48 protein-coding genes and 1 tRNA gene (1 of these 49 cut by a window edge) are annotated in these 49,623 nt (G+C 65.5%); 23 read left to right on the forward strand and 26 right to left on the reverse strand.

Annotated features, from left to right (window positions below; all coding sequences use genetic code 11):
- The 12 genes from ACSHSS_RS02025 to mpl form a co-directional block, all read right to left on the reverse strand.
- Window positions 1-725, reverse strand: partial view of an arabinose ABC transporter substrate-binding protein gene (locus ACSHSS_RS02025; RefSeq protein WP_006400377.1) — the 5' portion only. It extends 271 nt beyond the left edge of the window; the window shows 725 of its 996 coding nt (coding positions 1-725); the start codon lies at window positions 723-725; its stop codon lies off the left edge, out of view.
- Window positions 726-832: 107 nt separating this feature from the next.
- A complete protein-coding gene (locus ACSHSS_RS02030) occupies window positions 833-1,612 on the reverse strand; it encodes an SDR family oxidoreductase (RefSeq protein ID WP_012467467.1) in 780 nt (259 codons plus the stop codon).
- Window positions 1,612-2,289, reverse strand: coding sequence for a 2-dehydro-3-deoxy-6-phosphogalactonate aldolase (locus ACSHSS_RS02035; RefSeq protein ID WP_445544509.1), 678 nt, complete (start codon window positions 2,287-2,289; stop codon window positions 1,612-1,614). Before ACSHSS_RS02035 ends, ACSHSS_RS02030 begins: the two co-directional genes overlap by 1 nt.
- 28 nt (window positions 2,290-2,317) lie before the next feature.
- Window positions 2,318-3,343, reverse strand: coding sequence for a 2-dehydro-3-deoxygalactonokinase (locus ACSHSS_RS02040; protein WP_006400379.1), 1,026 nt, complete (start codon window positions 3,341-3,343; stop codon window positions 2,318-2,320).
- Window positions 3,340-4,239: an IclR family transcriptional regulator gene (locus ACSHSS_RS02045; protein WP_006400380.1), complete on the reverse strand. Its 900-nt coding sequence runs from the start codon at window positions 4,237-4,239 to the stop codon at window positions 3,340-3,342. The genes ACSHSS_RS02040 and ACSHSS_RS02045 overlap by 4 nt, the downstream gene beginning before the upstream one ends.
- Before the next feature lie 367 nt (window positions 4,240-4,606).
- Window positions 4,607-5,008, reverse strand: coding sequence for an EF-hand domain-containing protein (locus ACSHSS_RS02050; RefSeq protein ID WP_060042592.1), 402 nt, complete (start codon window positions 5,006-5,008; stop codon window positions 4,607-4,609).
- Window positions 5,009-5,099: 91 nt separating this feature from the next.
- Complete coding sequence (locus tag ACSHSS_RS02055; protein ID WP_445544510.1) at window positions 5,100-6,707, reverse strand: S10 family peptidase; 1,608 nt, start codon at window positions 6,705-6,707, stop codon at window positions 5,100-5,102.
- A 448-nt stretch (window positions 6,708-7,155) separates the two neighbouring features.
- A complete protein-coding gene (gene mtgA, locus ACSHSS_RS02060) occupies window positions 7,156-7,893 on the reverse strand; it encodes a monofunctional biosynthetic peptidoglycan transglycosylase (protein ID WP_012214149.1) in 738 nt (245 codons plus the stop codon).
- Between the two features lie 16 nt (window positions 7,894-7,909).
- A complete protein-coding gene (gene aroE / locus ACSHSS_RS02065; RefSeq protein ID WP_445544511.1) occupies window positions 7,910-8,776 on the reverse strand; it encodes a shikimate dehydrogenase in 867 nt (288 codons plus the stop codon).
- Window positions 8,773-10,845 (reverse strand): ribonuclease catalytic domain-containing protein, encoded by a 2,073-nt coding sequence (locus ACSHSS_RS02070; protein ID WP_445544512.1) that lies wholly within the window; start codon window positions 10,843-10,845, stop codon window positions 8,773-8,775. The genes aroE and ACSHSS_RS02070 overlap by 4 nt, the downstream gene beginning before the upstream one ends.
- 81 nt (window positions 10,846-10,926) lie before the next feature.
- Window positions 10,927-11,496, reverse strand: a complete 570-nt coding sequence (locus tag ACSHSS_RS02075; protein WP_006412030.1) for a YqiA/YcfP family alpha/beta fold hydrolase — start codon at window positions 11,494-11,496, stop codon at window positions 10,927-10,929.
- Entirely contained in the window at window positions 11,493-12,878 is a 1,386-nt protein-coding gene (gene mpl, locus ACSHSS_RS02080; protein WP_445544513.1) for a UDP-N-acetylmuramate:L-alanyl-gamma-D-glutamyl-meso-diaminopimelate ligase, read from the reverse strand. The genes ACSHSS_RS02075 and mpl overlap by 4 nt, the downstream gene beginning before the upstream one ends.
- Window positions 12,879-13,106: 228 nt before the next feature.
- Between mpl and ACSHSS_RS02085 the strand changes: the two genes are divergently transcribed.
- The 10 genes from ACSHSS_RS02085 (at window position 13,107) to ACSHSS_RS02130 (ending at window position 21,423) form a co-directional block, all read left to right on the forward strand.
- Window positions 13,107-13,751 carry a hypothetical protein gene (locus ACSHSS_RS02085; RefSeq protein WP_006400391.1) on the forward strand — a complete coding sequence of 215 codons (645 nt, stop codon included), beginning with the start codon at window positions 13,107-13,109 and terminating at the stop codon, window positions 13,749-13,751.
- A gap of 7 nt (window positions 13,752-13,758) precedes the next feature.
- Entirely contained in the window at window positions 13,759-14,307 is a 549-nt protein-coding gene (locus ACSHSS_RS02090) for a TlpA family protein disulfide reductase (protein WP_048805288.1), read from the forward strand.
- A gap of 194 nt (window positions 14,308-14,501) precedes the next feature.
- A complete protein-coding gene (gene aroQ / locus ACSHSS_RS02095) occupies window positions 14,502-14,954 on the forward strand; it encodes a type II 3-dehydroquinate dehydratase (protein ID WP_006400394.1) in 453 nt (150 codons plus the stop codon).
- Between the two features lie 65 nt (window positions 14,955-15,019).
- Window positions 15,020-15,502, forward strand: a complete 483-nt coding sequence (accB, locus tag ACSHSS_RS02100) for an acetyl-CoA carboxylase biotin carboxyl carrier protein (RefSeq protein WP_006400395.1) — start codon at window positions 15,020-15,022, stop codon at window positions 15,500-15,502.
- Window positions 15,503-15,586: 84 nt separating this feature from the next.
- A complete protein-coding gene (accC, locus tag ACSHSS_RS02105) occupies window positions 15,587-16,954 on the forward strand; it encodes an acetyl-CoA carboxylase biotin carboxylase subunit (RefSeq protein WP_006400396.1) in 1,368 nt (455 codons plus the stop codon).
- A 2-nt stretch (window positions 16,955-16,956) separates the two neighbouring features.
- On the forward strand, window positions 16,957-17,859 hold the full coding sequence (prmA, locus tag ACSHSS_RS02110; RefSeq protein ID WP_445544514.1) for a 50S ribosomal protein L11 methyltransferase: 903 nt from the start codon (window positions 16,957-16,959) through the stop codon (window positions 17,857-17,859).
- A gap of 45 nt (window positions 17,860-17,904) precedes the next feature.
- A complete protein-coding gene (locus ACSHSS_RS02115) occupies window positions 17,905-19,347 on the forward strand; it encodes a DUF3426 domain-containing protein (protein WP_445544515.1) in 1,443 nt (480 codons plus the stop codon).
- 73 nt (window positions 19,348-19,420) lie between these two features.
- Window positions 19,421-19,924: a thiol peroxidase gene (gene tpx, locus ACSHSS_RS02120; RefSeq protein ID WP_006413921.1), complete on the forward strand. Its 504-nt coding sequence runs from the start codon at window positions 19,421-19,423 to the stop codon at window positions 19,922-19,924.
- A gap of 67 nt (window positions 19,925-19,991) precedes the next feature.
- Complete coding sequence (locus ACSHSS_RS02125; protein ID WP_006400400.1) at window positions 19,992-20,930, forward strand: carbohydrate kinase family protein; 939 nt, start codon at window positions 19,992-19,994, stop codon at window positions 20,928-20,930.
- A 19-nt stretch (window positions 20,931-20,949) separates the two neighbouring features.
- Window positions 20,950-21,423: an outer membrane lipoprotein gene (locus ACSHSS_RS02130; protein WP_006400401.1), complete on the forward strand. Its 474-nt coding sequence runs from the start codon at window positions 20,950-20,952 to the stop codon at window positions 21,421-21,423.
- Between the two features lie 214 nt (window positions 21,424-21,637).
- Here ACSHSS_RS02130 and ACSHSS_RS02135 read toward each other — a convergent pair whose 3' ends face one another.
- The 7 genes from ACSHSS_RS02135 to ACSHSS_RS02165 form a co-directional block, all read right to left on the reverse strand.
- Window positions 21,638-22,267, reverse strand: coding sequence for a histone H1-like DNA-binding protein (locus ACSHSS_RS02135; protein ID WP_445544516.1), 630 nt, complete (start codon window positions 22,265-22,267; stop codon window positions 21,638-21,640).
- 28 nt (window positions 22,268-22,295) lie between these two features.
- A complete protein-coding gene (locus ACSHSS_RS02140; RefSeq protein ID WP_080560161.1) occupies window positions 22,296-22,622 on the reverse strand; it encodes a hypothetical protein in 327 nt (108 codons plus the stop codon).
- A gap of 82 nt (window positions 22,623-22,704) precedes the next feature.
- Window positions 22,705-23,916: a ribonucleotide-diphosphate reductase subunit beta gene (locus tag ACSHSS_RS02145; RefSeq protein WP_006400403.1), complete on the reverse strand. Its 1,212-nt coding sequence runs from the start codon at window positions 23,914-23,916 to the stop codon at window positions 22,705-22,707.
- Window positions 23,917-24,279: 363 nt separating this feature from the next.
- Window positions 24,280-27,267 carry a ribonucleoside-diphosphate reductase subunit alpha gene (locus ACSHSS_RS02150; protein WP_006407618.1) on the reverse strand — a complete coding sequence of 996 codons (2,988 nt, stop codon included), beginning with the start codon at window positions 27,265-27,267 and terminating at the stop codon, window positions 24,280-24,282.
- A gap of 449 nt (window positions 27,268-27,716) precedes the next feature.
- Window positions 27,717-28,307 (reverse strand): 1,6-anhydro-N-acetylmuramyl-L-alanine amidase AmpD, encoded by a 591-nt coding sequence (ampD, locus tag ACSHSS_RS02155; RefSeq protein ID WP_006407619.1) that lies wholly within the window; start codon window positions 28,305-28,307, stop codon window positions 27,717-27,719.
- On the reverse strand, window positions 28,304-28,609 hold the full coding sequence (locus tag ACSHSS_RS02160) for a PP0621 family protein (protein WP_006400408.1): 306 nt from the start codon (window positions 28,607-28,609) through the stop codon (window positions 28,304-28,306). Before ACSHSS_RS02160 ends, ampD begins: the two co-directional genes overlap by 4 nt.
- 13 nt (window positions 28,610-28,622) lie before the next feature.
- Window positions 28,623-29,519 (reverse strand): cytochrome C assembly family protein, encoded by an 897-nt coding sequence (locus ACSHSS_RS02165; RefSeq protein WP_054315726.1) that lies wholly within the window; start codon window positions 29,517-29,519, stop codon window positions 28,623-28,625.
- Window positions 29,520-29,608: 89 nt separating this feature from the next.
- Between ACSHSS_RS02165 and ffh the strand changes: the two genes are divergently transcribed.
- Window positions 29,609-30,976, forward strand: a complete 1,368-nt coding sequence (ffh, locus tag ACSHSS_RS02170) for a signal recognition particle protein (RefSeq protein WP_006400410.1) — start codon at window positions 29,609-29,611, stop codon at window positions 30,974-30,976.
- A gap of 94 nt (window positions 30,977-31,070) precedes the next feature.
- Window positions 31,071-31,622 (forward strand): hypoxanthine-guanine phosphoribosyltransferase, encoded by a 552-nt coding sequence (locus ACSHSS_RS02175; RefSeq protein WP_006400411.1) that lies wholly within the window; start codon window positions 31,071-31,073, stop codon window positions 31,620-31,622.
- A gap of 94 nt (window positions 31,623-31,716) precedes the next feature.
- On the opposite strand, the gene ACSHSS_RS02180 is transcribed toward ACSHSS_RS02175, so the two are convergent.
- Window positions 31,717-32,325, reverse strand: coding sequence for a MarC family protein (locus ACSHSS_RS02180; protein WP_006400412.1), 609 nt, complete (start codon window positions 32,323-32,325; stop codon window positions 31,717-31,719).
- Between the two features lie 21 nt (window positions 32,326-32,346).
- Window positions 32,347-34,083, reverse strand: a complete 1,737-nt coding sequence (locus tag ACSHSS_RS02185; RefSeq protein WP_006400413.1) for a proline--tRNA ligase — start codon at window positions 34,081-34,083, stop codon at window positions 32,347-32,349.
- 218 nt (window positions 34,084-34,301) lie between these two features.
- Between ACSHSS_RS02185 and ACSHSS_RS02190 the strand changes: the two genes are divergently transcribed.
- Entirely contained in the window at window positions 34,302-34,949 is a 648-nt protein-coding gene (locus ACSHSS_RS02190; protein ID WP_006400415.1) for an RNA pyrophosphohydrolase, read from the forward strand.
- Window positions 34,950-34,962: 13 nt separating this feature from the next.
- Entirely contained in the window at window positions 34,963-35,571 is a 609-nt protein-coding gene (locus tag ACSHSS_RS02195) for a CNP1-like family protein (RefSeq protein WP_006400416.1), read from the forward strand.
- Between the two features lie 109 nt (window positions 35,572-35,680).
- Here the strand turns inward: ACSHSS_RS02195 and proB are convergent, their stop codons facing one another.
- The 4 genes from proB to rplU form a co-directional block, all read right to left on the reverse strand.
- On the reverse strand, window positions 35,681-36,799 hold the full coding sequence (proB, locus tag ACSHSS_RS02200; RefSeq protein WP_006400417.1) for a glutamate 5-kinase: 1,119 nt from the start codon (window positions 36,797-36,799) through the stop codon (window positions 35,681-35,683).
- Between the two features lie 92 nt (window positions 36,800-36,891).
- On the reverse strand, window positions 36,892-38,001 hold the full coding sequence (cgtA, locus tag ACSHSS_RS02205; RefSeq protein ID WP_006400418.1) for an Obg family GTPase CgtA: 1,110 nt from the start codon (window positions 37,999-38,001) through the stop codon (window positions 36,892-36,894).
- Between the two features lie 186 nt (window positions 38,002-38,187).
- Window positions 38,188-38,451: a 50S ribosomal protein L27 gene (rpmA, locus tag ACSHSS_RS02210; protein WP_006400419.1), complete on the reverse strand. Its 264-nt coding sequence runs from the start codon at window positions 38,449-38,451 to the stop codon at window positions 38,188-38,190.
- 24 nt (window positions 38,452-38,475) lie between these two features.
- Complete coding sequence (rplU, locus tag ACSHSS_RS02215; RefSeq protein WP_006025184.1) at window positions 38,476-38,787, reverse strand: 50S ribosomal protein L21; 312 nt, start codon at window positions 38,785-38,787, stop codon at window positions 38,476-38,478.
- 209 nt (window positions 38,788-38,996) lie between these two features.
- Between rplU and ACSHSS_RS02220 the strand changes: the two genes are divergently transcribed.
- The 8 genes from ACSHSS_RS02220 (at window position 38,997) to ACSHSS_RS02255 (ending at window position 47,497) form a co-directional block, all read left to right on the forward strand.
- The gene (locus ACSHSS_RS02220) at window positions 38,997-39,992 is read left to right on the forward strand and encodes a polyprenyl synthetase family protein (RefSeq protein WP_006400420.1); all 996 of its coding nucleotides are present in this window, start codon (window positions 38,997-38,999) and stop codon (window positions 39,990-39,992) included.
- A gap of 169 nt (window positions 39,993-40,161) precedes the next feature.
- Window positions 40,162-40,238 (forward strand) — tRNA-Pro (locus ACSHSS_RS02225).
- A gap of 620 nt (window positions 40,239-40,858) precedes the next feature.
- Entirely contained in the window at window positions 40,859-41,038 is a 180-nt protein-coding gene (locus tag ACSHSS_RS02230) for a hypothetical protein (RefSeq protein ID WP_212160486.1), read from the forward strand.
- Entirely contained in the window at window positions 41,035-41,943 is a 909-nt protein-coding gene (gene trfA, locus ACSHSS_RS02235; protein ID WP_445544517.1) for a plasmid replication initiator TrfA, read from the forward strand. The genes ACSHSS_RS02230 and trfA overlap by 4 nt, the downstream gene beginning before the upstream one ends.
- A gap of 109 nt (window positions 41,944-42,052) precedes the next feature.
- On the forward strand, window positions 42,053-42,358 hold the full coding sequence (locus tag ACSHSS_RS02240) for a hypothetical protein (RefSeq protein ID WP_212160491.1): 306 nt from the start codon (window positions 42,053-42,055) through the stop codon (window positions 42,356-42,358).
- Window positions 42,355-44,535 (forward strand): DotA/TraY family protein, encoded by a 2,181-nt coding sequence (locus tag ACSHSS_RS02245; RefSeq protein ID WP_249170453.1) that lies wholly within the window; start codon window positions 42,355-42,357, stop codon window positions 44,533-44,535. The genes ACSHSS_RS02240 and ACSHSS_RS02245 overlap by 4 nt, the downstream gene beginning before the upstream one ends.
- Before the next feature lie 9 nt (window positions 44,536-44,544).
- Window positions 44,545-45,066 carry a hypothetical protein gene (locus ACSHSS_RS02250; protein WP_212160496.1) on the forward strand — a complete coding sequence of 174 codons (522 nt, stop codon included), beginning with the start codon at window positions 44,545-44,547 and terminating at the stop codon, window positions 45,064-45,066.
- 226 nt (window positions 45,067-45,292) lie between these two features.
- Window positions 45,293-47,497 carry an AAA family ATPase gene (locus tag ACSHSS_RS02255; protein WP_212160507.1) on the forward strand — a complete coding sequence of 735 codons (2,205 nt, stop codon included), beginning with the start codon at window positions 45,293-45,295 and terminating at the stop codon, window positions 47,495-47,497.
- Window positions 47,498-47,528: 31 nt separating this feature from the next.
- On the opposite strand, the gene ACSHSS_RS02260 is transcribed toward ACSHSS_RS02255, so the two are convergent.
- On the reverse strand, window positions 47,529-48,188 hold the full coding sequence (locus tag ACSHSS_RS02260; protein WP_212160511.1) for a hypothetical protein: 660 nt from the start codon (window positions 48,186-48,188) through the stop codon (window positions 47,529-47,531).
- Between the two features lie 368 nt (window positions 48,189-48,556).
- Between ACSHSS_RS02260 and istA the strand changes: the two genes are divergently transcribed.
- The coding region (gene istA, locus ACSHSS_RS02265; protein WP_445544519.1) for an IS21-like element IS408 family transposase at window positions 48,557-49,623 on the forward strand (1,067 nt) is incomplete at its 3' end.

Genomic DNA, 49,623 nt, shown 5'->3' on the forward strand with positions numbered 1-49,623 from the left:
TCGGCCGCGCGCACGGCGCCGAGCACGGCCTCGTCGTTCAGGCCGTAGGCGACCCAGTGCTTGAACTGCGGATTCTTCGTGAGCGCGATGTTCGCCGCGTTGAACGCGTTCTCAGTGTCGGTCTTCGCCTGCGGCGCCGCGATCACGTTCGCCTTCGGAAAGCCGGCCGCGACGAGCGCATCGGTCGCGCCCGACGTGCGGTCGTGCGCGGTCGGCAGCTGCTCGTACGTGATGTCGATCGCGCCGACGTCCTTCATGTCCCAGCCGCGCTTCTTGATCTCGGCCGCGATGCCCTCGCCGACCTGCTTGCCGATGTTGTACGCGGAGATCCCCATGTGCGGCACCGCTTCGATCGGCTTGCCCGCGCCGTCGACGAGGCGGTCGTCGACCGTCATCATCTTCAGGTTGTGCGACTTCGCCTTCGCGACGATGCCCGGCCCGAGCTTCACGTCGGGCGTGCAGATGATGAAGCCCTGCGCCTTCTGCGCGGCGAGGTTGTCGATCGCGCTCATCACCTTCTCGCCCGACGGCGCGCCGATCTTCACGAGCGTGAAGCCCTTGTCCTTCGCGGCGATCTCCGCGAACTTCCACTCGTCCTGGAACCACGGCTCTTCCGGCTGCTTCACGAGAAAGCCGATCTTCACCGGATCGGCCGCGTGCGCGATCGGGCTCCCCATCACCACCGCGGCCGCAGCGGCCAGCGTGACGAACGTTCTGCGTTTCATCTCCAGTGTCTCCTTGTCTTCATCGAACAGGATGCGGCCGCTTGTTGGTGTCGACGCAGCGTGCGCGCGGCCGGCGCATGTGCGGTCTGTCGAATCGTTGCTTCAGTTCAGTCGTGGTACAGCGCCGCGCGCCCGCCGTCGACGGTGATGCACGCGGCATTGATGAACGGCGCCTCGTCGGACGCGAGGAACACCGCGGTCATCGCGACTTCTTCGGGCCGGCCGATCCGCTTCATCGGCTGCAGCGCGAGCGTCTCGGCGCGCGCGGCGGCCGGATCGGGCTGCGCGTCCCACCAGTCGCGCGTGAGCTGCGTCTCGATGTAGCCCGGCGCGATCGCATTCACGCGCACGTTGCGCGCCGCATATTCGATGCCGAGCGCGCGCGTGAGGCCGAGCACGCCGTGCTTCGCGACCGGGTACGGAAAACAACCCGGGATGATCCGGAACGCATGCGTCGACGCAATGTTCACGATGCTGCCGCGACCGCGCTCGACCATGCCCGGCAGCGCCGCGCGGCAGCCATGCCAGACGCCGTCGAGATCGACCGCGAAGCAGCGGCGCCAGTCGTCGTCGGTCATCGTCAGCGGATCGGCGAACACGTTGATGCCCGCGTTGTTCACGAGCACGTCGAGCGCGCCGAGCGCCGCTTCCGTCTGCGCGAGCGCGTCGCGTACCGAGCCCTGCTGCGTGACGTCCGCATGCAGCGGCAGCACGCGTGCACCGTCGACGTCGCGCGCAATCGCCGCGGCCGTCTGCTCGGCCTGCGCGAAATCGACGTCGACGAGCGCGACGCGCGCGCCCTCGCCGGCAAATGCGCGCGCGATCGCCGCGCCGATGCCGCGCGCCGCGCCGGTAACCATCGCGACCTTGCCCGCCAGCCGGTTCATCATGCGGCTCCGCCGCGCGCCGCGCGCAGGCCGGCCTGGAACGCGCGCGCATGGACGGCCGTCGTGTCGGCCGACTGGCCCGGCCGGTAGAGCGCGGAGCCGAGCCCGAATCCGTTCGCGCCGGCCGCGAGGAACGGCTGCATGTTGTCGGGCGCGATTCCGCCGACCGGCACCAGCGGCACCGCGCGATCGATCACCGCGCGCCATGCCTTCACGACCGCCGTGCCGAGCTGCTCGGCGGGAAACATCTTCAGCACGTCGGCGCCGTTGGCGAGCGCCGCGAACGCTTCGGTCGGCGTCGCGACGCCCGGCGCGCAGGCAAGGCCGCGCTCGCGGGCACGGCGTATCACCGCGGTATCCGCATGCGGCATCACGATCAGCGCACCGCCTGCGTCCTGCACGCGGTCCACGTGTTCGGCGCGCAGCACGGTGCCCGCGCCGACGATGGCGTCGTCCGGCAACGCGCGGCGCAGCGCAGCGATGCTGTCGAACGGCGCCGGCGAATTGAGCGGCACCTCGACGAGCCGGAAGCCGGCGTCGTACAGCGCGCGGCCGTGCTCGGCCGCTTCGGCGGGCGTGATGCCGCGCAGGATCGCGATCAGCGGGCACACGTCGAACGCGCGCATCAGGCCGGCATGCGGCGTGTACGGCGCGGGCAGCGTCAGGTCGGACGACATCGTTACATTCCTCCGCAATCGGTTCGGTTCAGTGGCCCGCGCATACGGGTTCGCCGTCCGTGTGCACGAGCCCCGCGCGCGACGCGATCTGCCACAGCCCGCGCTCGGTCGCGTGCGCGACGACGCGCGCGTGCATGCAGCCGAACACGTGCAGCGCGTCGACGTAGCGCGCGCACAGCCGGTCGTCGCCGATCAGCAGCAGCGGCTGGTTCGCGAGCGTCGCGCCGCGTTCGGCGAGCATCGCGTCGAGCGCGTTCAGCTCATGGCCGATCAGCAGCCCGGACAGATAGTCGCCCTGCGCATCGGGCGCGAGACGCTCGGTCAGGCCGAGCGTGCGCGTGCTGAAAATCGTGCCGAGCAGCCCCGTGTGCTGCGCATCGCGTGCGACCGCCACGCCGCGCTCGAACGCGGCGCGATCGGGCGACGCCGGCGCGCGCATCGTGCGGCCGAGAATCGTGTGGTCGCGCAGCGCGGCGAACAGCTCGCCCGTCATGAAGGTCTGGAATCGCTCGATGAGGCCGCCGTTGACCCACGCCCATTTCGCATGCGTGCCGGGCAGCCCGATCAGGAGCCCTGAACGATCGGCATCAAGCGTCGGATCGGCCGCGAGCGCGCCGACGATCTGCGTTTCTTCGCCGCGCATCACGTCGGGCAGCTCGCCCGTCGCGATCACGCCCGGCACGATCGACACGGTCGCGCCGCGCGCAGTCGTCACCGTGACGAGACCCGCGACGAGCGCGTCGGCGCCGGCCGGCACCGCGACGTACGGCGCCTCGCGCCAGCCCTGCGCGCTGCCGACCATGCCGGCGGCGAGCACCGGCACGGCGCCCGCGCGGTCGAGCCAGTCGCCGCACGCATCCTCGAACGCCGCGTCGAATGCGTGCGCACTGCCGCCCGGCACATGCATCACGCCCGCCGCGCGGCTGCGCGTGTCGAGCAACGCGCCGCGCGCATCGTACAGATAGGCGCGCAGCGACGTCGTGCCCCAGTCGAGCGCGATCAGCGACGCTGCGGCGCCGGCGGCATCCGGAACGGTTCGGGTCGGATTCGTCATCGTTTGATCCTGCGGGTACCCTGCGGCGGGCTCCAGCCCAGCTCCGCGGAAATGGCTCGCGCTTCGCGCTGCACGAGCGGAATCAGTTCGTCCATCCGGTCGTGCGGCATGTACGGAATCGTGCTCGCGACCGACACCGCCGCGACGATCGCGCCCGACGCGTCGCGGATCGGCGCGGCCACGCAGCGGATCGACGCCTCGTTCTCCTCGAGGTCGAACGTGTAGCCGCCGGCCGCGTAGTGCGCCATCCGCTGCAGGAACGCCGCCGAGTCGGGCCGGTTGTCGGGCTTGAAGCTGACGCCGGCGAGCGCGCGCCGCGCGGCCTCGAACAGCGTGCGCCACGTCTCGGGCGCGAGGTCGAGCATCATCGCCTTGCCGATGCCGGTCGAGGCGAGCGGCATCCGGTGGCCGACGCGCGAGCGCATTTCGAGCCCGCGCGTGCCGGGAATCTTGTCGATGTACAGCACGTCGTCGCCGTCGCGCACGCCGAGATGGATCGTGTCGAGCGTCGCTTCGGCAAGCGCCTCGAGATGCGGCCGCGCAACGGCGGTCAGCGGCATCTGCTCGAGCGCGATCGTGCCGAGTTCGATCAGCTTCGGGCCGAGCAGATAGCCGCCCTGCACCTGGCGCAGATAGCGCGCCTGCACGAGGCTGCTGACGAGACGATGCGTGGTGCTGCGCGTCGTGCCGAGCGCGGCGCCGATCGCGCGCATGTCGCGCGCGCCGTTCGCGATCGCTTCGAGAATCGCGAGGCCGCGCAACAGCGTCTGCGTGCCGGCCTGCTGCGCGGCGAGATCGAGCGGCGTGCTGGTCGCGCCGATGCTGTCGCTGAGCGGTGCATCGTCCGGCGTCGCGCGCCGGGCGTCGAGGGCGAGGGAGTCGGGCATCTTGGTCATGGGACGGGGCTACTTCAACGGGATCGGTGAAACCGCGTCCTGCGCGCCGGGCACGAGCCCGGCCGCGGCAACGCGGCGCGCGAAGCACCGAGGAAAGCGCCCGGCAAACGTCATGGAAGGTGTCTCCGTATGCGTCGGGCGCCGCGCGGTGCGGGTCCGAAGCTGTCGATGTGCTTCGGATTGTAGGAGCGTACGCATCCACCTCCAATATTTGAATGCGCTGCCCAGATAATGAGAAAAACGGTCGATCGGCCATCCTCGTTCGAGGCGTGCGGCGCCGATATGCGCGGGGGCGAAATCCGCGTGCCACGCAGGTTCCGCCCCCGGTTTGCCGCCGCGCGCGTCGCGCACGGTCGCGATCGATCGCCTACTGCTGTCCGCTCGCGCTGCGCGTCTGCATGTAGCGCTGCACGTCGGTGAACGACACGCGGCCGCTGCCGCTCGCGTCGATCTGCCTGAAATGGTTCGCGACGTAGCCGAGCCCCGCCGCGCGCGCCTGCGCTTCGGTGATCGAACCGGTGTTCTGCGTGTCGGCCGCGCTGAACTGCCGCGCGAGCTTGCGCACGACCTGCGCGTGCAGCGCCGCGCCGGTCGTCTGCGTGCCGGCGGTCGGGCGGCGCGCGGCCGGCGGCACGTACGGGTCGCCGAGCTGCGCCTGCCGTGCGCGCGCGGGTGCGGCCGCGTCGCTCGCCTGCGCGAACGCGGCCGCGGACAGCGCGACGCCCGCTGCTGCGAGCGCCGCGGCGATGACGATGAGACGTTTTTGCATGTCAGGCTCCAGTCTGGAATGAGGTCGTCGACGGCCGGCGCGGCGCGTGCGGACGCGATTCGTCCGACGCGCGCACCGGCCGCGTGTCGCATCAGTGCGCGGCCGTGCGGTAGAAGGCCGCCAGATCCGCCTTCTCCTGCGGACGCGACGTATCGTCGAGATAGACCATGTGTCCGCCCTGATAGTCCTTGATCGTCAGGTTCGGTTGCGTGCCGAGCCGCGCGAGGTCGAGCTCGGTCTGGTAGAACGGCGTCGCGATATCGTGATAGCCGTTCAGCGACAGCATCTTCAGCGCCGGATTCAGCGTCAGCGCGGCCGCGAGGTCGGGAATCGTGTCCGGCATCGCAAGGCCGTCGTGGCTCCAGTCCCACGTGTTGATCGCGTTGCTGCTGACAGCATAGGCCGTCTTCGCCGTGTACTTCAGCTCGTTCGGCAGATAGCTCGCGATCGTGTCGGTGAACGGCTTCGTGATGAAGGTGCTGGACGGATCGCCGTCGGCCGCGAGCGCGCTCGATACCGGTACGTTCACGCGCGCGTCGTAGCGGCCGATCAGCGTGCCGGGAAGCAGCGACAGCTGGAAGCTGTTGTCGAAGAAGGTCGGCACGACGTTGAAATCGGCGTTCCACAGCGACGCCTTCACGCCGGTCGCATTCGTCATCGTCGTCACGAGGCTCGGCGACGGCGGCGTATGGTTCGCGAGATACGCGTTCACGGCCGGCGCGTAGCTGCCGGCCGTCAGCAGGCGCATCTGGTCCGCATACGGCGGCAGGCTCGGCGGATTCGGATTGTCGAGCTGGTAGTACGCGCCGACCGTCCCGTACGACGGTACGAAGCCCGCGCAGCTCACCGCGCTCGCGCCGTTGTTCGAATTGCCGACGTAATCGCTCGCCATGTCGCAGTTCGCGTTGTAGTCGAGGATCGACGACTGCAGCACGATCCCGTCGAGCTTGACACCGGCCGTCTCCAGCAGGTTCGCGAGCACGTCGGTGCGCGGCGTGCCGTACGATTCGCCGAACAGGTATTTCGGGGAATCGTTGCGCTGGTTCACGCTCAGGTAGCGCGTCACGAAATCGCGAAACGCGCCGGCGTCCTGGTCGACGCCCCAGAACGTCTGGTTCGTGTTCGGCGCGATCGCCTCGGAATAACCGGTGCCGATCGCGTCGACGAACACGAGGTCGGTCGTGTCGAGCAGGCTCTCCGCGTTGTCGACGAACGGAAATGTCGAGGTGTTCGCGTTCGGATCGCCGGTCTGGATCCGCTTCGGGCCGAACGAGCCGAGATGCAGCCATACCGAGGCGGAGCCCGGGCCGCCGTTGTAGAGGAACGTGACCGGCCGTTTCGCGGCAGGCTGGTTGTCGGCCGTGTAGGCGACGTAGAAGAACGACGCCTCGGGTGCGCCGCTGCGCGGATCGCGCGCGACGAGATGGCCGGCCGTGGCCGTGTAGCGGATCGTCTGGCCGTTCAGCGTGATCTGGTGATGCGTGACGGCGGCCTGCTCGACCGCGGCGGACGCATCGAGCGACGCGTTCGCATTCGACGAATAGCTGTTCGGATCGGCGTAGGGCTTGTCCGCCTGCGCGGCGGACTGTGCTGAATCGCCGGCGCTGGCGACGGACGACGTGACGTCGTCGTTGCAGGCCGTCAGGATCAGCGAAGAAAACACGACTCCCAACCACAGCTTCGCTTGGCTTGCTGGCATCGTTGCCTTCCCTCTCTCGATGTTGTTATGTCGAGCAGCCGGTCGGGCCGCCCCCCACCTCGTTCGCGCGGCGGGTCAGCCGCGGTGCCGGCCAATATACGCGAGCGTGTCAGCATTGAAAAATTTTGAAATATTCGCGCGGGCGGCCGTTGCGGCGCACACCTTACAGACACGCTTCGAATGCCGAAACGTTGGTTTTCATCCGACTTTCAGCAGCGCGTGTGCGCGTCGCCGGAGCGGCGAAATCGCGCGCATCGCGTCCGGTACGCGACGATGTGCGCGCATGAAGACCCGCATTGCTCAGCAACGCGAAATAGACGGTTTAATCTAGAGAAAGCCGCGCGGAACGAATCCGGTGTGCAGTCGCTGCGGCGCACAAACGAGGCATGAAGGGACGGCGAGCAATACGAGCGGCATGCGGCGACGCCGCCGTCACGGCAAACGTCTGCTACTCCGATTGCGGCAGTTCGGCCGCGCCCATCCGGCGCGCGATGATCGCCGCGCGCTGCGCCTGATACGCGGAGCCGCGATGCGCGTCGAACCAGCGCGGCTTCGGCAGCATGACGGCGAGGCGTGCGGATTGCCACGCGCCGAGGCGGCTCGCCGGGATCCGGTAGTAATAGCGCGCGGCGGCCTCCGCGCCGTACACGCCGCGCCCCCATTCGACCGAATTCAGATAGATCTCGAAGATCCGCTCCTTGTCGAGCAGCGTTTCGAGCATCCACGTGATGATCAGTTCCTGCCCCTTGCGGATGTAGCTCTTCTCGCGCGACAGGAACAGGTTGCGCGCGAGCTGTTGCGTGATTGTCGAGCCGCCGGCGACGATCCGGCCGCGCGCCTTGTTCTTCTCCCACGCCTGCAGAATCGCGTCGACGTCGTAGCCGTTGTTGGTCGCGAAGGTAGCGTCCTCGGACGCGATGATCGCGCGCTTCAGGTTGCGCGAGATCTTGTCGTACGGCACCCACTGATGCTGGATCTGCGCGGGCGGCGTGTCGTGCGACAGCCACCACGCGTCGGTACGCATGAACGCGGTCGAACCGGGATTCACGAACGACCACATTGCAATCTGCACGAAATAGAACAGTTGGGTCGCGAGCCATGCGGCCGCGAACACCGCGCCCGCGTAGACGATCCAGCGCGTCGGGCTGACCACGCGCGTGCGTTGCGTACCGGTCACCGCTACCACGTGCCGCTCGCGCCGTTCAGTTCGCCGCAAGCGCGCGGCGCAGCGCGGCCAGCACCGGCGCGCCGTCGGGGCGCACGCCGCGCCACACGAAGAACGATTCGGCGGCCTGCTCGACGAGCATGCCGAGCCCGTCCGCCGTGCGCGCGCCGAGCGACGCCGCGTGCTGCATGAACACGGTCGGCTGCGCGCCGTACATCATGTCGTACGCGAGCGTGCCGGCGCCGAACGCGGCCGCGTCGCACTCGGGCAGCGCCGCGTCGAGGCTGCCTGCCGTCGCGTTGACGATCACGTCGTACGGCTGCGCGCGCACCTCGCCGGGGCCGCCGCCCGCGAGCGTGCAGCCTGCGTCGTGCGCGGCCTGCATGAACTGGCTGACCAGCGCTTCGGCCTTGCTCGCCGTGCGGTTCACGATCGTGATCGACAGCGGCGCCCGGTCGAGCATCGGCAGCACCACGCCGCGCGCCGCGCCGCCCGCGCCGAGCAGCAGGATGCGCGCGCCCGCGAGCGACACGCCGAGGTTCGACTCGATGTCGCGCACGAGGCCGACGCCGTCCGTGTTGTCGCCGTAGATGCGGCCGTCTGCATCGAAACGCAGCGTATTGACGGCGCCGGCCGCCGCCGCACGCGGCGACAGCGTGTCGGCAAGCGCATGCGCGTCGAGCTTGAACGGCACCGTCACGTTCGCGCCGCGCCCGCCTTCGGCGATGAAGGCGCGCACGGCGGCCTCGAAGCCGTCGACCGGCGCGAGCCGGTGCGTATAGTCGATCGCCTCGCCCGTCTGCGCGGCGAACTGCGCGTGGATGAACGGCGACTTGCTGTGCGCCACCGGATTGCCGAATACCACGTAGCGGTCGGCACCGCGCGTCGAGGCGGTCGCGCTCACGATGCGCGCTCCTGCTGCGATGCGCCTGCGTCGGCATCGGCGCCCGGCGCGGCGTCGTCCGATTCGGCCAGCGCTTCGGCCTCGGTCTGCGCGGACGCTTCCTGCGCGTCGAGCAGCGTGTCGTCGCCGGCTTCGTCGTCCTCGTCGGCCGCGTCGCCGCTCGTGACGACCGGCGCGTCGAGCACGTGCAGCAGCCGCACCGACGCCTCGATCGTCAGCTCGTCGAGCGCCATCACCTCGAGCAGCACGCGCGTGCCGCGCGCATGGACGCCGAGCGCCGGCACGTGCAGCAGCAGCGGGATTTCCTCGAGGCGCACGAGATCGCCCTTCACGACGGTCGCGACGACCTGCTTCTTCTGCTCCTGCGCAAGCCAGCGCAGGCACCAGAAATACTCCATCCGGCGTTGATGATCCGCGTAGGCCGTGTAGGTATCGTCGAATCCCTGCACGACCGCGTACAGATCGGCGTCCTTCGGCTTGAACGGCGCGGCCAGCTTCGCGGTCACGCCGTGCTGCACGCAGGCGAGCAGCTGCCACTGGTTGACGAGGTCGACGTAGCGGCGCAGCGGCGACGTGCTCCACGCATACTGCGCGACGCCGAGCCCTTCGTGCGGCGCGGCCGTCGTCTGCATCCGCGTGCGCTTCGGACCCGGCGCGCCGAAGCCGCGCTGCGTCCGGTAGATGCCCGGCACCGTGTGGTCGTGCAGGAACGCACCCCAGGTCGAGTTCGCGAGGATCGCGAGCTCCGACACGATCAGGTCGAGCGGCGAGCCGCGGCGGCGCGGCGTGATCGTCACGTGCTCGCCTTCGACGTAGAAGTTGTAGTCGGTATTGCGCTGTACTTCGCGCTTCAGCCCATAACCCGCGCGCGCGACCTGACGCTTCTCGAACAGCGCCTGCGCGAGCGGCCACAGCACCGCGATGTCGTCCTTGTGCGGATAGTCGCCGGTGCCGGCCGCGAGCGACTCTTCGGTCACGAGTTCGTCGAGCGTGTTGTGGCGCAGGTTGCTCTTCACGAACACGAGCTCGGCGCGCGTCTCGCTCGCGACGATGTCCTGCGTCTCGCGATTGACGATGATGTAGAGCGACAGCGCCGGGCGATAGTCGCCCTCCTTCAGCGTGAAGACCTCGACGACGTCGTCCGGCAGCATCGTGATCTTGTCGCCCGGCATATAGACGGTCGACAGGCGCGCCCGCGCGATCGCGTCGACCGCGTCGCCGCGCACGATGCCGAGCGCCGGCGCCGCGATGTGCACGCCGACCCGCACGCGGCCGTCGGACAGATGCTCGACCGAGAACGCGTCGTCGATTTCGGTCGTCGTGATGTCGTCGATCGAGAACGCCTGCACGTCCGCGCGCGGCAGGTCGTCGGGCAGGCTGCCGACGGTGACGGGCGGAAAGCCGGTGCCGTGCGGGAAGAATTCCGCGAGAAAGCGCGCTTCGTGCAGCGCGCGCGCCGACGCGATCCCGCCGCAATCGAGCATCAGCCGCGCGGGCGACACGCCGCGCGCGCCGGCCGCCGCCTCGAGCGCCTTGTATTCGATCGAGTTCTTGTCGGGGCGCGTCAGCAGGCCGAGCACCTTGCCGGCGAATGCGTCCGGCAGCTTGCCGGCCTTCAGCTCCTCTTCGTACTGGGCCTGAACGAGGGCCTGCTGGCGCTTGCGCTCGAGCGACGCGAGCGCCATCTTCAGCTGCTCCTCGGGCGCGCGCTGATACTGGCCGCGCCCCTTGCGGCGGAAGTAGACGGGCGCGCCGTGCAGCCGCAGCACCAGCGCCGCGCGTTCGACCGGGCCGTACGTCGCACCGAAGTACTCTTCGGCGAGCGCCGTATAGGCGAATTCCTCGGCCGGCGCGCATTCCCACAGGAAATCCAGGTCGATCTGCTGCGCGGCCGCATCGGCTTCCTGCATCAGCTCGCTCGCGGCCGGCCTCTCGAATTCGATCAGCACGTCCTTCGCGCGCACTTTCGCGCGCCGCCCGCCGGGCAACTCGACCTGAAACGCGTCGCCCTGGCGCGACAGCACGCTGCCCGCCTTGAAACTGCCCGATTCCTCGAAGAAAACGTTCACTCAGTACTCTCGTTCAGACTGCCGGACGCCGCGCAGACGGCGCCGCATGATGTTGGGGAATTCGACCGGCTCACGGCCGGTTCATGTCGCCTTTTCGTCGCAAAACGCGAGAACGTCGTCGACATAGTCGGCAAATTCGCTGATGCCGTGATCGCTGCCCTCGATCACGCGCGTTTTCGCGCCGCGGTAGTGGGCGAGCATCTCGCGGTAGTCGAGCACTTCGTCGCCCGTCGCCGCGAACAGATAGTAGCGCTCGGGACGCGTGATCGCCGGCACGCGCAACGCGTCGAGCTCCTGCAGATGGCGGCGTTCGACGACGATCGTGCCACCGCCGTGATACAGCGGCTGTTCGCCGAGATACTGTTCGAGATCGCGCTGCGGCACGATCGCCGGGTTCAGCAGCACGGCTTTCCAGCCGTGCTTTTCGGCGAGCCACGTCGCGTAATAGCCGCCGAGCGAGCTGCCGATCACGGTCACGTCGCGCGCGCCGGCCGCTTCGGCTTCGGCGAGCGCGACCGCCTCGAGCGGCGACACCGACAGCGACGGGCACCGCCATTCGTCCAGCCGCCCGAGCTCGGCCATCCGCGCGGCGAGCAGCCGCGACTTCTGCGACGCGGGCGACGACCGGAAGCCGTGCAGATAGAGGATCACGCGCGGCTCCCGAGCGCGTCGAGCAGCTTCTGATGCACGCCGCCGAAGCCGCCGTTGCTCATCACGAGCACGTGGTCGCCAGGGCGCGCCGCTTCCGCGACGGCCTTCACGAGCAGATGGAGATCGTCGAACGCGCGCGCCTTGTCGCCGAGCGGCGAAAGTGCGTCGCCGAGATTCCAGCCGAGCGCGTCGCGGCCGCTCGGCGCGCCGTAGCCGAACACGAGATCGGCATCGGCGAGGCTGGCCGGCAACTGCGCCTTCATCACGCCGAGCTTCATCGTGTTCGAGCGCGGCTCGAGCACCGCGAGAATGCGGCTGTTTTGACGGCCGATGCGGGCGCGAAGGCCGGCGATCGTGGTTTCGATCGCGGTCGGATGGTGTGCGAAATCGTCGTAGACGGTCACGCCGTCGACGCTGCCGCGCACTTCCATGCGGCGCTTCACGTTGCGGAACGACGCGAGCGACGCGGCGGCCTGCGCGGGCGGCACGCCGACGTGGCGCGCGGCCGCGATCGCGGCGAGCGCGTTCATGCGGTTGTGCTCGCCCTGTACCTGCCATGCGACTTCGCCGACACGCTCGGCATGCGAATAGACCGCGAAGCGCTCGTCGACCGGCACGCCGTCCTCGGCCGGCAGCGCCTGCCAGCCGCCGTCGACGCCGAAGCGCTCGACTTCGCTCCAGCAGCCGCGCGCGAGTACGCGCTCGAGCGCATCCGAGCGGCCGTTCGTGACGATCCGGCCGACGCCCGGTACCGTGCGCACAAGGTGATGGAATTGTGTCTCGATCGCGGCGAGATCGGGGAAAATGTCGGCGTGATCGAATTCGAGATTGTTCAGCACCGCGGTGCGCGGCCGGTAGTGGACGAACTTCGAGCGCTTGTCGAAGAACGCGGTGTCGTATTCGTCGGCCTCGATCACGAAGAAGCTCGAATCGGTGAGCCGCGCCGACACGCCGAAGTTCAGCGGCACGCCGCCGATCAGGAAACCGGGGTTGAGCCCGGCGTCCTCGAGCAGCCACGCGAGCATCGACGAGGTCGTGGTCTTGCCGTGCGTGCCCGCGACGGCGAGCACCCATTTGCCGGCGAGCACGTGCTCGCCGAGCCATTGCGGGCCCGACACGTACGGCAGCCCGCGGTCGAGGATCGCTTCCATCACGGGATTGCCGCGCGTGACGACGTTGCCGATCACGAAGAGATCCGGCTTCAGGTCGATCTGGTCGGCGCCGTAGCCCTCGATCAGCGTGATGCCCTGCGCCTCGAGCTGCGTGCTCATCGGCGGATAGACGCCCGCGTCGCAACCCGTCACCGTATGGCCCGCCGCGCGCGCGAGTACGGCGAGACCGCCCATGAAGGTGCCGCAGATGCCGAGAATGTGGATGTGCATAGATGAATGCTTTCGCGCCGCCGGGCGCCGTCGATTCGGAAAGGATGATCTGCGTCGCGTCGCACGGGCCGCGTGGCCGGCCGCGCGCGTGCCGAGGCGACGCAAAGAGCGTCATTGTAACTGACGCCCCGTGCGCACCGGGCGCCGGCGCACACCGCGGCGCGCGCCGGGCGGCGTGCGGCCGCACCGCGGTCGGGCGCCGCGGCGATCGAGTATGATTGCCGGATCATGTCTCGCAAACCCCTTGTCGATCCGCGGCGCGTCCGCGAGGAAATCGCCCAGTCCGCCGCGCGTCTGATCGCGGAGGACGGTCTCGACTACGCCGGCGCCAAGCGCAAGGCCGCGCGCCAGCTGCTCGGCGACACGCGCGTTGCCGGCGAATGGCTGCCCGATAACGACCTGATCGAGGAAGAACTGCGCGAATACCTGGCGCTGTTCCAGAGCGATACGCAGCCGGACGAGCTGCGCCGCCTGCGCGAAATCGCGCTCGACTGGATGCGCCGGCTCGCCGAATTCAATCCGTACGTGACGGGCGCGGTGCTGAACGGCACCGCGAACGCGCATTCGGACATTCATTTGCAGACCTTCACCGACAACCCGAAGGACGTCGCGATCTACCTGCTGAATCAGAACGTGCAGTACGACGTATCCGAGACGCGGCATTTCGCGGGCCGCGGCGACGTCGAGACGCTGAGCTTTCTGTGGCGCCCGCGGCGCGACATGGACGCGATCGGCATCCACGTCGCGCTCTACGCGAGCGACGACCTGCGCGGCGCGGTCAAGGCCGACGCGCGCGGCCGGGTCGCGCGCGCGGACGCCGCCGCGCTGCGCGCGCTCGTCGGCGCAGGCGCCGCGCCTTCCGAACCGGAATGATTGAACGATGATGATGAAACGCATGCTGGCGCTCGCGGTGGTCGCGGCCGCCGCCGTCGCCGGCGGGATCGCCGCCGGCCGCTGGTTCCACGGCAGCACCGACGACGGCGTCGCCGTCGCCGCCGCCGCGCAGGGCAATCCCGTCGAGCAGCTGTGGGCCGCGCCGCTCACGGGCGTCGACGGCAAGCCGGCGACGCTTGCGGCCTTCAAGGGACAGAAGGTCGTCGTGAATTTCTGGGCCTCGTGGTGCGGCCCGTGCGTCGAGGAGATGCCCGAACTCGTCGCGCTGTCGCATCAATATGGGCAGAAGGGCATCCGTTTCGTCGGGATCGGCGTCGATTCCGAGCAGAACGTGAAGAACTTCCTGCAGAAGGTGAAAGTCGACTACCCGGTGTTCGTCAGCGGCTATGCGGGCGCCGATCTGGCCCGTAATTTCGGGAATACGGCCGGCGCACTTCCCTTTACGGTCGTTATCGACGCCACGGGCAAGATCCGCGAGACAAAATTGGGACAAATCCAACCCGCGGAACTGAAAAAGACGCTCGACGCGTTGTGACGCGTCCGAATCGCGATGTGCAAGTTGACTGCGGTTCGCGCATCGATCGCGGCAGTTTCGTGCGAATTCGCCGACACTTTGCATTCATGCCGGTAATTATTACAGGGCCGGCGCGCGCGGCCGTTCGGCAAAACTAGACAAATTTCTCTAAATAGCGCTAAAGTGCGCGCAATTCCGCAGAATTAGAAGCGACCATGACACGATTGCTGGTGCTGCACGGCCCTAACCTGAACCTTCTCGGCACCCGGGAACCGGAGGTGTACGGCCGCGTCACGCTGGCGCAGATCGATCAGGCGCTGGCCGCGCGTGCGCAGGAAGCGGGAGCCGAGCTGTCGTCGTTCCAGAGCAACCACGAAGGCGCGCTCGTCGACCGCATCCAGGCCGCGCGGGAGGAACAGACCGACTTCATCCTGATCAACCCGGCCGCGTATACGCACACGAGCGTCGCGATCCGGGACGCGCTCGCCGGCGTCGGCATTCCGTTCGTCGAGGTACATCTGTCGAACGTGCATCGCCGCGAAGCGTTCAGGCACCACTCCTACTTTTCCGACCAGGCCGAAGGCGTGATCTGCGGCCTGGGCTGGAAAGGCTATCTGTACGCGCTCGAGTACGCGCTCGACAAGCTGCAAGGCGCGTCGCGCGGCTGATTCCGCGATCTGGATTCAGCGCCGGGCTCAACCGGCGCTTTCACGTATTGAAAGGGGAATTCCCGATGGATCTTCGTAAGCTGAAAACTCTGATCGACCTCGTCTCCGAATCGGGCATCTCCGAGCTCGAAGTGACCGAAGGCGAAGGCAAGGTGCGTATCGTCAAGAACGCGCCGCCGGTTTACGTCCAGCCGACGGGCGGATTTGCCCCGCAGGTCAGCGTCGCCGCATCGGCCGCGCCGACGTCGGCCGAAGCGTCGGCCGCCGCGCCCGCAGCCGCCGCGGCAGCTGCACCGGCACCGGCCGCTCCGCAGGGTCACGTCGTGACCTCGCCGATGGTCGGCACGTTCTATCGCGCACCGTCGCCGGGCGCGGACCCGTTCGTGCAGGTCGGCGACTCGGTCAAGGAAGGTCAGACGCTCTGCATCATCGAAGCGATGAAGCTGCTCAACGAGATCGAGTCGGACAAGGCCGGCGTGATCAAGGAAATCCTCGTCGAGAACGGCCAGGCCGTCGAATACGGCCAGCCGCTTTTCGTGATCGGCTAAGCCCGCCGCGCGGCCATCCGGCCGCGCGCCGCCGATGCTCTCCAGGCGCCGTTCGCGCGCCCCTCGAAGAGACGAATACTCGCTATGTTTGAAAAAATCCTCATTGCCAACCGCGGTGAAATCGCGCTGCGCATTCAGCGCGCGTGCCGCGAGCTGGGCGTCAAGACGGTGGTCGTCTACTCGGAAGCCGACAAGGAAGCCAAGTACGTGCGCCTCGCGGACGAGGCCGTCTGTATCGGCCCGGCCCCGTCGAACCTGAGCTATCTGAACATGCCGGCGCTGATCAGCGCCGCGGAAGTCACTGACGCCGAAGCGATCCACCCTGGCTACGGCTTCCTGTCCGAGAACGCCGACTTCGCCGAGCGCGTCGAACAGTCGGGCTTCACGTTCATCGGCCCGCGTCCCGAAACGATCCGCCTGATGGGCGACAAGGTCACCGCGAAGCAGACGATGATCAAGACCGGCGTGCCGTGCGTGCCGGGCTCGGAAGGCGCGTTGCCGGAAGATCCGAAGGAGATCGTGAAGATTGCGCGCGCGATCGGCTATCCGGTGATCATCAAGGCCGCAGGCGGCGGCGGCGGTCGCGGGATGCGCGTCGTGCACACCGAAGCCGCGCTCGTCAACGCGGTGAACATGACCCGCGAGGAAGCCGGCCGTGCGTTCGGCAACCCGCAGGTCTACATGGAGAAGTTCCTCGAGAACCCGCGCCACATCGAGATCCAGGTGCTGTCGGACGCGCACAAGAACGCGATCTGGCTCGGCGAGCGCGACTGCTCGATGCAGCGCCGCCACCAGAAGGTGATCGAGGAAGCGCCGGCGCCCGGCATTCCGCGCCGCCTGATCGATCGCATCGGCGATCGCTGCGCCGACGCGTGCAAGAAGATGGGCTACCTCGGCGCCGGCACGTTCGAATTCCTGTACGAAAACGGCGAGTTCTACTTCATCGAAATGAACACGCGCGTGCAGGTCGAGCACCCGGTCTCGGAAATGATCACCGGCGTCGACATCGTGCAGGAGCAGATCCGCATCGCGGCCGGCGAGAAGCTCACGCTGCGCCAGCGCGACATCCAGTTCCGCGGCCACGCGATCGAATGCCGGATCAACGCCGAAGATCCGTTCAAGTTCACGCCGTCGCCGGGCCGGATCACGTCGTGGCATACGCCGGGCGGCCCCGGCGTGCGCGTCGATTCGCACGCCTACAATGGCTATTTCGTGCCGCCGAACTACGATTCGATGATCGGCAAGCTGATCACCTACGGCGCGACGCGCGAGCAGGCGATCCGCCGGATGCGCATCGCGCTGTCGGAGATGGTCGTCGAAGGCATCCAGACGAACATCCCGCTGCATCGCGAACTGATGATCGACTCGAAGTTCGTCGAAGGCGGCACGAGCATCCACTACCTCGAAAACCGGCTCGCGCAGAAGCAGGCCGTCGCACCGGAAGAAGCGTAAGCATGAGCTATCGCGAACTCGTCGTCGAACTGGCCCGCGAGCACGCGGAGGCGCTGTCCGACGCGCTGCTCGAACTCGGTGCGCTGTCGGTATCGGTCGAAGACGCCGATGCCGACACACCCGACGAACAGCCGCTCTTCGGCGAGCCGGGCCTCGTGCCGGAGCGCACCGCGTGGCAGCACTCGCGCGTGATCGCGCTGCTGTCGCCCGACCACGAGCCGGCCGTGCTGCTCGCGGCCGCCGCGAACGAGATCGGCCTCGACGCCACGCCGAAGTTCGACGTGCGCGAAGTCGAGGAACAGGACTGGGTGCGACTCACGCAGTCGCAGTTCGAGCCGATCCCGATCGGCGAACGGATCTGGGTCGTGCCGTCGTGGCACGACGCCCCCGATCCCGATGCGCTCGTGCTCGAGCTCGATCCTGGCCTCGCGTTCGGCACGGGCAGTCACCCGACCACGCGCCTGTGCATGGAATGGCTCGAGCAGTCGGTGCAGCCGGGCCAATCGGTGCTCGACTACGGCTGCGGCTCGGGCATCCTCGCGATCCTCGCGAAGAAATGCGGGGCGAACCCCGTCGTCGGCATCGACATCGATCCGCAGGCCGTCGAATCGGCGCGTCAGAACAGCGAACGCAACCGCGCGGAAGTCACGTACGGGCTGCCGGGCGCGTGCCCGGCCGGCGAGTTCGACATCGTCGTCGCGAACATCCTGTCGAATCCGCTGAAGCTGATGGCGTCGATGCTCGCCTCGAAAGTGAAACCGGGCGGGCGCATCGCGCTGTCGGGCGTGCTCGCGCGTCAGGCCGACGAAGTCGCGGCCGTGTATGCGCGTTACGTCGACATCTCGGTCTGGCGCGAACACGAAGGTTGGGTCTGCCTCGCCGGAACGCGGCGGGAAAGCCATTAGAATAGCGCTGTCCTTCACTCTGGCCAGCAGGCCGCCCGGCTCGACATGTTTCTTGCGACGCGCTGCCCTCATTGCGAAACCGTCTTCCGGCTGCAGCCGGAACAGCTGTCGCTGCATCAAGGGCTCGTGCGTTGCGGACACTGCCGGCAGGTCTTCAACGCCGCGCAATCGCTCGTGCCCGAGCACGCGCAGCCGCCCGCATCGCCCGCCTCCGAGCCGACGCCGGTAGAGCCGAAGCCGGGCGACGCTGCGCCGCCGGCGAGCCTCCACGATATCGACGATACCGGCAATGCCGCGCATGCAGACGCACCGCCGCGGCTGTTCGCCGCTACGCCGCGCGACGTGCCGCCGAGCGTCGACTACAAGCCCGAAGGCTGGGACATGTGGGCGCCGTGGCTCGACGGCAGCATCGATCCGGCATTGCAGCACAACGGGAAAACGGTCCGGATCGAACCGCTGGTGCCGGTCGCGCTGCCGTCGATCGAAGCAGGCGTCGTCCGTCTGACAGGCACGCCCGAGCGGACGCCGCGCACAGGTGAAGCCGAAGCTGCGTCGCATGCCGGCGATGCAGACGGCGCGCTCTCGGCTTCCTCTACTTCGCCGCACGAAACGGACGCTGCGTTGCCACCAACCGCAGCATCCGTTGCATCGACCGAAACCGACACAACGCTGCCGCCGCTCACCGCATCCGCCGACGCCACCGCGCCGGTGCCGCCCTTCGCACCCTCTGCCGACACCGACGCGCGCGAACCGCGCTTCATCGCACCCGTGCCGACCGACGCCGGCAACGACGCCGACGAACCGGCCCGCCCGCCGCACTTCGCAGTGCCGGACGATATCGACACGCCGCGCGAGCCGCGTTTCGCAGCCGCCTCAGCACCGGCGACAGCGGCCTTCGCTGCCGCCGATACGCGCGCACCGGCCGACGAACCGTTCGCCGCGGTGCCGTCCGACGACGATCGTCCGCCGTTCGCGGTCACGCGCGAAGCGCGCGAGCCGCAGCGTCGCGGGGTGCTCGGCGGCTTCGTCGGCGGGCTCGTCGCGGCCGCGCTCGCGGTGCTGCTCGTCGCGCAGCTCGCGTGGTGGCAACGCGAACCGTTGATGATCCATTGGCCGGCAACACAAGGCTGGTTCCGCCAGCTGTGCGCGCCGCTCGGCTGCACGGTCGCGCCGCCGCGCGCGATCGACGGCCTGCGGCTCGATGCGACCGATCTGCGCCAGCTCGACGGCCCGCGCGTGCTCGAACTGAAGGCGCCGCTGACGAACCGCTACCGTGTCGCGCTCGCCTATCCGTCGCTCGAGCTGACGCTGCTCGACGACAGCAATCACGTCACCGTGCGCCGCGTGCTCGCGCCGCGCGAGTACGTGCGCCCCGGTACGCCCATCGACGCCGGGCTGCCGCCCGGCACGACGCAGACGATGATCGTCCGCCTCGACACGAACGGCGCACCCGCATCGAATTTCCGCGTCCAGATCTTCTATCCGTGACGCACCGCGGCGCGCGCATGCGCGCCCGTCTCAACCCGCGCGCCCGAGCGGCGCGCTATTTCGGAGCACGAACATGAGCAAAGTTACGCTGGGTGGCAACCCGATCGATCTCGCCGGCACGTTCCCGACCGTCGGTTCGCAGGCCCCCGACTTCAAGCTGGTCGGCAAGGACCTCGCCGATCTGACGCTCGCCAGCTTCGCCGGCAAGCGCAAGGTGCTGAACATCGTGCCGAGCCTCGACACGCCGACCTGCGCGACGTCGACCCGCAAGTTCAACGAAGCCGCGTCGTCGCTGGACAACACCGTCGTGATCGTCGTGTCGGCCGACCTGCCGTTCGCGGCCACGCGCTTCTGCACGACCGAAGGCCTCGAGAACGTCGTGACGGCGTCGACGTTTCGCACCGGCCGCGCGTTCGCGAACGCATACGGCGTCGACGTGACGAGCGGCCCGCTGAACGGCCTGACGGCGCGCGCGGTCGTCGTGCTCGACGCGCAGGACAAGGTGATCCACGCGCAACTCGTCAGCGAGATCAAGGACGAGCCGAACTACGACGCAGCGCTCGCCGCACTGAAGTAATCCGCCGCCGCCCGGCCCGCGCCGGCCGGGCGGCCGCCTCCCTTTGCTCTCTACAGGAACGCACGCCTTGACTACGCTGATTTGCGGCTCGCTCGCCTACGACAACATCATGACTTTCGAGGGCCGGTTTCGCGAGCACATCCTGCCCGACCAGGTTCACCTGCTGAACGTGAGCTTCCTCGTGCCGACGATGCGACGCGAATTCGGCGGCTGCGCGGGCAATATCGCCTACGCGCTGCACATGCTCGGCGGCGACGCGCGCATCATGGCGACGGTCGGCGCGAACGATGCCGATCGCTATCTCGAGCGGCTCGACAGCCTTGGCCTGTCGAAGGCGAACGTGCGCGTGGTGCCCGATGCGCATACGGCGCAGGCGATGATCACGACCGATCTCGACAACAACCAGATCACGGCTTTCCACCCGGGCGCGATGATGCTGTCGCACCTGAACCGCGCGGACGAAGTGCCGGGCGTGAAGCTCGGCATCGTCGCGCCGGACGGCTTCGACGGGATGGTTCAGCACGCCGAACAGTTCGCGAAGGCCGGGATCCCGTTCATCTTCGATCCGGGCCAGGGCCTGCCGCTGTTCGACGGCGCGACGCTGCGCCGCATCATTGAACTCGCGACGTTCGTCGCAGTCAACGACTACGAGGGCAAGCTCGTCAGCGACAAGACGGGCTGGTCCGAACAGGAAATCGCCAGCCGGGTTCAGGCGTTGATCATCACGCGCGGCGAGCACGGCTCTACCATTCTTCACAAAAACGGCGAAGAACAGATTCCCGTCGTGCGCGCCGAGCGCGTCGTCGATCCGACCGGCTGCGGCGATGCCTTCCGGGGCGGGCTTCTCTACGGGATCGAAAACGGCCTCGACTGGGCAACCACGGGCCGCCTCGCAAGCCTGATGGGCTCGCTGAAGATCGCCTACCAGGGGCCCCAGACTTACGCATTGACGCGCGCCGAAATCGACGCGCGCTTCGAGGCTGCGTTCGGTTACAGTCTCAAATGAATATTGTTGGAGAGCAAAGATGCTGACGAAAAAAACCCTCACGCTCGCGGCCATGGTCACCGCCACGGTGACGCTCGCCGGCTGCTTCACGCCGCCCGGCTCGGCGGACGTCTATAGCGTCGGCCAGGCGCAGCGCGAACAGACGGTCCGCATGGGCACCGTCGAAAGTGTTCGCGCGGTGCGCATCCAGTCCGACGGCGGCGGCAGCGCGATCGGCACGCTCGGCGGCGGCGCGCTCGGCGCCGTGGCCGGCAGCGCGATCGGCGGCGGCCGGGGGTCGATCCTGACGGCCATCGCAGGCGGTCTCGCGGGCGCGGTCGCGGGCAATGCGATCGGCGAAAACATGAGCACCGCGAACGGCGTCGAAATCACGGTGCGCCTCGACAACGGCGATCTGCGCTCGATCACGCAGGCCGCGACCGGCGAAGTGTTCCGTGCCGGCGAACGCGTGCGTCTGCTGTCGAGCGGCGGCGTCACGCGCGTCACGCACTAACGAGTACCTCAGCGCGCGGCGCGAGCCGCGGTCGAACGCATGTGCGAGGCTGCACATGCGTTTTTTTTCGTCCGTACGCGGCGGCCGCCGCACACGGATGAAAACGCGGACGAAAAAAATCCCGCCACCTGAACCAGATGGCGGGACCGATTGAGTAGCGCTACTCAACCCACGGACACGACAGAGGTGTCCGGGTGGTGCTCGTCAACCGCGATTACGGACGGCTGCCGGTCGGGAACGGCCATGCCGCTGCCGGGTTGAGCGCCGTCTTCACGCCCGATGCCGGTGCGACCGATGCCGTCGATGCCGTCGTTGCCGGTGCGGCCTTCTTCACCACAGCCTTCTTCGGCGCAGCAGCCTTCTTCGCCGGCGCGGCCTTCTTGGCGGGCGCAGCCTTCTTCGCTGCAGCCTTCTTCGCCGGTGCCGCCTTCTTCGCAGCAGCCTTCTTCGCCGGTGCGGCCTTCTTCGCCGCTACCTTCTTCGCCGCTACCTTCTTCGTCGCGACCTTCTTGGCTGCAACCTTCTTCGCTGCGGCCTTCTTCGCCGGTGCCGCCTTCTTCGCGGCGACCTTCTTCGTCGCGACCTTCTTGGCTGCAACCTTCTTCGTTGCGACCTTCTTCGCAGCGGCCTTCTTCGCCGGTGCTGCCTTCTTCGCTGCAACCTTCTTGGCGGCGGCCTTCTTCGCCGGCGCCGCCTTCTTCGCGGCAACCTTCTTCACCGCGACCTTCTTGGCTGCAACCTTCTTCACTGCAGCGGCCTTCTTCGCCGGTGCTGCAGCCTTCTTCGCAACGGTCTTCTTCGCAGCAGCCTTCTTGGCAGCCGGTTTCTTCTTGGCAGTAGCCATGTTGTTCTCCTTCAGGTTCAGATGAGAGTCAGTTCAAACTACACCCTTCGTCAAAACCCGCTTCCCGCGGACGCTGTTCAGCACGTGCGCTTCGAAGCGGGCTATTCATCGGCGTACGCGGATACCGCACGCTTACGCTAATGAATACGGTATGGCGCGCGAGGCCACCCGGCTTCGCGCGCCAAATCAAGTCGGCAGCCGGCGCACGTTGCGCCGCTGCCCCTAATCGCTTGATCAAGCGAACGGCCACACGGCCGTCCGCTTTTTCCGGAGGGAAGTTTGCCCATCCCACTGAAGGGTTCGCAAAGTGCCTGTCGTGTCGTTGGGCCTTTAAGGCACCGGGCATGCTTTGCATCAGGCGTTCTTGCTCCTAAACCTTGGGCCGGCGCCGAGAGGCCGCCGGCTGCTCCATCATGTGACGGGTTCGCTGCTGCGGGTTACTCCCAGGACAGCGCGCCTCCCGTCTGATACTCGATCACACGCGTCTCGAAGAAGTTGCGTTCCTTCTTCAGGTCGATCATCTCGCTCATCCACGGGAACGGGTTTTCCTCGTTCGGGAACAGCGGATCGAGGCCGATCTGCTGGCAACGACGGTTGCAGATGAAGCGCAGATAGCTCTTGAACATCGACGCGTTCAGGCCCAGCACGCCGCGCGGCATCGTGTCCTCGGCGTAGCGGTATTCGAGTTCGACAGCCTGCTTGAACAGCTCGCGGATCTCCGCACGGAACTCGGCCGTCCACAGGTGCGGGTTTTCGAGCTTGATCTGGTTGATCAGGTCGATGCCGAAATTGCAGTGCATCGACTCGTCGCGCAGGATGTACTGATATTGCTCCGCAGCACCCGTCATCTTGTTCTGGCGGCCGAGCGCGAGGATCTGCGTGAACCCGACATAGAAGAACAGGCCTTCCATGATGCAGGCGAACACGATCAGCGACTTCAGCAGCTTCTGATCCGCTTCGAGCGTGCCGGTCTTGAAGGCCGGGTCCGTCAGCGTATGGATGAACGGGATCAGGAATTCGTCTTTCGCGCGGATCGACGGGACTTCGTGGTACGCGTTGAAGATCTCGCCTTCGTCGAGCCCGAGCGACTCGACGATGTATTGATACGCGTGCGTGTGGATCGCCTCTTCGAATGCCTGGCGCAGCAGGAACTGGCGGCACTCCGGTGCGGTGATGTGGCGGTACGTGCCGAGCACGATGTTGTTCGCGGCGAGCGAGTCGGCCGTGACGAAGAAGCCGAGGTTGCGCTTGACGATGCGGCGCTCGTCTTCGGTCAGCCCGTTCGGATCCTTCCACAGCGCGATGTCGCGGGACATGTTGATTTCCTGCGGCATCCAGTGGTTCGCGCAACCGGCCAGATACTTCTCCCACGCCCACTTGTACTTGAACGGCACCAGCTGATTGACGTCAGTCTGGCCGTTGATGATGCGCTTGTCGGCGACATTGACCCGCGCTTCGGAACCGCCGGCGGGAACAGCCGATGCTTGCGGCGGCACCGCAAGATCGCCTTCGAAAATGTCACGGACCTGATGGGCGGCAGGCGACGCAGCCTGCATTCCGACAGCCATCCCCGCGGAGGTGCGCATCGCGTTTTGCTGCGCTCCGCTCGCGGGAGTTACGGCGGTCATCTCGTCATCCCAGTTGAGCATAAATTCTCACCATCAATTTAGAACGGTTTGTACCATCTTTTCCTGAGCGATAAAAGGGTTCGCTCACGAAAAATCCTTTTTTCGATTCGCGTTGCGACCTCGATACAACACTTTGAGCAACGCATCGTCGGTCATGCAGTGCGCGACCTGTGTCGCACATCGTTTGCGAGGTGCGCTCGACGCATCGAACGCTGATCGAAACGCGACGTCGTCGGGGATGTCTCGATCGCTCGTCGTTGCCTGTAACGCAGATGTCGCGTTACAGATTCCTTATCATTTTTTTAGTAGAGAGCGGCGCGCACTTCAACCTGGATCGCTCGTCGTGCGCGCCGCCCGCAGTCTCTTCGACTCAGGCGTGCAGCGTTACTGGCACGCTTCGCATTCGTCGAAGCCCGGGTCGCCCGGACGCATCGTGCACACCGGACCTTCCGCCTCGACCGGCGCGAGCGCCGCTGCATCGAGCGCGCCCGACGACACATCGCCGCCCGCCGCACCGAAGCCGCCCGCTGCGCCCTGCGCGCCGCCTGCCGCGCCGCCGCCGCTCGTCGGCACCGCGTTCAGCGCGCCGTGCGCGACCGTCGACTTCTCGACGTGCGTCGCCGCCATCGTGCGCAGGTAGTAGGTCGTCTTCAGGCCTCGCAGCCACGCGAGCTTGTAGACCTCGTCGAGCTTCTTGCCCGATGCGCCGGCCATGTAGATGTTCAGCGACTGCGCCTGGTCGATCCACTTCTGGCGACGCGACGCGGCCTCCACCAGCCACTTCGGATCGACCTCGAACGCGGTCGCGTAGATCGCGCGCAGGTCGGCCGGGATGCGGTCGATGCGCGACAGCATGCCGTCGAAGTACTTCAGGTCGGCGACCATCACTTCGTCCCACAGGCCGCGCTCCTTCAGGTCGCGCACGAGGTACTCGTTGACGACCGTGAACTCGCCCGACAGGTTCGACTTCACGTACAGGTTCTGGAAGGTCGGCTCGATGCACGCCGACACGCCGATGATGTTCGAGATCGTCGCCGTCGGCGCGATCGCGACGCAGTTCGAGTTGCGCATCCCGTGCGTCGCGATCCGTGCACGCAGCGTCGCCCAGTCGAGCGATTCGGACGAGTCGACCTCGACGTAGCCGCCGCGCGCTTCGGCCAGCAGCTTCAGCGTGTCCTGCGGCAGGATGCCGCGATCCCACAGCGAGCCGCGGTAGCTCGAGTAGCGGCCGCGTTCCTCGGCCAGCTCGGTCGACGCGTAGTAGGCGTAGTAGCAGACCGCTTCCATCGAGCGATCGGCGAACTCGACCGCCGCTTCCGACGCGTACGGCGTGCGCAGCAGGTGCAGGCAGTCCTGGAAGCCCATGATGCCGAGGCCGACCGGACGGTGCTTCAGGTTCGAGTTACGCGCCTTCGGCACCGCGTAGTAGTTGATGTCGATCACGTTGTCGAGCATGCGCATCGCGACGCTGATCGTGCGCTTCAGCTTGTCGTGGTCGAGCGCGTAGGTGCCGTCCGGCTGCTTGACGAGGTGCGCGACGAGGTTCACCGAGCCGAGGTTGCAGACCGCGATTTCGGTGTCGCTCGTGTTCAGCGTGATTTCGGTGCACAGGTTCGACGAGTGGACGACGCCGACGTGCTGCTGCGGCGAGCGCACGTTGCACGGATCCTTGAACGTGATCCACGGATGGCCCGTCTCGAACAGCATGCCGAGCATCTTGCGCCACAGCTGCTGCGCCGGAATCTTCTTGAACAGCTTGATCTCGCCGCGCGCGACTTTCTCTTCGTAAGCCGTGTAAGCCGCCTCGAAGTCCGCGCCGAACTTGTCGTGGAGATCCGGGCAGGTCGACGGCGAGAACAGCGTCCATTCGCCGCCTTCCATCACGCGCTTCATGAACAGGTCGGGAATCCAGTTCGCCGTGTTCATGTCGTGCGTACGGCGACGGTCGTCGCCCGTGTTCTTGCGCAGCTCGAGGAATTCCTCGATGTCGAGGTGCCACGATTCGAGGTACGCGCAGACCGCGCCCTTGCGCTTGCCGCCCTGGTTCACCGCGACGGCCGTGTCGTTGACGACCTTCAGGAACGGCACGACGCCCTGCGACTTGCCGTTCGTGCCCTTGATATGCGAGCCGAGTGCGCGCACGCGCGTCCAGTCGTTGCCGAGGCCGCCGGCGAACTTCGACAGCAGCGCGTTTTCCTTCAGCGCTTCATAGATGCCGTCGAGGTCGTCCGCGACCGTCGTCAGATAGCACGACGACAGCTGCGAGCGGTGCGTGCCCGAGTTGAACAGCGTCGGCGTCGAGCTCATGAAGTCGAAGCTCGACAGCACGTTGTAGAACTCGATCGCACGCGCTTCGCGGTCGATCTCGTTCAGCGACAGGCCCATCGCGACGCGCATGAAGAACGCCTGCGGCATTTCGATGCGCGTGCCGTCGACGTGCAGGAAGTAGCGGTCGTACAGCGTCTGCAGGCCGAGGTAGCCGAACTGCAGGTCGCGGCTCGCGTCGAGCGCTTCGCCGAGGCGCTTCAGGTCGAACTGCAGCAACTTGTCGTCGAGCAGGCCGGCTTCGACGCCGCGCTTCAGGAACTGCGGGAAGTATTCGGCGTAGCGCGTCGACATGTCGGCCTGCACGACTTCCTCGCCGAGGATCTCGCGGCGGATCGTGTGCAGCAGGATGCGGGCCGTGACCTGGCTGTATGCCGGATCCTTCTCGATCATCGTGCGCGCAGCGAGGATCGCCGAGTCGTAGACCTGGCTCATCGGCACACCGTCGTACAGGTTCTTCACCGTCTCCGCGACGATCGGATCAGGGTTAACCGCAGCGCCGAGGCCGTCGCATGCCGACACGATCAGCGCACGCAGCGCGTTCATGTCGAGCGGACGCGTGACGCCGTTGTCGACGACGTTGATGCCGCCCGTCGTCTCGCGCACGGCCGCCGTTTCCTCGCCCGCATGCTGGCGCTCGAGGTGACGCTTCTCGCGATACAGCACGTACGCGCGCGCGACGTTGTGCTCGCCGCCGCGCATCAGCGCGAGTTCGACCTGATCCTGGATGTCTTCGATATGGAACGTTCCGCCGTTCGGGCGGCTGCGCACGAGCGCGCGCACGACGTTGCGCGTGAGCTGGTCGACCAGCTCGCGCACGCGCGCGGACGCGGCGCCCTGCCCGCCGTTGACGGCCAGGAAAGCCTTGGTCACCGCGATCGCGATCTTCGACGGCTCGAACGCCACCACGCTGCCGTTGCGGCGGATCACCTTGTAGTCGGCGAACGTTGCCTGCGGCGCGAGCGCCGGCGCGCCTTGTTCGGCCCCGCCGAGAGGACGGCTCGATGCGCTCTCGTACTGGGACGTCGCGTTGTCGGTGGTTTGCATGTGCAAAGCTCCTGGTGTTGGATGGTGCGGAGAGAACCGCGGATTAAAACGAACGCTGCGCGATGCGGTGCGCAAGCGGTAAGAGGCGAGCGATGCGTCGGGGAAGCCGGTTCCGTCGATGCGCGACAACCGGTTCGGTCGTGTGCTTCGTCATGTCTACCCTACCCGCGATGTTCGCTGCGCTGATTGCGGCGCCTGGACTGCCCGGCCTGACGCGCCGCCCTGAGAACCCCGTTCGCCGGCGTTGCCCGCCGGCCGGTGCCGCTCGGGTTTCCCCTGCGACACACACTATATCTAGTGCAGAACTGCTCAACAGGCACCAAGTATAGTGGACATTCGAGCGAGGTCCAAACGGAGAATTTGCGCCGGAGGTCTTGACATCGCGCACGGGCAGACGCGACAAGGCATTGATCCGAGAAAAGGGTTTTTCCGGTCAAAAAACCCTGCGCTCACTGCTGCCGGAAAGGAAAGTATTCGGCGCCGAACCCGGCATCGCGCGCGAAGCGTTGCCAATCGAAATGCGGACCGGGGTCCGTCTTGCGGCCGGGCGCGACGTCGGAATGCCCGGCGAAGGCGTCGACCGGATAGCGCGCGGCGAGCGTACGCGCGAGCACGGCGAGCGTCGCGTATTGCGCATCGTCGAACGGCACGTCGTCCGCGCCTTCGAGCTCGATGCCGATCGAGAAGTCGTTGCAGCGCGGCCGGCCGAAAAACTCGGACGCACCGGCGTGCCACGCGCGCTCGTCGCACGACACGAACTGCACGAGCTCGCCGTCGCGGCGGATCAGGAAATGGGCGGAGACGCGCACGTCGCGCAGGTGACGCTGGTAGTACGGGTGCGCGTCGCAGTCGAGGCGATTCAGGAACAGCGCCTCGATCGCGTCGCCGCCGAACTCGCCGGGCGGCAGGCTGATGTTGTGCACGATCACGAGCGACGGCACCGCGCCCGCGGGCCGCGCCTCGAAGTTCGGCGAGCGCGCGTGGCGCGCTTCGCGCACCCAGCCGGCCGCGTCGACCGACAGCCGTCGCGCGTCGGTCATCGCGCGCCGCCCGCGCGTGCGGCGTGACGTTGCGCGTGCTCGGTGCTGCAGAAGTATTCGCCGCTCGCGGCCGCGATCGCATCGCCCTTCGGCGCATGCACGCCGCACTCGGCACAGCGCACCATCGGCTCCGGCAGCGAGCGCGCATCGCCGTTCGGACGCGCGGCACCGGCGCCGTAGCCCGGCGCGCCGGACGCATCGGCGCCGCGGCCTGCGCGCGCCTGCTCCTGCGCGTGACGCAGCTTGCGCGCGAGCCACGAACCGGCGAAGAAGAGAAGAATCAGGAGAAGAATCTGTCGCATCGGAAACCTGCGGTCAAACGACGGAGCGGTGCAGCAGCACCTCGAAAACGAACCGGCTGCCGACATACGCGAGCAGCAGCGCGGCGAACGACACGAGCACCCAGCGCGCCGCGCCGCGCCCGCGCCAGCCGGACGTCTTGCGCGCGATCAGCAGGCCGCCGAACATCAGCCACGACAGGATCGCGAACACCGTCTTGTGATCGAGGCGCAATGCGCGCGCATCGACCTGCTCGCTGAACAGGATGCCCGACGCGAGCGTCAGCGTGAGCAGCACGAAGCCGGCGCCGATCAGGCGGAACAGCAGCTTCTCGAGCGTGAGTAGCGGCGGCAGCGTTTCGAGCCAGCTCGCGATCCAGCCGGTCGAGCCGTCGCGCCCGCCGCTTCGCAGCGACTGCAGGCGCCGCTCGACCATCAGCATCAGCACCGCGTGCAGCGCCGCGATCGCGAACAGTCCGTACGCGATGTTCGCGATCAGGAAGTGCAGCTTGAACAGCGGTGCTGCGGCATAAGGCAGCACCCGCACGCCGCCGAACACGAGCGGCAGCAGCGATGCGCCGCAGGCGAGCGGCAGCACGAGCAGACGCAGGCTGTCGAGCGGGAAGAAGAAGCTCTCGATCCAGTAGATGCCGGCGCCGAGCCAGAACATCGCCGACAGCGCGAACGCGAAACCGAAGATCATCGCGTCGTGCGGGAAGATCGTCATGTGCAGCAGCACACCGTGCGCGACGAGCGCGGCGAACAGCAGCGCGCGCCCGACGCCGCTCATCCCGGACGCGGCCGACGCCGGAACGGGCACGGCCGGCACGCTCGCGACGAGCGGCGACGCCGCGCCCTGCCGATGCGTGCGCCAGCCTGCGACGGCAAGGCCGCCGTACAGGAATGCGGTGAGGGCATACAGTACAATATCCATGTTCGAAGTTTACACTAGGCCCCCTTCCCGCGACGGCTCCGTTATTCGATGACCGCCGCGCCTTCGGGCCCCACTGTCCATCGCTCCCCATGCTCGACAATCTCACTCAACGGATGGCGCGCGTCGTCAAGACGCTGCGCGGCGAAGCCCGGCTCACCGAGGCGAATACGCAGGAAATGCTCCGCGAAGTGCGTCTCGCGCTGCTCGAGGCCGACGTCGCGCTGCCGGTCGTCCGCGAATTCATCGCGAAGGTCAAGGAAAAGGCGCTCGGCGAGGAAGTGATCAGCAGCCTGTCGCCGGGCCAGGCGCTCGTCGGCGTCGTGCAGAAGGAGCTGACCGCCGTGATCGGCGGCGACTACGAAGGCAAGGCCGCCGAGCTGAACCTCGCGGTCTCGCCGCCTGCCGTGATCCTGATGGCCGGCCTGCAGGGCGCCGGCAAGACGACGACGGCCGGCAAGCTCGCGAAACTGCTGCGCGAGAAGTACAAGAAGAAGGTGCTGACCGTGTCGTGCGACGTCTATCGCCCGGCCGCGATCATGCAGCTGAAAACGGTGAGCGAACAGGTCGGCGCCGACTTCTTCCCGTCCACGCCCGACCAGAAGCCGGTCGACATCGCGGTTGCGGCCGTCGACTGGGCGAAGCGCCACTACCACGACGTGCTGATCGTCGATACGGCCGGCCGGCTCGGTATCGACGAAGCGATGATGCAGGAAATCGCCGCGCTGCACGGCGTGCTGAAACCGGCGGAAACGCTGTTCGTCGTCGACGCGATGCTCGGCCAGGATGCCGTCAACACCGCGAAGGCGTTCAACGACACGCTGCCGCTCACGGGCGTCGTGCTGACCAAGCTCGACGGCGACTCGCGCGGCGGCGCCGCGCTGTCGGTGCGGCACGTGACGGGCAAGCCGATCAAGTTCGTCGGCGTCGCCGAGAAGCTCGACGGCCTCGAGGTGTTCCACCCCGACCGGATGGCCAACCGGATCCTCGGCATGGGCGACATCCTCGCGCTCGTCGAGGAAGCGCAGCGCGGCGTCGACGTGCAGGCCGCGCAGAAGCTCGCCGACAAGGTGAAGAAAGGCGGCGACTTCGACCTGAACGATTTCCGCGCGCAGATCTCGCAGATGAAGAACATGGGCGGGCTGTCGTCGCTGATGGACAAACTCCCCGCGCAGTTCCAGCAGGCCGCAGCCGGCGCCGACATGGGCCAGGCCGAGAAGCAGATCCGCCGGATGGAAGGGATCATCAACTCGATGACGCCGGCCGAGCGCGCGAAACCCGAAATCATCAAGGCGACGCGCAAGCGCCGCATTGCAGCCGGCGCGGGCGTGCCGGTGCAGGAAGTCAACCGGATGCTGAACCAGTACGATCAGATGCGTACGATGATGAAGAAGCTGAAGGGCGGCAACATGCAGAAGATGATGCGCGGCCTGAAGGGCATGATGCCCGGTCTGCGCTGATTCCGTCCGCCGGCCGGCGCGCGGGTTTTTGCCGTAGCGCGCACCGGCCGTTGTGCTTCACTCTTATTTGTATACCGACTGTCCGCCAGAACACATGAACCGCGAAGAAGCCCTCCACATTTTCGAACACTCCGAAGAGATCGTCTCGGCGGACGCCGTCAACGCATCGATCGTCCGGATGGCCGACGCGATCCGCGCCGAGATCGGCGACGCGTTCCCGCTCGTTCTGTCGGTGATGGGCGGCGCGGCGGTGTTTACCGGGATGCTGCTGCCGCATCTCGATTTCCCGCTCGAATTCGACTACATCCACCTGACGCGCTATCGCAACACGACGCAGGGCAGCCCGGAGATGCACTGGCGCGTCGCGCCGCGCGAGTCGGTGAAAGACCGCATCGTGCTCGTGCTCGACGACATCCTCGACGAAGGCGAGACGATGGCCGCGATCCGCGACCGCATCCTCGACATGGGCGCGAAGCGCTTCATGTCGGCCGTGCTGTGCGAGAAGACGCTCGCGAAGGCGAAGCCGCTGCATCCCGACTTCTGCGGTTTCTCGGTGCCGGACCGCTACGTGTTCGGCTGCGGGATGGACGCGAAGGGCTACTGGCGCAACCTGCCGACGATCCGCGCGCTGACCGCGAACGTCTGAGCGCACGCCGGCTTCGCCGGCGCCAAACGGAAAGCGGCGCCCGGGTTCATGCCCGGAGCGCCGCTTTTTTTCGTCGTCGCGCGCGAAACGCGCGTCAGGTCTGCAGCTGGTGGACGAACGCGCGGATGCCGGCCAGCAGCATCTCGACCGAGATCGCGACGAGCACGAGGCCCATCAGCCGCTCGAACGCGGCGACCGTGCGCTCGCCGAGCCATTGCTGGATCCGTTCGGCCAGCACCAGCGTGATCGCGCAGAGGATCATCGTGACGGTCAGCGCACCGACCCATTCGAACATCTTGCCGGGCGCCTGCGACGTCAGCAGCATGACCGTCGCGAGCGCGGACGGCCCCGCGAGCGCGGGGATCGCGAGCGGCACGATGAACGGCTCGCCGCCCGCCCGCGGATCGCTGCCGAGCGCGCCGTCCGGATGCGGAAAGATCATCCGCAGCGCGATCAGGAACAGCACGATCCCGCCGCCGAGGCGCAGCGAGAGGTCGGTCAGGCTCATCATCCGCAGGAAGCGGTCGCCGACCACCATGAAGAACAGCAGGATCACGAACGCGATCCCGACCTCGCGCAGGATCAGCTTGACGCGCCGCTCGCGCGGCACGTCGCGCATCGCCGAAATGAACAGCGGGATGTTGCCGAGCGGATCGGTGATCAGCACGAGAAGCACGGTAGCCGACAGGAAGGTGTACTCCACCGCGTTCCCCGTCCGATCCGCTTAGTGCGCGAGCGCCGCGCGGACCTTCTCCGCGACCGTCGCCGCGGCCTCGCCGGCCGGCAGCAGCGTCGCTTCGGTGTCGCGGCGGCCCTGGTACTCGATCTTGCCGTCCTTCAGCCCGCGCTCGCCGATCACGAGGCGGTGCGGCACGCCGATCAGTTCCCAGTCGGCGAACATCACGCCCGGACGCTCGCCGCGATCGTCGAGGATCACGTCGATGCCGGCCGCCGTCAGTTCCGCGTACAGCTTGTCGGCCGCCTCGCGCACCGCGTCGCTGCGGTCGTAGCCCATCGGGCACAGCACGACTTCGAACGGCGCGATCGACTCCGGCCAGATGATGCCCTTGTCGTCGAAGTTCTGTTCGATCGCCGCGCCGAGAATACGCGTGACGCCGATCCCGTAGCAGCCCATCAGCATCGGCTGCGGCTTGCCCGATTCGTCGAGGAACGTCGCGCCCATCGCTTCCGAGTACTTGGTGCCGAGCTGGAACACGTGGCCGACCTCGATGCCGCGGCAGATGTCGATCGCGCCCTTGCCGTCCGGCGACGGATCGCCCTTCTTCACGTTGCGCACATCGGCGACCTCGGGCTCCGGCAGATCGCGGCCCCAGTTCACGCCGGCGATGTGATAGTCGACCTCGTTCGCGCCGACCACGAAATCGCTCATGTTCGCGACCGTGCGATCGGCGATCACCTTCACCGGCTTCTTCGTGCCGATCGGGCCGAGATAGCCGGGCGGCGTGCCGAACCACTCGACGATTTCCTGCTCGGTCGCGAAACGATGGTTCTTCAGCCCCGGCAGCTTCGATACCTTGATCTCGTTCAGATCGTGATCGCCGCGCAGCATCACGAGCCAGATGGTCGGCTCGGCGCCTTCGTTGTCGGTTGCGAGCACGATCGACTTGATCGTGCGCTCGAGCGGGATGTTCAGCAGCTCGGCGACGGCCTCGCACTTCGCCTTGCCCGGCGTCGCGACCTTCGTCAGCGCTTCGGCGGGCGCCGCGCGCTCGGCGATCAGCGGCAGCGCTTCGGCCGCCTCGACGTTCGCCGCGAACTCGGAGCTCGGGCAGTAGGCGATCGCGTCCTCGCCGGTATCGGCGATCACGTGGAACTCGTGCGAGAAGTTGCCGCCGATCGAGCCGCTGTCGGCCGCGACCGCGCGGAATTCGAGGCCGAGGCGCGTGAAGATGCGCACGTACGCGTCATACATCTTGCGATACGACTCGCGCAGGCCTTCCGCGTCCTTGTCGAACGAGTACGCGTCTTTCATGATGAACTCGCGGCCGCGCATCACGCCGAAACGCGGACGGATCTCGTCGCGGAACTTCGTCTGGATCTGATAGAAGTTCACCGGCATCTGCCGGTAGCTCTTGATCTGGTTGCGCGCGATGTCGGTGACGACTTCCTCGTGCGTCGGCCCGATCACGAAGTCGTTGTCCTTGCGGTCCTTGAAGCGCAGCAGCTCGGGGCCGTACTGCTCCCAGCGACCCGACTCCTGCCACAGTTCGGCCGGCTGCACGGCCGGCATCAGCAGTTCGACGGCGCCCGCCCGGTTCATTTCCTCGCGCACGATCGCCTCGACCTTGCGAATTGAGCGCAGACCGATCGGCAGATAGTTGTAGATGCCGCCGGCGACGCGACGGATCATGCCGGCGCGCACCATCAGCTTGTGACTGACGATCTCTGCGTCGGCCGGTGCTTCTTTGAGGGTGCCGATAAAGAAACGGGAAGCTTTCATGCGGACGGTTCCAAAAACGGCGCCCCCAGGCAGGGCGCCCGAAAAAGATTCAAGGTGAAAAAGCTGCGCGCGACGAACGACGATGGCGCAGATGACGTAGCAGACAAATCAGGGACAATTCAGCCGGCGCGCCTTGCGCGGATTCGCTCCGTCACGGTGCGCAGCGCCCGTTATCTGTTTATAATCAAAGCAATTTTAAAGGATTCGAAGGTGGTTGTATGCTGGATCGTGAAGGCTTTCGCCCGAACGTCGGCATCATCCTCTTGAACGCGCGCAACGAGGTGTTTTGGGGCAAACGGCTCCGCGAGCACTCCTGGCAGTTTCCTCAAGGCGGGATCAAGTACGGCGAGACCCCCATGCAGGCGATGTACCGGGAACTGCACGAGGAAACTGGCCTGCTGCCGGAACACGTCAAGATAATCGGCCGCACTCGCGACTGGTTGCGTTACGAGGTGCCTGACAAGTTCATCAAACGCGAAGTACGCGGTCATTACCGCGGCCAGAAACAGATCTGGTTCCTGCTGCGGATGCTCGGACGCGACTGCGACATTTGCTTGCGCGCGACCGATCACCCGGAGTTCGATGCGTGGCGGTGGAACGAGTACTGGGTGCCGCTCGATGCGGTAATCGAGTTCAAGCGGGATGTCTATCAGTTGGCGCTGACGGAACTGTCGCGCTTCCTGCGCCGCCCGGCGCAGCGAGCCGACAAGCCCCGTGGGCCGCGTCTGCCGCGCTATCCGCGCGTGATCGCCGCGCAACCCACCGAGACGCTGACGATTGTCGACACATCGGTCGTCTGTTCCGAGGTCGAAGTGGAGGCGAGCACGCTCGACGAGATGCCGCCCCGCGTGATCGTCGGCAAATGACGAGTCGGACTGCATGACCGGGCGCGACCTTGGTGTCGCGCCCTTTTTTTACGAGGAATGCATATTGAAAGCGATTGCTCTCGCGCTCGCGTCGATCGCCGCGGCCGCCGCACTGGCCGGTTGCGCGAATTCGAAAACGCCGACCAACAAGGACGACAGCGCGTTCGTGTATCTGCTGGACCGCCAGGGGAACTGGAAGGAAAACCCGGTCGACACGCTGCCGGCGCTGCCGCAAACGGCCGACCTGCTGCCGTTCAACGTGTCGCAGAACACGCCGCTGAAGTTCTTCGTCGACGCGAAATCGCTGACGGTCGGCAGCGACGGCGTCGTGCGTTACACGGTCGTCGTCACGAGCCCGGCCGGCGCACGCAACGTGAACTACGAAGGGATCCGCTGCGATACGTACGAATGGCGGCAGTACGCGGGGCTGAATTCCGATCACGACGGCTGGGACCGCACGGTCGAGAACGACTGGCGACGCATCGAGAACGGCGAGCTGAACGCGTATCACGCGGCGCTCTATCAGGACTACCTCTGCGCGAACAAGATGCCGCAAGGCACCGCGCAGCAGATCGTCGAGAACATCCGCTTTCACCGCACCGCGATGAGCCAGCTGCGCTGATCGTACGTGGCGCCGGCAGCGTCGGCGGCGTTCGGCAAAAAGCCCGCATCGAGCGGGCTTTTTTCATTTCGGCGGCGATGAACGCATGGCGCGACTGCGCGCGCTGCGTTCAGACGAGCACCAGGTTGTCGCGATGGATCAGCTCGGGCTCGAGCATGTAGCCGAGCACGCTTTCGATTTCGCCGCTCGGCTTGCGGTGGATCAGCTTGGTCTCGGCGCTGCTGTAGTTCGTGAGGCCCCGCGCGACTTCGCGCCCGTCCGGGCCGACGCACGCGATCACCTCGCCGCGCGCGAACGCGCCCTGCACGTCCGTCACGCCGATCGGCAGCAGGCTCTTGCCGCCGGCCGTCAGCTTCTCGACCGCGCCGGCATCGATCACGACGTGCCCGCGCACCTGCAGATGATCGGCCATCCATTGCTTGCGCGCCGCCATCCGCGCGGTGCGCGCGATCAGCTGCGTGCCGATCGCCTCGCCACCGGCCAGACGCACGAGCACGTCAGGCTCGCGGCCGCTCGCGATCACCGTGTTGGCGCCGCTGTGCGCGGCGCGCTTCGCCGCGAGTATCTTCGTCAGCATGCCCCCGCGGCCGAGGCTCGAGCCGGCGCCGCCCGCCATCGCCTCGAGTTCCGGCGCGCCCGCATTCGCCTCGGCGACGAGCGTCGCCGCCGGATCCTTGCGCGGATCCGCAGTGAACAGCCCCGACTGGTCGGTCAGGATGATCAGCGCGTCGCCTTCGATCAGGTTCGCGACGAGCGCGCCGAGCGTATCGTTGTCGCCGAACTTGATTTCATCGGTGACGACCGTGTCGTTCTCGTTGATGATCGGCACCACGCCGAGACGCAGCAGCGTCAGCAGCGTCGAGCGCGCGTTCAGGTAGCGCTCGCGATCGGCGAGATCCGCATGCGTGAGCAGGATCTGCGCGGTGCGAATGCCGTGCTCGGTGAAGCGGCTCTCGTAGACCTGCGCAAGCCCCATCTGGCCGACCGCGGCCGCGGCCTGCAGCTCGTCGATCTCGCGCGGCCGCTTGCTCCAGCCGAGCCGCTGCATGCCTTCGGCGATCGCGCCCGAACTGACGAGCACGACTTCCTTGCCCTGCGCGCGCAGCGCCGCGATCTGCGCAGCCCAGCGGCCGATTGCCGCATGATCGAGCCCCTTGCCGTCGTTCGTCACGAGGCTGGAGCCTACTTTCACTACCAATCGCTTCGAATCCGCGATGATCGAACGCATCGTGCGCTGTCTCCTGTATCTGATGCCTGCCCGGCCGGGCGCGATTCAATTCCGGCGCCGGACCGACGCAGACCGGCGCGTGACGGGTACGCTCAGGCGTCGTCGCCCGGCGCAGCGTTGGCGGCCGGCGGCGCATCGCGGAAGCGCACGTCTGCCGCCAGATCTTCCGCCTCCGCCGCGCGATGCGCGTCCGAATGCTCGGCCAGATAATCGTAGATCGCGTAGCACAACGCTTCGCAGCCCTGCCCCGTCAACGCGGAAATCTCGAACACGGGGCCGTGCCAGTCGAAGCGCTCGAGAAAATCGGCGACGCGTGCCGCACGCTCGTCCTCGGGCACCATGTCGAGCTTGTTCAGCACGAGCCAGCGCGGCTTCTCGTAGAGCGCCTCGTCGTACTTGCGCAGCTCGCCGACGATCGCCGTCGCTTCGGCGACCGGATCGACGCCTTCGTCGAACGGCGCGATGTCGACGAGATGCAGCAGCAGACCGGTGCGCTGCAGGTGCCGCAGGAACTGATGACCAAGGCCCGCGCCTTCGGCCGCGCCCTCGATCAGCCCGGGGATGTCGGCGATCACGAAGCTCTTGCTCGGGCCGACGCGCACGACGCCGAGATTCGGCGCGAGCGTCGTAAACGGGTAGTCGGCGATCTTCGGCTTCGCGTTCGACACCGAGGAGATGAACGTCGACTTACCCGCATTCGGCATGCCGAGCAGGCCGACGTCGGCGAGCACCTTCAGCTCGAGCTTCAGCATGCGTCGCTCGCCCGGTTTGCCGTCGGTCTTCTGCCGCGGCGCGCGGTTCGTGCTCGACTTGAAATGCAGGTTGCCGAGGCCGCCGGCGCCGCCTTTCGCGAGCAGCACCTGCTGGTCGTGCTCGGTCAGATCGGCGATCAGCTCGCCGGTGTCCATGTCGGTGATCACCGTGCCGACCGGCATGCGCAGCGTGATGTCGTCGCCGCCCTTGCCGTAGCAATCGGAGCCGCGGCCGTTTTCGCCGTTGCGCGCCAAATGCTTCTTCGCGTATCGGTAGTCGATCAGCGTGTTGATGTTGCGGTCGGCGATTGCGTAGACGCTGCCGCCCCGGCCGCCGTCGCCGCCGTCCGGCCCGCCGAACGGAACGAATTTTTCGCGGCGCATCGACGCGCTGCCATCGCCTCCATCGCCGGCAATGACTTCGATTCGCGCTTCGTCAATGAACTTCATTCGTTACTCCGCCCAGTATTTCCGCTATTGTGCCGCGCGCCGGCGCGCTTGAACAATCGGCCGTTCGGCCAATCGTGCGCCGGTTTTTGCGACGGCCGCCGGCGCGCACCTGCGCGCGGCGACCAATAAAAAAGGCCCCGCGAAGACTGCGGGGCCTTTCGGCTACGAAGCCCGTGATGCCTGAACTCAGGCAGCTGCCGGGACGACGATGACCGTATGCTTCTTGTCCGCGCCCTTCGTCGCGAACTTCACGTGACCGTCGACCAGCGCGAACAGGGTGTGATCCTTGCCCATGCCGACGTTCTCGCCTGCGTGCATGCGCGTGCCGCGCTGACGCACGATGATGCCGCCGGCGTTGATCGCCTGGCCGCCATACACTTTCACGCCGAGACGTTTCGACTCGGAGTCGCGGCCGTTACGGGACGAGCCGCCTGCCTTTTTGTGTGCCATCTGATTGCTCCTTTACCGAGGCGCTTACGCGTTGATCGCGTCGATGCGCAGCTCAGTGTAGTTCTGGCGGTGGCCGCCGTGCTTTTGGTAGTGCTTCCGGCGACGCATCTTGAAGATGGTGACCTTGGCGTGACGACCGTGCGACACGACGGTGGCCTTGACGGAAGCCCCACTGACCAGCGGCGTACCGAACTTAATCGATTCGCCTTCGCCCACTGCGAGAACCTGGTCGAGCGTGATTTCAGCGTCAATGTCAGCCGGTATCTGTTCTACTTTCAGTTTTTCGCCAACGGCAACCTTGTACTGCTTGCCGCCGGTTTTTATGACCGCGTACATTGAGAACCTCACTCTGGATCCATTTTTCCGCACACCACGCGCGGAAAAGGCGTGATTATACAGAGAGTTAGCATCGAAGTCAAAGCCGATCGACGATTGCCGCGCGCCGGCCTCGGCCGGACGGCCAAAATCGCGGGCGCGCAACGTGCGACAGACCGGAATATTGCCGATTCGCCTTATAATCCGCGGCATCACCCAATTCCATCATCATGTCGTCGTCCACCGCCTCCCCCTCCCTCAGCGCCGCCCACCTGCTCGCCCCGATCGCCAGCGACATGGAGCAGGTGAATCGCGTTATCCGGCAAAGCCTCGCGTCCGACGTGCTGCTGATCAACCAGATCGCCGAGTACATCATCGGCGCGGGCGGCAAGCGGCTGCGCCCGGCACTGCTGCTGCTCGTGGCCGGCGCGCTCGGCGAAACGTCGCATCAGCGGCACGTGCTGGCCGCCGTCGTCGAGTTCATTCATACGGCGACGCTGCTGCACGACGACGTCGTCGACGAATCGGAGCTGCGACGCGGCCGCGAGACGGCCAACGCGCTGTTCGGCAATGCGGCGAGCGTGCTGGTGGGCGACTACCTCTATTCGCGCTCGTTCGAGATGATGGTCGGCGTCGGCAAGATGCGCGTGATGGAGATTCTGTCCGAAGCGACGACGATCATTTCCGAAGGCGAAGTGCTGCAGCTTCTGAACATGCACGACGCGGACGTCGACGAAACGCGCTACATGCAGGTGATCCGCTACAAGACGGCCAAGCTGTTCGAAGCATCGGCGCGTCTGGGCGCGGTGCTCGCGGGCGCCGACGCACCGACCGAGGCCGCGGCCGCCGAATACGGCCGCCGGATCGGCACCGCGTTCCAGATCATGGACGACTGGCTCGATTACGCGGGCACGGCCGAAGCGATGGGCAAGAACGCCGGCGACGATCTGCGCGAAGGCAAGCCGACGCTGCCGCTGATCTATCTGATCGAGCGCGGTACGCCCGAGCAGGCGGCGCTCGCGCGCGAAGCGATCGAACAGGGCGGCACCGATCGGTTCGATACCATTTTCGACGCGATCACGCGCTCGGGCGCGCTCGATCACACGCTCGAATGCGCACGCCAGGAAGCGCTGGCGGCCGCAGCGGCGATCACCGCGTTTCCCGATTCGACATATAAGGAAAGCCTGCTCGCGCTGTGCTCGTATTCGACGTCGCGGCAGTCGTAAGGGCGCGGAGGCAGGCGCTGCAGCAGGACGCCATGACCGCGCCGATCACGTGCTTCGAAAATTTTCTTTCCCAAGGTATTCCATTTTCGAAAAAGCGCTGATATAGTTATGTTCTTGCTCGACGACGCAGCTGTCTTGAAGAAGACGGCAACATCGGAAGAGTCCAAATCGGGGTGTAGCTTAGCCTGGTAGAGCGCTACGTTCGGGACGTAGAGGCCGGAGGTTCGAATCCTCTCACCCCGACCAGAATTTCTTAGAAGGATCAAAGGCTTATCGATCCTTTTCTAACTCACTGTTCATGTCGAGTTAGAGTAAATCTCCCTTCTGGTTGTCCCAAGAATGTCCCGTCAGTTGACGGGACATTTTCTTTTGTACTATCTTTCCTCATGTCGGCATTCATGCGCGCCCAACGCTTCGGTGGTGGCTTGGATGTTCGATTCTCTATCGTGAGAGCGCAAGGATCGGTCGGAACCACTGGCGGCTACCAGTCTCCGACCTGTAGCAAAACCGTCTAGGAGCAACCTTTTAAAAGGTATCTCTATGAATGGTTTTGCTCGTCTCAAGAATGACGCCTCCCGGCGCGTCATCTTCATCGAGGAGCTTTCCGAGCTGATCGGGAAAGCACCGACAACCATCCGTACTTGCGCGACGAACGCTAAGTACCGGCATCTCATCCCCCGCCCTTTTAAGATGCCGCACAGCCGTCGGCTGTGCTGGTACGAACACGAGGTTCTCGCGTGGATTGACGCGAGCCGAGAGCCGCCGCCTCCGGCCGCTCGACGCCCACGCGGCCGCCCGACAAAAGCCCAGCAATTAGCCTGGCAGCGCCAAGCGACGGAATCGCGCTCCCCGACCAAGGGGGCGCAATGAACGTCGCCGTGCGCATTGATCCCAAAGCGTGGCACGCGGGATTTGACGCCGGCGAGGTCGGCCACGCAATGACGCCATGCCCCGCCAACCTCGACGCCTTTTCCTACTTTTCCGGTTGGATCGAGGGGGACGCCGAGCGGCAAGGTTACGAATACAGCGCAGGGGCAGAACGATGAGCTCCCCACACCGCGAAGACAGCGACTATCGCCGAGAGACCCGCCGGCCACGCCCCGCTGACAACATCCTCAACACCGACGTGTGGCTGCGAATACAGGAGAGGGCAGGCCGCGAGCGGGCACGACCTCGCCAAGAATCCTTGCCAGGCTTGGAACCATCCATGCGAGCCATGCCAAACCACATTGCCCGCAGCAGCTTGTTTGCTCCTGTGTCAAAAAACCATCGGCGACCGCTTCTCAACGATCACGTCCTAGTCACCCGCCGCGATGTGAAGATCAGATTCACCGGTGTACAGCTCGACGAAAGCCAAGCGGACGTTTGGATGCAAATCATGTATGTCGCCTCCGCCTCGCCAATAGGCGAGCCGTTTAATGTGCGCAGCGCAACGCTTCTGGACGCGATGGGCCGGCAGATCGGCGGAGCCGAGTATCGGTGGCTTCGACGAGCCGTGGAGGCTCTCTACAAGGCCTCATTGATCATCGATGTCGTCAACAAGTACCGCATTGGCGACGGTGATTCCCACGGCGACGCAATACGCATGATCGATAACTTCAAATACGACGCATCTCGCAAACAGTACACCTTCGTGATCGACCGCCGATGGATCGCCATGTACAGCAACCAGGAGTTCGCGCGTATCGATTGGGAGAAGCGCCTAGCAATCAAGCGAGGCCAGGACATGGCGAAAACGCTGCAGCGTCTCGTCGCAACCTCCGCCGACAAGGTGCAGCGATACGGCCTCGATTGGCTCAAAGCCAAGCTTCAATACACCAGCCCTCTGAACAAGTTCCGAACGTCGTTGTGTGCGGCCCTCGCGGAGCTGGAGCGTGTTGAAGTCATTGCCGCCGCGCACATCGGAATCAGCACGCGCGGGTTGGAGCAAGCGGTGTGGACCAAGCTATAAGCCACGCGAGCCGCCCGGTTCCGCGCAGCCTGCCGATCCGGCGCAGTCGTGTACGTACGTGCGTATGTACATACATATGCAAACGCGTAAATCCAAGGAATAAAAAAAAATGCCAAGCCCTGATGAACAAGAAGTCGCGAAGCAACTGGCGCTGAAGCGCGTGTTCCTCTTTTTCGCCGTCGGGTCGCTCTTCGGCCTTCTCACCGAGCGGCTTTTCCAACCACTTGTTTGGTCGCTCCTATTGGTCATAACGACCGTCCTCGTCTGGTTCTCCGATGAGCTGCTGTGGCGCGCACGCCATCCCGACCGACCGTGTATCGACTACTACCGACGGCGGTTCTGGTGGGCCCACGTCTTCGACCACGAAATTCAATTCCGGCGGAGCAAAACCGATCAACGGGAGGAACAGCGATGAACCGCATGAAGACTACGCGCCCCCTGACCCTCCTGCTGCTTATCGCCGGTTGCTGGATGTCCATGCCGGCGTTCGCCGACGGGACAACGCTCGGCGAAATCACCCAGGCAGCGCAGCGGTCGGGCGACAAATCACGCGAGGCACTCGTCACCATCTACGGCAACGTCGTCAACAATCCGCTTGCAACCGGCGGCGCTGGTGGCAGCGACACGATACTGGCGGGAATCTTCCAAGTCGCGAACGGTGCGCTGCTAATTGTTGGCGCGCTCTTCGCGTGCTATGTCATGTTCCGGAAGGTGTCGCAAACGGCACACGACGGCGCTGTGTTCGACCGCGAAAAGCACACGATGTGGGGGCCGATCCGGATCGTGTGGGGCCTTGCTTCACTCGTGCCGACGGCAAACGGCTGGTCGCTCGCTCAGCTGCTGATGCTGTGGGGCGCTGCGGTAATGGGCGTAGGAGTAGCGAATCTCGGCGTCGACGCCGCCGTCACAGCGTTTAACGACGGAAAGGGAATGGTGTTGCAGCCCGTCATGCCCAGCACTAATGAACTGGCTCACAAGATCTTCGAGATTGAGTTGTGCCGCCACGGCATCAACGCAGGCTTGACTATGGGCTCGAGTGAAGGGGCGCTCCTTCCCGAAAACAGCTACGTGCAGACGCAAGCGACAGATACCGGGTTCCTCCTCGCCAACAAGAGTTTCGTGTGCGGCGGCGCCAATATTGACCCCAACCTCGAACCGCAGCCCAGTTCGACGAGTTGGCTCTCGAGCACGATCGACGTTGCCGATATTCGCAGGGCACACCTCCAAGCACTCTCGAGCATGGAAAAATCCCTGAGCGAATCCGCGCTACAGTTCGTCAACGCGGTAACAACACGCAGCACGGCCGGCAACAGCACACTGCCTGACACCGAAGTCGCCATTCAGGCTGCGGCTCAGCAGTACGAAAACACCGTTAACTCGATGGCGGCTACGAAACAGGGCAGCATTGGTGAGTTGGCCAGCCAGCTCAGCTCGTCCATCAAGGACGGTGGTTGGTGGACGCTCGGTCAGTGGTATCAGACCTTCGCTGCGGCCAACACGAAGCTATCCGATGCTGTAGCCGGTAAGGCAACGACGTTCGGCGCATCGATCAGCGGCGATCCCGGCATGATGACCGTCTACACGGCGGCACTGAACGCGTATCAGGCGCAGCAGGGCCGCGCAGCGACGACGCACGCTACTCCGCTCGGCACGCAACGACAAGACGACGGTGGCAACATCCTTGCAAAGCTCTTCAGCTCGCCCGGACAAACGTTGACGGGGGCAATCACTAATATCAACGATGGCGCCGAGTCGCGCGGTCAACTCAACCCTCTTATCAAGATGAAAAACCTCGGCGACCATCTTACTGGCGTCGCCGAAATCGGCCTAGCAGGATACTTGACTGCCAAGGGGCTCGAGAAGACTAGCGAAAGCTTCAGCATCGCGGGTCTCGCATCACGGGTAGTCGACGCCAGCGGTGCGATCAGTTTCATCAAGGGCGCGTTGGATGGTGCCGGGCCGATCATCATGATGATCATCATTGCCGCGCTGTTGCTCGGCCTCGGCCTGTCAACTTACCTGCCGATGGTGCCGTTCGTCATCTGGTTCGGTGCCGCCGTAAACTGGCTCGTCGTTGTCGGCGAAGGCGTGATCGCGGCCCCGCTGTGGGCAATCACGCATCTCGGCGGAGAGGGCGACGGCCTCGGCCACAAGACTGCCCACGGCTACATCTTCCTCCTGGAAATGATGGTTCGTCCTATCCTGATGGTGATTGGCTTCTTCCTCGGAGGCGCGGGAATTGTTGCCGGAGGAACGTTGCTGAACGAAGGGTTCGGCGTCGCCCTCGCCAACGCGCAGTTCGATTCGCTGACCGGTATTGGCTCGATGCTGGCCTATTGCACGATTTATTTTTCGATGTGTCTCAACCTCGTGCATAGCTGCTTTAATCTGATCTTCCTGGTGCCGGACAAGGTGATCAACTGGGTCGGAGGTCACTCGCCAGCTATGGTCGGCACTGACCACAGCGATCGGACCAAGGCTGCGGTCAATACCCTGCTGGCAAAATTCGATATTCGCCCGTCAGGTGGCAATGGCAGGCGCCCACTGGGCGGGACGAATCCTTCGTCCAAGTCCGATGGCATCAAGGAATAGGAGAATGCAATGCGATTGCTGAGACTTGCATCCGAGCTGTTCTATATCGCGACGTCCGTGTTGGCCGCGCTCCCCGCATTCGTGTACTCGGTGTGGGGCGGAAGATTCCTGCACTCGGGCGCGGCCCTCGTGGCAATGGTTGCATCTGCTGCGTGGGTCGCCGGCGGCCTTCTACTGCTATCGAAATGGCGCCGATCGCGCAATCGCGACATGCGCAGGCTAATCGCCTCGATCGCACCGAGCTTCCGGCCGCAGGTCGAGGTTGCCGACTATCTCAACACGCGGTATGTCGGCATTGACGCCATGATGGGCAAGGCCGTGGTCATTGATCGTGAGAAGAACGTCGCAAAGTACGAACCGATCGCCTACATCCAAAGCGCCGAGGTGAGCGACGCCGGAGACTCGGTTCACTCCGCATTCACGTTCAGCTTCCGCGACTTCTCCAATCCTTCAATGGAGATTCGCGTCAACAGACTTCAAGCTGAAGATGCCGGCGCTCGCATTCGCTATGCTTTGGAACATGCTACGTAGCAGCCGACGAAGCCGACCAACCGGGTCTGTCGGCCCGGTCTTGCGCCAAATCCGAAGCCGTGTCGAATCTCGCGCGGCGCGACGACCTCCCATGCAGGCGGCGAACGTTGCCCCCTAAGCCGTCGTTGGCTGGCAATAGTGCAGCGGCAGCGAAGACAGGAACGGACTGCGGTAAATTGTCGAAAAGACTGGCGCTCTTGACCAGCCATACTTGAACGGGGGAAGTATGTTTCGACGTATTGAATCTATTGCAAGCGCGGCGGTATGGAGCGGCTACGATGGGAGAACGAGCACCGCGCCGGACTTCGAGCGCTACAACCTAATTTATGGCTGGAACGCATCCGGCAAAACCACCCTTTCTCGTATAATCGGCCTGTTCAGTGGGTCCGGCGGTACACGGCTGCCGCCCAACGCCCGCGTTCGCGTAAGCGTCGGGAACGACGTCCTGGACAGCGCGAGAGACCAGGACCGTAGTCGTCTGCCGGTACGCATCTTCAATCGCGACTTCATTGACGACAACCTGCAGCGAGACGACTACACACACGCGCCCGCGCTATTCATCGTTGGCCAAGAGAACATTCGGCTGAGCAACCGTATTGCGTCGTTGACGCGACGACGGGAACGACTGGCAGGGATGTATCGGTCCGTCCAGGAAAGGCAACGCGACGCTAACGGGTCCAGGGAGAAGGCGGCAACCGACCTAGCCCGTGACTGCGGAACGATGCTGGGTATCCGAGATTTCAGGGCCCCAAATCTGAAAGGACTTGCGCAGGGCTTAGCAAGCCCGGCCGAACATCTACTCGACGAAATCACGCTGCAAGGAGCAGTTGCTCAGGCACGTGACCAGAGTGAATTTGCGCCATTTCGCAATTTTCCGGTGGTGACACCGCCCCAGCCTCCTGGGATCAATGATGTTGCCCAGCTGTTGAAGGAAGCGCCCCAGCAGAACGCCATCAAGCGCCTGACCGAGGCCCCTGCGCTGAGCGACTGGGTGCGCACTGGCCTGCAGTTCCATGAGCACACCGCCACCTGTGCCTTTTGTGGAGGCGACGCGGCGCAGGCATTGGAGGCGTATGCCAAGCACTTTTCCGACGAGTATCGCCGCCAGCACGCGGCCATCCAGGCCGCGATCGGGCGCTTGGAACAGCCAAGGGCATTGCCAAACTTCCCGCATGAGAAAGAGTGGGTTCCCGGCGTACGGACCAAAGCCCAAGAGGCGCTGCGCCGCCTTGAAGCGTGGGACGCCCGCGAGAATGAAATTCGATCCTATCGGGCGCGACTGCTTCGCGAGAAGCTGGCGAACATGGAGACCGTGTTGTCTGTGGAGCCGGCCGACGACCAGGCCCCCGCTCTGCAGGCGATTCTTGCGGACCTCCAGCAGGCGAAGGACGAGCACAACCGAGCATGTGACGAATTGGCCGCCACGCGCCGGAGTGCAGCTGACAAGGTCAAGGCTCATTTCGCGGCCCGGTACCTGCTCGACCCAGGCGCGACGGAGGCGCGCGAAGCACTCGGTCAGGCGAGCGCGATTTTGGAGCGAGTGCAGAAGGTCGGTCAGAAGATCAAGGGGCAATCGGAAGCAGCGCAGGCCGAACTACAGCGTAGCTCGGTGGCGGCAAGCCAGATCAATCACCTCTTAAAGCGGCTGCTCGGTCCGCGCATCTCCGTCGAGCAGGCTCAAGACAAGCGGATTCGGTTCATTCGAGAGGGGCAGTCGGCTACCAACATGAGCGACGGGGAACGGACGGCGATTTCGCTTGCGTATTTCCTCACCAGCCTTGGGCAGAACGGGCAGAGGCTTGAGGACCTGGTCGTTTTCATCGACGACCCGATCTGTAGCCTGGACGCCAACCACATCTATGACGTAGCCTATCTACTCATTTCGAGCCTGAAGGCATGCCGGCAACTCTTCATTTCGACGCACAGCTCGGAGTTCTTTAATACTATCAAGCAGGACTGGGCCGACCGCGCAGGGAAGTTCAAGAAGGGACATGCGGCGTTCCTCGTCCATCGGGAGGGTGACGGCGGCAGTCAGTTGCTAGTGCTTCCGGCACACTTAGCGAAGTTCCGCTCTGACTATCACCACGTCTTCTACTGCCTGCGAAAATTCCAGGTGAGCACCAGCCATGACATCGATGCCTACCTGAGCTGTCCGAATCTCCTTAGGAGATTCCTGGAAATGTACCTGGGGTTCAGGAGGCCGACGCCCCAGCCTTACTCGTCCAAGCTAGACCTCTTGTTCGACGACGAAGTGGAGCGCGGCGCGGTAGCAAGGTACGTGGACGAGGGATCGCACAGCGTTTCAACCCTTCGTCTACTGGAGTTCTCCGACTTCCCCGCGATGTCACGAGGCATGGTGGAGCGCGTCATGCGAGCGATGGAGCGTGCGGACCCTGATCACTATGCAGTGCTGATAGCGGAAACGAGCTAGACGTCCTCTAGCCATTACGCCACGCAGCAGATTACGGCTCGTCCCGCATCAGCGTCGCGATGGCAGCGACATGGTCAGAGTCCGCCACAATAGGGCAGTGGGTGTAACCGAGGTCGATCAATGCGTACAGCCGATGGCGGCCATCCGTGATCGTAGTACGACCGCGGTCAAAGGAAAGATACGGCATGTAAACGACCTCACCCGACGTAAACTCTTGATGGACTCGTGCGTACCGATCCGGCCGGAAAGTCTCCCTGTTCCTTTCCGAGGAATTGGCAGCCCAGATTGAGTCGCCCTTCAAAGCCCAACTGAGAAGCGCCAGATTGACCTCGACTACGCATGCGAAAGGGTCGCTCGTCGCCGTGACTTCGAAATTCTCGTAGACGCGTCGCTCCTTTTTCGCGCGCGGCCGAAAGTAGTCTTCCAGCGCCAGCTCCGGTCCTGGGCCGGAATTCCATATAGATCCAAGTCCTGCGTTGGCACACAGCATCGCCCAAGCCGAATACGGGATCGGTGATACATCGTCCAGCCAGCGCTCCACGAAACTGCTGTCGGCAAGACCTAGAAGTGCCGCCGTCTCCTGTGCAGACAGTCGACTCACCTCAATTACCTGTCGGATTTCCTCACCTGTTGGGACGGTCCACAAATCCGCCCGCCAGAAGCGATCCATGGGAATCGGCAGGGCCGACATATGCATTCCTCCATGTATAACTGCGATCGATATCCCGTTCACCCGGCCGACGTCCCCACGGCGGCCTCAGTGGACAGCGGCCGGGCCAGCTTCAGGTCATATGATGCGTATTCCGGCGAACGTGATCACGCATTTCGGCGGATCGTGATCATGGATTCCGAATGATCGTGATCACCCGTTTCGGTTGATCGTGATCGCTGATCACAGGTTTCCGAAACGCGTGATCACGATGCCGGAATGAGCGATCACGGGACCGAAACGGGTGATCACGTAACCGGAACGTAATCCGGGTTTGAGTCTGGCGGTGGCGTTGCGCATGTATTCACCGACGGCGTTAGCCTGCTCCCTTTTTTGCGGGAGAAGTGCCGATGCCGACACCTCGGATGAGCATGCGCAAATTGAAGGAAGTCCTGCGACTAAAGTGGGCGTGTGGCCTGACGCATCGGCAGATCAGCCGGGCTATCGGCATCAGCGTCGGTGCCGTCTCGAAGTTCGCGGCCCAAGCCAGCCAGGCGGGACTCGATTGGGCGGCAGCCGAAGCAATGTCCGACGACGAACTGGACGCGCGCCTGAGGCCTGCGGCAACCAATGCCGCGGCGACGACGACGCGACGCATCGAGCCCGACTACACGGCATTGCATCGCGAGCTGCGCCGCAAGGGCGTGACGCTGCAACTGCTGTGGGAAGAATACGCTGAAGCGAACCCCGGCCAGCGGACGTACCGCTACACGCAGTTCTGCCAGAAGTACAAGGACTGGGCGAAGTCGATCAAGCGCTCGATGCGTCAGCAGCACCGCGCCGGCGAGAAGCTGTTCGCGGACTTCGCGGGTCCCACCGTGCCGGTCCTGGCGAGCGATGGCGGCGTCGAGTTCGAGGCGCACGTGTTCGTTGCCGTGCTCGGCGCATCCAACTACACGTTCGCGTGCGCGACGCGCACCGAGACGATGGCGGACTGGATCGGCAGCCTGTGCGATGCGCTAGAGTTCATTGGCGGCGTGCCCGAGCTGCTCGTGCCCGACAACCCGAAGGCGCTGATCGCGCGACCCGACCGTTACGAACCCGGACTCGGCACGACCACGCAGGACTTCGTGAACCACTACGGCACCGCGATGCTGCCGGCGCGTCCGCGCAAACCGCAGGACAAGGCCAAGGTCGAAGTCGGCGTGCAGATCGTCGAGCGCTGGGTGCTGGCCCGACTGCGCCACTATCGCTTCTACAGTCTGGCTGAACTCAACAAGGCGATTGCAGAACTGATCGCCGACCTAAACCAGCGCCCGTTCAAGCGGCTCGAAGGCAACCGGCGTGAATGGTTCGAACGGCTGGACCAACCCGTCCTGCGCCCGTTGCCCGTGCGTCGCTACGAGATCGCCACCTTCCAGAAGTGCCGTGTGAACATCGATTACCACGTCGATGTCGGCGGCCACTATTACAGCGT

The sequence above is a fragment of the Burkholderia sp. BC1 genome, from assembly GCF_052683555.1.

Bases quoted from the DNA above. Each gene is read 5' to 3' on its own strand.
- ACSHSS_RS02195 (WP_006400416.1), top strand. From the start codon at position 34,963: ATGACCGGGCGCGACCTTGGTGTCGCGCCCTTTTTTTACGAGGAATGC.
- ACSHSS_RS02090 (WP_048805288.1), top strand. From the start codon at position 13,759: ATGATGATGAAACGCATGCTGGCGCTCGCGGTGGTCGCGGCCGCCGCC.
- trfA (WP_445544517.1), top strand. From the start codon at position 41,035: ATGAGCTCCCCACACCGCGAAGACAGCGACTATCGCCGAGAGACCCGC.
- tpx (WP_006413921.1), top strand. From the start codon at position 19,421: ATGAGCAAAGTTACGCTGGGTGGCAACCCGATCGATCTCGCCGGCACG.
- ACSHSS_RS02045 (WP_006400380.1), bottom strand. From the start codon at position 4,239: ATGACCAAGATGCCCGACTCCCTCGCCCTCGACGCCCGGCGCGCGACG.
- mpl (WP_445544513.1), bottom strand. From the start codon at position 12,878: ATGCACATCCACATTCTCGGCATCTGCGGCACCTTCATGGGCGGTCTC.
- ACSHSS_RS02135 (WP_445544516.1), bottom strand. From the start codon at position 22,267: ATGGCTACTGCCAAGAAGAAACCGGCTGCCAAGAAGGCTGCTGCGAAG.
- accC (WP_006400396.1), top strand. From the start codon at position 15,587: ATGTTTGAAAAAATCCTCATTGCCAACCGCGGTGAAATCGCGCTGCGC.
- ACSHSS_RS02130 (WP_006400401.1), top strand. From the start codon at position 20,950: ATGCTGACGAAAAAAACCCTCACGCTCGCGGCCATGGTCACCGCCACG.
- rplU (WP_006025184.1), bottom strand. From the start codon at position 38,787: ATGTACGCGGTCATAAAAACCGGCGGCAAGCAGTACAAGGTTGCCGTT.
- ACSHSS_RS02165 (WP_054315726.1), bottom strand. From the start codon at position 29,519: ATGGATATTGTACTGTATGCCCTCACCGCATTCCTGTACGGCGGCCTT.
- ACSHSS_RS02260 (WP_212160511.1), bottom strand. From the start codon at position 48,188: ATGTCGGCCCTGCCGATTCCCATGGATCGCTTCTGGCGGGCGGATTTG.
- ACSHSS_RS02255 (WP_212160507.1), top strand. From the start codon at position 45,293: ATGTTTCGACGTATTGAATCTATTGCAAGCGCGGCGGTATGGAGCGGC.
- proB (WP_006400417.1), bottom strand. From the start codon at position 36,799: ATGCGTTCGATCATCGCGGATTCGAAGCGATTGGTAGTGAAAGTAGGC.
- ACSHSS_RS02115 (WP_445544515.1), top strand. From the start codon at position 17,905: ATGTTTCTTGCGACGCGCTGCCCTCATTGCGAAACCGTCTTCCGGCTG.
- ACSHSS_RS02230 (WP_212160486.1), top strand. From the start codon at position 40,859: ATGAACGTCGCCGTGCGCATTGATCCCAAAGCGTGGCACGCGGGATTT.
- ACSHSS_RS02175 (WP_006400411.1), top strand. From the start codon at position 31,071: ATGAACCGCGAAGAAGCCCTCCACATTTTCGAACACTCCGAAGAGATC.
- ACSHSS_RS02150 (WP_006407618.1), bottom strand. From the start codon at position 27,267: ATGCAAACCACCGACAACGCGACGTCCCAGTACGAGAGCGCATCGAGC.
- ACSHSS_RS02055 (WP_445544510.1), bottom strand. From the start codon at position 6,707: ATGCCAGCAAGCCAAGCGAAGCTGTGGTTGGGAGTCGTGTTTTCTTCG.
- ACSHSS_RS02245 (WP_249170453.1), top strand. From the start codon at position 42,355: ATGAACCGCATGAAGACTACGCGCCCCCTGACCCTCCTGCTGCTTATC.
- ACSHSS_RS02035 (WP_445544509.1), bottom strand. From the start codon at position 2,289: ATGTCGTCCGACCTGACGCTGCCCGCGCCGTACACGCCGCATGCCGGC.
- ACSHSS_RS02220 (WP_006400420.1), top strand. From the start codon at position 38,997: ATGTCGTCGTCCACCGCCTCCCCCTCCCTCAGCGCCGCCCACCTGCTC.
- aroQ (WP_006400394.1), top strand. From the start codon at position 14,502: ATGACACGATTGCTGGTGCTGCACGGCCCTAACCTGAACCTTCTCGGC.
- ACSHSS_RS02030 (WP_012467467.1), bottom strand. From the start codon at position 1,612: ATGAACCGGCTGGCGGGCAAGGTCGCGATGGTTACCGGCGCGGCGCGC.
- ACSHSS_RS02040 (WP_006400379.1), bottom strand. From the start codon at position 3,343: ATGACGAATCCGACCCGAACCGTTCCGGATGCCGCCGGCGCCGCAGCG.
- rpmA (WP_006400419.1), bottom strand. From the start codon at position 38,451: ATGGCACACAAAAAGGCAGGCGGCTCGTCCCGTAACGGCCGCGACTCC.
- ampD (WP_006407619.1), bottom strand. From the start codon at position 28,307: ATGACCGACGCGCGACGGCTGTCGGTCGACGCGGCCGGCTGGGTGCGC.
- ACSHSS_RS02140 (WP_080560161.1), bottom strand. From the start codon at position 22,622: ATGCAAAGCATGCCCGGTGCCTTAAAGGCCCAACGACACGACAGGCAC.
- ffh (WP_006400410.1), top strand. From the start codon at position 29,609: ATGCTCGACAATCTCACTCAACGGATGGCGCGCGTCGTCAAGACGCTG.
- ACSHSS_RS02240 (WP_212160491.1), top strand. From the start codon at position 42,053: ATGCCAAGCCCTGATGAACAAGAAGTCGCGAAGCAACTGGCGCTGAAG.
- ACSHSS_RS02145 (WP_006400403.1), bottom strand. From the start codon at position 23,916: ATGCTCAACTGGGATGACGAGATGACCGCCGTAACTCCCGCGAGCGGA.
- ACSHSS_RS02085 (WP_006400391.1), top strand. From the start codon at position 13,107: ATGTCTCGCAAACCCCTTGTCGATCCGCGGCGCGTCCGCGAGGAAATC.
- ACSHSS_RS02185 (WP_006400413.1), bottom strand. From the start codon at position 34,083: ATGAAAGCTTCCCGTTTCTTTATCGGCACCCTCAAAGAAGCACCGGCC.
- ACSHSS_RS02050 (WP_060042592.1), bottom strand. From the start codon at position 5,008: ATGCAAAAACGTCTCATCGTCATCGCCGCGGCGCTCGCAGCAGCGGGC.
- prmA (WP_445544514.1), top strand. From the start codon at position 16,957: ATGAGCTATCGCGAACTCGTCGTCGAACTGGCCCGCGAGCACGCGGAG.
- accB (WP_006400395.1), top strand. From the start codon at position 15,020: ATGGATCTTCGTAAGCTGAAAACTCTGATCGACCTCGTCTCCGAATCG.
- cgtA (WP_006400418.1), bottom strand. From the start codon at position 38,001: ATGAAGTTCATTGACGAAGCGCGAATCGAAGTCATTGCCGGCGATGGA.
- ACSHSS_RS02250 (WP_212160496.1), top strand. From the start codon at position 44,545: ATGCGATTGCTGAGACTTGCATCCGAGCTGTTCTATATCGCGACGTCC.
- ACSHSS_RS02160 (WP_006400408.1), bottom strand. From the start codon at position 28,609: ATGCGACAGATTCTTCTCCTGATTCTTCTCTTCTTCGCCGGTTCGTGG.
- ACSHSS_RS02190 (WP_006400415.1), top strand. From the start codon at position 34,302: ATGCTGGATCGTGAAGGCTTTCGCCCGAACGTCGGCATCATCCTCTTG.